This window comes from Paenibacillus tianmuensis, assembly GCF_900100345.1.
GTDB lineage: Bacteria > Bacillota > Bacilli > Paenibacillales > NBRC-103111 > Paenibacillus_G > Paenibacillus_G tianmuensis.
In genome coordinates, this window is the sequence record NZ_FMTT01000048.1 from 1 (window position 1) to 50090 (window position 50090).

At 52.9% G+C, this 50090-nt stretch carries 51 protein-coding genes and 3 pseudogenes; 36 read left to right on the forward strand and 18 right to left on the reverse strand.

Features of this window, described 5'->3' with window-relative positions; translation table 11 throughout:
• From BLO51_RS23410 to BLO51_RS23425, 4 genes and pseudogenes are all read right to left on the reverse strand, one after another.
• A pseudogene (locus BLO51_RS23410) lies at positions 1 to 246 on the reverse strand (IS4 family transposase); the annotation flags it as partial.
• Positions 247 to 339: 93 nt separating this feature from the next.
• Complete coding sequence (locus BLO51_RS23415) at positions 340 to 609, reverse strand: hypothetical protein (protein ID WP_090675697.1); 270 nt, start codon at positions 607 to 609, stop codon at positions 340 to 342.
• Positions 610 to 925: 316 nt separating this feature from the next.
• Positions 926 to 2398 carry a DUF4179 domain-containing protein gene (locus BLO51_RS23420; protein WP_217266775.1) on the reverse strand — a complete coding sequence of 491 codons (1473 nt, stop codon included), beginning with the start codon at positions 2396 to 2398 and terminating at the stop codon, positions 926 to 928.
• Positions 2399 to 2405: 7 nt separating this feature from the next.
• The gene (locus tag BLO51_RS23425; protein ID WP_167670301.1) at positions 2406 to 2969 is read right to left on the reverse strand and encodes an RNA polymerase sigma factor; all 564 of its coding nucleotides are present in this window, start codon (positions 2967 to 2969) and stop codon (positions 2406 to 2408) included.
• A gap of 310 nt (positions 2970 to 3279) precedes the next feature.
• Between BLO51_RS23425 and BLO51_RS31285 the strand changes: the two genes are divergently transcribed.
• A complete protein-coding gene (locus tag BLO51_RS31285; RefSeq protein WP_143006956.1) occupies positions 3280 to 3411 on the forward strand; it encodes a transposase in 132 nt (43 codons plus the stop codon).
• Here the strand turns inward: BLO51_RS31285 and BLO51_RS23430 are convergent.
• Positions 3393 to 3491, reverse strand: a pseudogene (locus tag BLO51_RS23430) (transposase); the annotation flags it as partial. The gene BLO51_RS31285 and the pseudogene BLO51_RS23430 overlap by 19 nt on opposite strands.
• A 420-nt stretch (positions 3492 to 3911) precedes the next feature.
• On the opposite strand from BLO51_RS23430, the gene BLO51_RS23440 reads away from it, so the two are divergent.
• Positions 3912 to 4478, forward strand: a complete 567-nt coding sequence (locus BLO51_RS23440) for an RNA polymerase sigma factor (RefSeq protein WP_167670302.1) — start codon at positions 3912 to 3914, stop codon at positions 4476 to 4478.
• 164 nt (positions 4479 to 4642) lie between these two features.
• Here the strand turns inward: BLO51_RS23440 and BLO51_RS23445 are convergent, their stop codons facing one another.
• Positions 4643 to 5716, reverse strand: coding sequence for an aminoglycoside phosphotransferase family protein (locus BLO51_RS23445; RefSeq protein WP_090675705.1), 1074 nt, complete (start codon positions 5714 to 5716; stop codon positions 4643 to 4645).
• 261 nt (positions 5717 to 5977) lie between these two features.
• On the opposite strand from BLO51_RS23445, the gene BLO51_RS23450 reads away from it, so the two are divergent.
• The 3 genes from BLO51_RS23450 to BLO51_RS23460 all read left to right on the forward strand — a co-directional run bounded on the left by BLO51_RS23450 (position 5978) and on the right by BLO51_RS23460 (position 9017).
• Positions 5978 to 6418, forward strand: a complete 441-nt coding sequence (locus tag BLO51_RS23450; protein ID WP_167670303.1) for a MarR family winged helix-turn-helix transcriptional regulator — start codon at positions 5978 to 5980, stop codon at positions 6416 to 6418.
• A 9-nt stretch (positions 6419 to 6427) separates the two neighbouring features.
• Complete coding sequence (locus BLO51_RS23455) at positions 6428 to 8071, forward strand: MDR family MFS transporter (RefSeq protein ID WP_090675709.1); 1644 nt, start codon at positions 6428 to 6430, stop codon at positions 8069 to 8071.
• Positions 8072 to 8375: 304 nt separating this feature from the next.
• On the forward strand, positions 8376 to 9017 hold the full coding sequence (locus BLO51_RS23460; protein ID WP_090675711.1) for a GTP pyrophosphokinase: 642 nt from the start codon (positions 8376 to 8378) through the stop codon (positions 9015 to 9017).
• 72 nt (positions 9018 to 9089) lie between these two features.
• Here the strand turns inward: BLO51_RS23460 and BLO51_RS29410 are convergent, their stop codons facing one another.
• Positions 9090 to 9251 carry a hypothetical protein gene (locus BLO51_RS29410; protein ID WP_167670304.1) on the reverse strand — a complete coding sequence of 54 codons (162 nt, stop codon included), beginning with the start codon at positions 9249 to 9251 and terminating at the stop codon, positions 9090 to 9092.
• Between the two features lie 172 nt (positions 9252 to 9423).
• Here BLO51_RS29410 and BLO51_RS23465 point away from each other — a divergent pair, with 172 nt between their 5' ends.
• Positions 9424 to 10581, forward strand: a complete 1158-nt coding sequence (locus BLO51_RS23465; protein WP_167670305.1) for an SGNH/GDSL hydrolase family protein — start codon at positions 9424 to 9426, stop codon at positions 10579 to 10581.
• Between the two features lie 4 nt (positions 10582 to 10585).
• On the opposite strand, the gene BLO51_RS23470 is transcribed toward BLO51_RS23465, so the two are convergent.
• Complete coding sequence (locus BLO51_RS23470) at positions 10586 to 12397, reverse strand: cache domain-containing sensor histidine kinase (protein ID WP_090675714.1); 1812 nt, start codon at positions 12395 to 12397, stop codon at positions 10586 to 10588.
• The gene (locus BLO51_RS23475; protein WP_090675716.1) at positions 12394 to 13470 is read right to left on the reverse strand and encodes a response regulator transcription factor; all 1077 of its coding nucleotides are present in this window, start codon (positions 13468 to 13470) and stop codon (positions 12394 to 12396) included. The genes BLO51_RS23470 and BLO51_RS23475 overlap by 4 nt, the downstream gene beginning before the upstream one ends.
• Positions 13471 to 13729: 259 nt before the next feature.
• On the opposite strand from BLO51_RS23475, the gene BLO51_RS23480 reads away from it, so the two are divergent.
• The 11 genes and pseudogenes from BLO51_RS23480 (at position 13730) to BLO51_RS23530 (ending at position 24580) form a co-directional block, all read left to right on the forward strand.
• Positions 13730 to 15370, forward strand: a complete 1641-nt coding sequence (locus BLO51_RS23480; RefSeq protein WP_167670306.1) for an ABC transporter substrate-binding protein — start codon at positions 13730 to 13732, stop codon at positions 15368 to 15370.
• A 19-nt stretch (positions 15371 to 15389) separates the two neighbouring features.
• Positions 15390 to 16319, forward strand: coding sequence for a carbohydrate ABC transporter permease (locus BLO51_RS23485; RefSeq protein WP_090675720.1), 930 nt, complete (start codon positions 15390 to 15392; stop codon positions 16317 to 16319).
• A 9-nt stretch (positions 16320 to 16328) separates the two neighbouring features.
• The gene (locus BLO51_RS23490; RefSeq protein WP_090675721.1) at positions 16329 to 17159 is read left to right on the forward strand and encodes a carbohydrate ABC transporter permease; all 831 of its coding nucleotides are present in this window, start codon (positions 16329 to 16331) and stop codon (positions 17157 to 17159) included.
• A gap of 112 nt (positions 17160 to 17271) precedes the next feature.
• Positions 17272 to 18215 (forward strand): annotated as a pseudogene (locus BLO51_RS31290) (TRM11 family SAM-dependent methyltransferase).
• A 369-nt stretch (positions 18216 to 18584) separates the two neighbouring features.
• The gene (locus BLO51_RS23500; protein ID WP_245719787.1) at positions 18585 to 20408 is read left to right on the forward strand and encodes an LTA synthase family protein; all 1824 of its coding nucleotides are present in this window, start codon (positions 18585 to 18587) and stop codon (positions 20406 to 20408) included.
• A gap of 147 nt (positions 20409 to 20555) precedes the next feature.
• Complete coding sequence (locus tag BLO51_RS23505) at positions 20556 to 20783, forward strand: spore germination protein (RefSeq protein ID WP_174551308.1); 228 nt, start codon at positions 20556 to 20558, stop codon at positions 20781 to 20783.
• Positions 20784 to 20836: 53 nt separating this feature from the next.
• Positions 20837 to 21085: a spore germination protein gene (locus tag BLO51_RS23510; protein ID WP_090675727.1), complete on the forward strand. Its 249-nt coding sequence runs from the start codon at positions 20837 to 20839 to the stop codon at positions 21083 to 21085.
• 115 nt (positions 21086 to 21200) lie between these two features.
• The gene (locus BLO51_RS23515; protein WP_167670307.1) at positions 21201 to 21653 is read left to right on the forward strand and encodes an Hsp20/alpha crystallin family protein; all 453 of its coding nucleotides are present in this window, start codon (positions 21201 to 21203) and stop codon (positions 21651 to 21653) included.
• A 32-nt stretch (positions 21654 to 21685) separates the two neighbouring features.
• Positions 21686 to 22225, forward strand: a complete 540-nt coding sequence (locus BLO51_RS23520) for a hypothetical protein (protein WP_090675730.1) — start codon at positions 21686 to 21688, stop codon at positions 22223 to 22225.
• Between the two features lie 115 nt (positions 22226 to 22340).
• Complete coding sequence (locus tag BLO51_RS23525; RefSeq protein ID WP_090675732.1) at positions 22341 to 23657, forward strand: deoxyguanosinetriphosphate triphosphohydrolase family protein; 1317 nt, start codon at positions 22341 to 22343, stop codon at positions 23655 to 23657.
• An 89-nt stretch (positions 23658 to 23746) separates the two neighbouring features.
• Entirely contained in the window at positions 23747 to 24580 is an 834-nt protein-coding gene (locus tag BLO51_RS23530) for a protein-glutamine gamma-glutamyltransferase (protein WP_090675734.1), read from the forward strand.
• 86 nt (positions 24581 to 24666) lie between these two features.
• On the opposite strand, the gene BLO51_RS23535 is transcribed toward BLO51_RS23530, so the two are convergent.
• Together BLO51_RS23535 and BLO51_RS23540 are read right to left on the reverse strand one after the other, a co-directional pair.
• Positions 24667 to 25617: a helix-turn-helix transcriptional regulator gene (locus BLO51_RS23535; protein WP_090675735.1), complete on the reverse strand. Its 951-nt coding sequence runs from the start codon at positions 25615 to 25617 to the stop codon at positions 24667 to 24669.
• A 179-nt stretch (positions 25618 to 25796) separates the two neighbouring features.
• Positions 25797 to 26804: a diguanylate cyclase domain-containing protein gene (locus BLO51_RS23540; protein ID WP_090675737.1), complete on the reverse strand. Its 1008-nt coding sequence runs from the start codon at positions 26802 to 26804 to the stop codon at positions 25797 to 25799.
• A 391-nt stretch (positions 26805 to 27195) separates the two neighbouring features.
• Between BLO51_RS23540 and BLO51_RS23545 the strand changes: the two genes are divergently transcribed.
• Complete coding sequence (locus BLO51_RS23545; protein WP_090675739.1) at positions 27196 to 27813, forward strand: nitroreductase family protein; 618 nt, start codon at positions 27196 to 27198, stop codon at positions 27811 to 27813.
• Positions 27814 to 27910: 97 nt separating this feature from the next.
• Here BLO51_RS23545 and BLO51_RS23550 read toward each other — a convergent pair whose 3' ends face one another.
• The gene (locus BLO51_RS23550; protein WP_245719788.1) at positions 27911 to 28408 is read right to left on the reverse strand and encodes a DnaJ family domain-containing protein; all 498 of its coding nucleotides are present in this window, start codon (positions 28406 to 28408) and stop codon (positions 27911 to 27913) included.
• A gap of 111 nt (positions 28409 to 28519) precedes the next feature.
• On the opposite strand from BLO51_RS23550, the gene BLO51_RS23555 reads away from it, so the two are divergent.
• From BLO51_RS23555 to BLO51_RS23580, 6 genes are all read left to right on the forward strand, one after another.
• Positions 28520 to 29260, forward strand: a complete 741-nt coding sequence (locus tag BLO51_RS23555; protein ID WP_090675740.1) for a YheC/YheD family protein — start codon at positions 28520 to 28522, stop codon at positions 29258 to 29260.
• A 143-nt stretch (positions 29261 to 29403) separates the two neighbouring features.
• Positions 29404 to 29877, forward strand: a complete 474-nt coding sequence (locus BLO51_RS23560) for a cytochrome c biogenesis protein CcdC (RefSeq protein ID WP_090675742.1) — start codon at positions 29404 to 29406, stop codon at positions 29875 to 29877.
• 73 nt (positions 29878 to 29950) lie between these two features.
• Positions 29951 to 30214 carry a hypothetical protein gene (locus BLO51_RS23565; RefSeq protein ID WP_090675743.1) on the forward strand — a complete coding sequence of 88 codons (264 nt, stop codon included), beginning with the start codon at positions 29951 to 29953 and terminating at the stop codon, positions 30212 to 30214.
• 6 nt (positions 30215 to 30220) lie between these two features.
• Positions 30221 to 30595, forward strand: a complete 375-nt coding sequence (locus BLO51_RS23570) for a YidC/Oxa1 family membrane protein insertase (RefSeq protein ID WP_174551309.1) — start codon at positions 30221 to 30223, stop codon at positions 30593 to 30595.
• Positions 30596 to 30758: 163 nt separating this feature from the next.
• A complete protein-coding gene (locus tag BLO51_RS23575) occupies positions 30759 to 31259 on the forward strand; it encodes a hypothetical protein (protein WP_090675771.1) in 501 nt (166 codons plus the stop codon).
• 92 nt (positions 31260 to 31351) lie between these two features.
• Positions 31352 to 32026 carry a GNAT family acetyltransferase gene (locus tag BLO51_RS23580; protein WP_090675773.1) on the forward strand — a complete coding sequence of 225 codons (675 nt, stop codon included), beginning with the start codon at positions 31352 to 31354 and terminating at the stop codon, positions 32024 to 32026.
• 113 nt (positions 32027 to 32139) lie between these two features.
• On the opposite strand, the gene BLO51_RS23585 is transcribed toward BLO51_RS23580, so the two are convergent.
• A complete protein-coding gene (locus BLO51_RS23585) occupies positions 32140 to 32760 on the reverse strand; it encodes a hypothetical protein (protein ID WP_090675744.1) in 621 nt (206 codons plus the stop codon).
• A 306-nt stretch (positions 32761 to 33066) separates the two neighbouring features.
• Here BLO51_RS23585 and BLO51_RS23595 point away from each other — a divergent pair, with 306 nt between their 5' ends.
• From BLO51_RS23595 to rnhA, 3 genes are all read left to right on the forward strand, one after another.
• Complete coding sequence (locus BLO51_RS23595; RefSeq protein WP_090675748.1) at positions 33067 to 33906, forward strand: glycosyltransferase family 2 protein; 840 nt, start codon at positions 33067 to 33069, stop codon at positions 33904 to 33906.
• 275 nt (positions 33907 to 34181) lie between these two features.
• Entirely contained in the window at positions 34182 to 35957 is a 1776-nt protein-coding gene (gene recQ / locus BLO51_RS23600) for a DNA helicase RecQ (RefSeq protein WP_090675774.1), read from the forward strand.
• 66 nt (positions 35958 to 36023) lie between these two features.
• Positions 36024 to 36686 carry a ribonuclease H gene (gene rnhA, locus BLO51_RS23605; RefSeq protein WP_090675750.1) on the forward strand — a complete coding sequence of 221 codons (663 nt, stop codon included), beginning with the start codon at positions 36024 to 36026 and terminating at the stop codon, positions 36684 to 36686.
• Between the two features lie 126 nt (positions 36687 to 36812).
• Here rnhA and BLO51_RS23610 read toward each other — a convergent pair whose 3' ends face one another.
• Positions 36813 to 37358 (reverse strand): helix-turn-helix domain-containing protein, encoded by a 546-nt coding sequence (locus tag BLO51_RS23610; protein ID WP_090675752.1) that lies wholly within the window; start codon positions 37356 to 37358, stop codon positions 36813 to 36815.
• Between the two features lie 259 nt (positions 37359 to 37617).
• Here BLO51_RS23610 and BLO51_RS23615 point away from each other — a divergent pair, with 259 nt between their 5' ends.
• Positions 37618 to 38511, forward strand: a complete 894-nt coding sequence (locus BLO51_RS23615) for an MBL fold metallo-hydrolase (RefSeq protein WP_090675754.1) — start codon at positions 37618 to 37620, stop codon at positions 38509 to 38511.
• Positions 38512 to 38547: 36 nt separating this feature from the next.
• On the forward strand, positions 38548 to 39546 hold the full coding sequence (locus BLO51_RS23620) for an alpha/beta hydrolase (RefSeq protein ID WP_090675756.1): 999 nt from the start codon (positions 38548 to 38550) through the stop codon (positions 39544 to 39546).
• Positions 39547 to 39738: 192 nt separating this feature from the next.
• Here BLO51_RS23620 and BLO51_RS23625 read toward each other — a convergent pair whose 3' ends face one another.
• On the reverse strand, positions 39739 to 39984 hold the full coding sequence (locus BLO51_RS23625; RefSeq protein ID WP_090675757.1) for a hypothetical protein: 246 nt from the start codon (positions 39982 to 39984) through the stop codon (positions 39739 to 39741).
• A gap of 999 nt (positions 39985 to 40983) precedes the next feature.
• Here BLO51_RS23625 and BLO51_RS29415 point away from each other — a divergent pair.
• Together BLO51_RS29415 and BLO51_RS23635 are read left to right on the forward strand one after the other, a co-directional pair.
• Complete coding sequence (locus BLO51_RS29415; protein WP_217266776.1) at positions 40984 to 41133, forward strand: hypothetical protein; 150 nt, start codon at positions 40984 to 40986, stop codon at positions 41131 to 41133.
• A 117-nt stretch (positions 41134 to 41250) separates the two neighbouring features.
• Positions 41251 to 42303 (forward strand): SDR family oxidoreductase, encoded by a 1053-nt coding sequence (locus BLO51_RS23635; RefSeq protein ID WP_090675760.1) that lies wholly within the window; start codon positions 41251 to 41253, stop codon positions 42301 to 42303.
• A gap of 55 nt (positions 42304 to 42358) precedes the next feature.
• Here BLO51_RS23635 and BLO51_RS23640 read toward each other — a convergent pair whose 3' ends face one another.
• Positions 42359 to 42781 carry a substrate-binding domain-containing protein gene (locus tag BLO51_RS23640; protein WP_342672460.1) on the reverse strand — a complete coding sequence of 141 codons (423 nt, stop codon included), beginning with the start codon at positions 42779 to 42781 and terminating at the stop codon, positions 42359 to 42361.
• Between the two features lie 298 nt (positions 42782 to 43079).
• Here BLO51_RS23640 and BLO51_RS31070 point away from each other — a divergent pair, with 298 nt between their 5' ends.
• The 4 genes from BLO51_RS31070 to BLO51_RS30540 all read left to right on the forward strand — a co-directional run bounded on the left by BLO51_RS31070 (position 43080) and on the right by BLO51_RS30540 (position 47838).
• The gene (locus BLO51_RS31070) at positions 43080 to 43169 is read left to right on the forward strand and encodes a hypothetical protein (protein WP_342672461.1); all 90 of its coding nucleotides are present in this window, start codon (positions 43080 to 43082) and stop codon (positions 43167 to 43169) included.
• 445 nt (positions 43170 to 43614) lie between these two features.
• The gene (locus tag BLO51_RS23650; protein ID WP_090675764.1) at positions 43615 to 45366 is read left to right on the forward strand and encodes an ABC transporter ATP-binding protein; all 1752 of its coding nucleotides are present in this window, start codon (positions 43615 to 43617) and stop codon (positions 45364 to 45366) included.
• A 30-nt stretch (positions 45367 to 45396) separates the two neighbouring features.
• Positions 45397 to 47520: an ABC transporter ATP-binding protein gene (locus tag BLO51_RS23655; RefSeq protein ID WP_425415830.1), complete on the forward strand. Its 2124-nt coding sequence runs from the start codon at positions 45397 to 45399 to the stop codon at positions 47518 to 47520.
• A 225-nt stretch (positions 47521 to 47745) separates the two neighbouring features.
• A complete protein-coding gene (locus BLO51_RS30540; RefSeq protein ID WP_143006957.1) occupies positions 47746 to 47838 on the forward strand; it encodes a dihydroorotate dehydrogenase in 93 nt (30 codons plus the stop codon).
• Positions 47839 to 47971: 133 nt separating this feature from the next.
• Here BLO51_RS30540 and BLO51_RS23660 read toward each other — a convergent pair whose 3' ends face one another.
• A complete protein-coding gene (locus BLO51_RS23660; protein WP_090675765.1) occupies positions 47972 to 48637 on the reverse strand; it encodes a thiamine diphosphokinase in 666 nt (221 codons plus the stop codon).
• Positions 48638 to 48789: 152 nt separating this feature from the next.
• On the opposite strand from BLO51_RS23660, the gene BLO51_RS23665 reads away from it, so the two are divergent.
• A complete protein-coding gene (locus BLO51_RS23665) occupies positions 48790 to 49731 on the forward strand; it encodes an MBL fold metallo-hydrolase (protein ID WP_090675767.1) in 942 nt (313 codons plus the stop codon).
• Positions 49732 to 49820: 89 nt separating this feature from the next.
• Here BLO51_RS23665 and BLO51_RS23670 read toward each other — a convergent pair.
• A partial coding sequence (locus BLO51_RS23670) for a transposase (RefSeq protein WP_174551311.1) occupies positions 49821 to 50090 on the reverse strand: 270 nt, incomplete at its 5' end.

Sequence of the window (50090 nt, forward strand, 5' to 3'; positions counted from 1 at the left end):
ATCGCTTGCTTTGGAAGAAAAAGAGGAATAGCAAACGCGAATAAGACCGCTGGTGACTGCTTTTCCTACACCAGACCGATAGCTGTCCCACTGTCCTAAGGCAGCGTGCATAAAGAATAATAGAAGCTGACTGGCTGTAAACTTGCTGGCTGTATCTTCGTATTTCAATTCTTGCAAAATTTGCTTCACATCTTCTTCGGTCAATAGCGTTTGAACTAACTTGGTGAACGTGGTAGACTTTTTCATGAGGTCGCCTCTTTCTAATCGTGTTGTATGGTGCAAACGATTTTACAGAAAGAGCGTCCTTTTTTCAATTTTCAATTTCCTTATTTTGGTTAATCAACAGGCGTGATAATAACCTTCTAAATCAGTAACAGAAAATTCGTCCTTGATATCTGCGATAACTCTATCCTTGTGTTCAGTGTCTAGCCTTTTGTCATGCGATAGTTCAAACATTTTTTCTAAATTTTCTGCTCGAACAGCTTCAAAGTAGTGTTCGACTGACTTCTTGACATCTGTACTTTCATCTGCCGCTGACACGGAAAAAACAAACATAGGTAATGCCAGTACAACTGCAAGGGAAGAAACATACAACTTTTTGATATTCATGTCCACACCTGCCATTTCATTAATTTAAAATACCAATGCTCAAATTATTATGAACTCCTCCAGTGTGAGCATAGATTTTGGTACTTCTAAAATATAAAACAATCAATTAAGGATTTTGTTACACATTTTCCTTAAAAAACCTTAAAAGTGATATTTAGCTTAGATTATTTATTCCAAATGAAAGTTAATATATATTCAAGTAAATATTGGGTTTTTAATTTAAAAAACGGTTAGGCAAATTGTTATTTTTGCCTAACCTAAAGTTCAAGTTACTGCAAGCGATATGATGCACCAATTGAGACGGACATGATACACATTAATTACCTATAATGACCGCCCAGTTGCTCTGATACCTTCTTTCAATAACTTTTCTTTTCAAAATCAATTGTTCATAATTTTTTAGGGGAAGTTGGTTAATTCTAAAACCGTAGTTTGTATTTAACTTTTCATCTTGCAATGTTATAATATCATTTTGGGATATATATGCTCCTCCTGTTCTTACATCATATTCATTTCCGTCTTTATCAACCACCTTCCAAATGTCTCCGGAAAATCCATTAAAAAACTTGCCCTTCATGCGTAAAATGGCCTCATCGTTATTTTGCTCGAATCCAGTCAATATGAACTCGTCATTCATGCTGTCAAAAGATAAAGGAGCAGTAGCTAACGTTTCTGGGTTAAAGGCAAATGATTCATTGGAGTTCTCAAGTATTCTATAACCGTCCAAAACAAACCGGATCGGTGATTTCGGCAAATATTTGAACGTATATGTCCAATACATCACATGTTCCTTTTCGTCAAATTTTTTGATACTTGATAATAAGTCGTTTGTAATTCCAATTTTTGAGCTGCCTACAGTACTAATTTCATTTCCGTTCATATCTTCTAGATGGAACATCAAGGAATGCCTCATAAATAACTCTTTTTTATAATCCATGCTTGGTTTGACTTTCAATTCTAACCGCCCACCTGTTGAAGTATAGACTAGCCTTGTTAATTCAATTTCCAAGTTGTTCGAAGTTACAAATTTTTCTTTCAAGTTCTTGATTTCTCTTTGATTTTTTTCAATATTCACTGGAATATTAAAACTCCAATTTCCGGTTGTGATCGTCTCACCATTCTTTAATTTTGAAATTTTCCCAACGATTTTCAGGTTTTTGCCGGGAAAATCTTCATCCAATTTAGCTACAAGATAATTAAAATCTTCAGTGCTTCCTATGTCATCGAATACAGCTAATTTTTTATTATTGATTGGGTCAACCAACGATATCTCATTTTCATCATTTAACCTTAACAGATCATGATTGTATGAACCGTTATCATCTACAATTTTTAACGCCATTACTACCCGTGTACTATCAGCAATAATCTCATTGACCTGAACCCGGTACTTCTTGTCACTTACAGTTACATTGGGGTATATTGGAATGTCGGTTTCGTATGCTTCCAACAATCCTCTGTCCGTTACCGCATTATCTTTAAAGAAGGACTGTATATATTGAGCGATTGTAGGGGAGGTGTAGATACCTGTAATAAAAATAAGAAAGCAAGCAGCCAATATGAAATGTTTTAAATTTTTTGCTTTTCTTCTTTTTTGTTTCAGTAATGTTTCAATTGTATTCATGAACGGGGGATCTTTAATATCTGGCAATTCGAAATTAAATAATAATTGATGCAGGTTATTTTCCTCAGTCTTACACTCCTCATATAGTTTTCTACACCTTTCACAGAGTTTCAAGTGATTTAAGAATTCCTCTTCAATTATTCTTTGTCCCAAAATGTTTTCCATATCAACTTTATTTAGACAGTTCATAATAGTCTCCTTTCCTCTCATTCATCAGTGTTTTTAGCATTTTTTTTGCCCTATGCAAATCTGCACTGACGTTATTTACCGATATGTTCAGAATATGTGCTATTTCTTGATAAGATAGGTCATTCGTATATCTTAACAAAAGTACTATTCTAAATTTGTAGGGCATTTTTTTAATAATTTCATGAAGATGCCTTTTTTCATCCTTTTTGATAATAATGTCTTCAGGAAGATCGTTAAGAACGAAGTCAATGGAACAGTCGTCTAGAGGATAAGTAGTTCTTTTTTTACGAAAATCCTTTAGGCAATTTATAGCGATTGTATATAACCAAGATGAAAAGCATTTATTACTATTGTGCTGATCTATATTTTTAATGACTTTAATAAATGTTTCTTGTGTTAAGTCTTGTGCGTCTTCCCTGTTCACCCCCATATTAATTAGAAAACCAAAGATTTTATTTTTATATTTATTGAATATGCTATCAAAGGCTTTTTGGTCGCCTCTTTTTAGCAAGTTAATTGTTTTCTTTTCATCGAATATCTCTGACAATGGAGCATCCTCCTTTTCCGTAGCAATTGTAATTAAGACGAATCAGACCTACGTTTTCTTACAAAAAAATAAAAAAATTACATGAAACTTTTGGTTGGCCTTTCTAGATTCAAATCAATGCTACCCAGCAATACGTTAATAGGAGCGGATTGACGATGTGGAACTCTTTAAGCAGTAGTGAAACTTGATCTTGGACGTATTTTAAAGTGACTTTGCAATTGGAAAAACCATGAAAGCTGACGCAATTGAATTTGATAATCAGGATCAAGCGGCACCTGCATTTGGATTTTGAGCGGGGTGCTATGTTTGCGTGGCCCTTGAAAAGTATTTCTCGAAAGCAGAAATCACCTTTGAAAAATTTCATGTGATGAAGATGGTTGGTAACGTGGTTGATGAGTTCAGGAACAGGACAAGGCCGGCCTACTTAGCCACCGCAGCTTGATCGTCGAAGCGTTTAATATCGCCTATCTCTAACAGGATGCCGGCAGCATAAATCAAATCGATGCCCGGGATGGACCTGAGGCACGGTAATGGAGGATTCCATTCAATCTAGAAGATGCTGGATGATCTTCGGGAGCCAAGCCCCGAATGGACCCTATGCTTTCATTGTCGGAGACATTCCGGAATGTCCACTCCCAAATTTAATTTTCAAAGAAGAAAACTGGAAATTTGAAGGTAGCCTTCAGTTTCCTAGGGGACTGGAATTAGATCATAACTGCCTTCAAGAAATACTATACGAGGTGGCAGGGCTTTGCATTGTACCCATCCAGCAGAGCGATAAGCCGAAAGAAATAAGGTCTTGACATCAAGATAAATTAAATTTTATAATAAAAAAATGGAAAAAATTAAAAATATTATAAAATATTTAAAATAATGTACATTGTAGTTGGGTGAAGTTGGGGTTTTCTGAACAGACTATTTCGGAAAATGAGGAGTTTTGTGATGGAGCCTAAATGTGATGATTTTGAACTACTTTTAAAATTTCCTTTTGATCAATTACCTACTCTATCTCAAAAAAATATATATCAAATTTATTACCATAGCTTTTTTAGAATTGTATTTAAAATGGTGAAAAATAATGCTACAACAGAGGATATTTTACAAGAATCATTTTATAAGTCGATTCTATACTTTCCAAAGAATCTAAGAAATTTAGAACATCTAAAACGCTGGCTTCGAGTTGTTATTAGAAATACGACTCTAAATTATTTGAAAAAGCAAGGAAGGCTGGACAAAACTCATATACACCTTGATGACGCTCTCTATGTTTACGATAAGCTATCCTTAGAACAAAAGGTTGAACATAGGTTATTATTAGAGCATCTAAATGAACAGCTTACACATCTAAAAAAAGAATATGCTTACATCATTTTTTTGCGGTGGAAAAAAGAATTGTCCAATAAAGAAATTGCAGCTAAATTAGGAATATCCGAACAAAATGTTAGAATAAAGCTATTAAGAGCTAGGAAAGCATTCAAGAAAATACTTGATTTTTCTAAAATTCTGTAAGAAATGATTTTTTTATCGCAAGCTATAACTATTGCGGTTACATGTGAATGAAAAGGCCGTACCTACGTTTTTTGCGGGACGAGGCGGAGTGTTCGCGCTTCTCCCGCAAACGGTTTACGGTTGGCTACTAATCCGATTCAAAACAAAGGCGAACCACAGCGATTCTAAATCGCAGTCGGTTCGCCTTCTTCGTTTATCTCCGCCCCCTTTAATGTATCGCGGCCTGATACGTCCGGCGCTGTCGTTGCCCGGGCCCAACGATCCATCCAGCCAACAGCGCTCAAACGCCTGCCCCACGTTTTTTTCAGCACGTGGTTCACGTATCGACTGCGGCCGAACGCGATGCGGTTTGCGGACAACCAAGCCTCGCCCGGCAGCCGGAAAAAGGCGCTGATTAACAGACGTTCCTCCGGCAGCAGCGGTTTGAATTGTTCGTATCCGCGCAGCATCGCTTCCATGTACAGTGGTTCGAAAAGCGCTGTATTCAGCAGCGTTCTGGCGATTTCCAGATAAATCGATCCCCGCCGGACCCGGTCCCAATCAATCAGGAACAACCCGTCGGGCCGGATGATGACGTTCGGAACAGTAACGTCGCCGTGAATGAGAGCGGGAGGCTCGTGTTCCTTTTGCAGCAACCGTTGCACCTTCGGAGCCTCCATGATCCTCCAGGCTTCGTCCGCCAAGACGATGCACTCGGCCCCATGCTTTCTAAACCATCGGCCTAGCCGTCTATTAAACCGCACGAGCTGACGGCGAAACAATGCATCCCGCCGCTTCAGGATTCCGACTTCCTTTAACGTGAAGCGGGCCATAGGCAAACGGGTATTTTGGCAGACATTGTGAAGCCCGGCCAATGCTTTTCCGAGATTGTCATAGTCCTGCGCGTCGTTTTGAAGCTCCCGGCCTTTAATCCATTCCGTCATATAATAGGGCTTGCCTTGATAGAAGGTCCAGTAACGGCCGGAAGACGTTGTCAACCACTTCGGCAGGTGAGGGTAGCCGGCCTTCTGCAAAGTGCGGATGTGAGAGGAAATGCGCTCGATTTGCTGCCTGGCGGTGCGCTGACCAAGGACACGGCTCCGGCAAAACGGCTTGATCAGAAAGTCGCCCCGATCGGTAATTGCACGGTAGGCGGCATTGCGTTTGTAAAGCGAGTCATATGGGATGATTCGCTTGATTTGCAGTCCGTAACGGCGGGCCAGGAGCCGATATCTGGTTTTGAGGGTTCGATGAGTCATACGGTGTTCCTCCCCATTCGTGACGGTACGATGATATTTCTAGCTTATGCGGCTGCCCGTACCGCGTAACGGGATAAACACATAAATTTGGAGGAAGTATCCAAATGCTTCAAAAAAATTTCACAAACGATTGCCTTTGGTGTATAATAAGTAAATATTTTAATCGTTTATTAGTAAATTATTTCGAGATTTAATGGTTTTTTCTTGAAAGCAACCTTGTCTTGGAAGGGAACTGCCATGATACGAAAGGGGGCGTTTCTAATGAACGAAGAGCATCAATTAAAAACCGAAATGGCCCGTACGTTCCGGAAGATCGTCAAAGAAATGTCGTACCTGTGGAGCCGACATATCGACAAGTCGCTTTCGATGGCCCAGTTTATGGTACTCCGGCAGCTTCGCGGAGGGCCGCAGAAGGTATCCGATTTGGCTGAGGCGCTCGAGTTGACGTCCGGCGCCATTACTGCCAAAGCCGATAAATTGGTAGAGAAGGGGTATGCTAAGCGGTATCGGGGAGAAGACGACCGGCGGGTCGTATATCTGGAAATAACGGAACGGGGCTTGAGTGAGCTAAAGGCGCTCGGAGAGCAGCAGACGAAGATGGTCGAATTGCTGTTCGCCGGTTTATCTGAGGAGGAGATCCGGCAGCATCTCCATTTCTTTAACCGGATGCTAAACAACATGGAGCAATTGGGAGAGGAGTAAGAAAGCAACGTGGAACATTTATCGTATAAACGCAAAATCACGATTATGATCGCCATTATTGCGGCGATGTTCTTTTCAGCCATTAACCAGACGATCGTCGGAACGGCTCTGCCGCGGATTATCGCCAAGCTCGGCGGGATGGACTACTATACATGGGTCATTACGATTTATTTACTTACCTCGACGATCGCGACGGTGCTGGTCGGCAAGCTGTCCGATATTTACGGCCGGAAGCCGTTTATTCTTACGGGGATCGTCTTATTTATGATCGGCGCGTTCATGGCGGGGACGTCCATGGATATTTTTCAGCTGATTACATACCGCGGCATCCAAGGGGTGGGCGCCGGGATCATCATGGCTACGGCCTTTACGGCCGTCGGCGACTTGTTCGCTCCCCGTGAGCGCGGGAAATGGTCCGGGATCATGATGTCGGTGTTCGGATTTGCGAGCGTCATCGGCCCGGCGCTTGGCGGCTATATCGTCGATCATTTTGAGTGGCACTGGGTATTTTGGGTTTTCCTGCCTCTTGGCATTGTCGCTTTTATGATGATTTTGACGATGTTCCCGAAGGTGGAGCGCAAGCCGTCGGAATCGATCGATTATTTCGGCTCGCTATTCCTTACGTTGACGATCGTGCCGATGCTGCTCGCGTTCTCGTGGGCCGGCACGAAGTATGCTTGGGGCTCGTCGCAAATTTTCGGTTTGTTCGCCTGTACATTGGTGGCGCTGGTTATTTTCATATGGGTTGAGAGCCGGGTGAAAAGTCCGGTGCTGCCGCTTTCGTTGTTCAAAAACGGGATTGTGACGATCTCGAACGTCATCGGGTTTATTATGAACGCCGGGATGATGGGAGCGCTCATGTATACGCCGTTCTTTGTTCAGGGTGTGATGGGCATTTCACCGACCTATTCCGGTTATGTGACGATGCCCATGTCCATCGGCATGGTCGTGACCAGCGCGATCAGCGGACAGCTTATGACGAAGACGGGCAAATACAAGCGGATCGCGATTATCGGGATTATCATTATGGTCATCGGGATGATGATCATGCATTACATGAATACGATCTCGGTGACGCTGCTCAGCATGATTGTGTTCGGCTTCGGACTTGGGCTGGGGATGCCGGTCTTTTCCTTGACCGTTCAGAACGCCGTATCGCCGAAGGATCTTGGCGTCGCTACGGCCTCCTCGCAGCTGTTCCGTAACTTGGGCGGTACGATCGGCATTGCCGTCATGGGGACGATTATGTCTACTGGCATGACCAACAAACTGCAGGAAATCCTGGCAAGCGGGCGAGGCGTCGACTTGAGCAAGCTAGATCCGAAGGTGGCCGAGAAGCTCGCCGCGTTCCATAATCCGCAAATGCTGCTCGATCAGCCGAAGCTGGCGCAGATTCAGGCAGCCTTGCCGCCGGAGCTGCAGACCGTGTTCAGCCGGATGATCGACTCGCTCCGCGAGGCGCTCAGTTACTCGTTGGCCAATGTGTTTTTGGCGGGGGCTGTGCTGCTTGTGGTCGCGCTTGTGCTGACGTTCTTCCTGAAGGAGATTCCGCTGCGTACCGGAAGCGGCGGCCCAGGGCCGAAGCCGCAGGAAGCTGCGGAAACGGATGGCGAACCGTCGCCCCGCCTTAGTGGGAAGCCGGCGAACGGGTAACGAGTGAACCTGCGAGGTTTGCGCACTCGACAGCCGGGCGGCTATGTGGCTGCGGCGGCGTCGAGTGACGTTGACGCTGACGCTGGCTGTCATGCTGATCGTTAGCTTGAAGCTGTAAAAGGCACCTCCGGGAGACGGCTTCGCGCCGCCTATCGGAGGTTTTTGCCATTTACGGGCCACCGAAACGGGCGGGTTTTGTCCATATTATTTTCACAAAATTGCTTCGGGCGCCATAATTTTTTATGATAAGAGAGGACTCCATTGGGTGGTCTAATCCAATACTTAATTGACGAGGGACCAGATCATGATCGATAAATTGAAAGCGGCCGGCGAATGGAAAGAGATGTTCTTGCCCTACAAGTTTGCGATGGAGCAGCTGAGCACGACTATCCGGCATATTAACGAAGAGGCCATGCACGTCTACAACTACAACCCGATCGAGCATATCAAGACCCGGATCAAATCGCCCGAGAGCATTATCAACAAGCTGGAGCGCAAAGGGCTGCCGATCAGCCTTGTCGCTGCGCGTGACCATTTGAACGATATTATTGGCGTGCGAATTATTTGCTCGTTTCTGAGCGACATTTACGATCTGGTCGAAATTCTGAACAACCGGCACGATATGAAAATCATCGAATGCAAGGACTACATCCGCAATCCGAAGCCGAACGGGTATCAAAGCCTGCATCTGATCGTCGAAGTTCCGGTGCTGCTCTCCAAGGGAAAGCAGCTGGTCAGGGCCGAAATTCAGCTGCGCACGCTGGGGATGGATTTTTGGGCCAGCCTGGAGCATAAAATTTTTTACAAATACAACAAGGACATCCCGGATCGCCTGAAGCAGGAACTGCTGTCCGCCGCGCACCTAACCGTCGAACTGGATGCGAAAATGAAAGCGATCAGCGACGAAATCGGACACCTGGATTCGCCGTATGCGAGGATTCAGTAAAATCGGCGCGCAAACCGTAGCTGCATGGATGGAGGAAGACAGGAAGGGAAGAGACCCCTTTCGATGATAATTTCAAATATGGAGCTTCATGGAACATCGGCCTTGCTTATACGCAGGGCCGATTTTTTTGTCCGCGAGTCGCGCTAGCCGATTGTGAGGCACGTTGGTTACTCCGACATCGTCGTCGCCGTTCGCTGCAATGATCACTTGCTCCGGTGCGTAGCCTTCGGCCATAAGGTATCATTTCCGCTATTCACGACCGCTTCGCCCCCTAATCATAGAATCCTCCACCAAATCGAAGTTTTGTTACCTTGCTGCGGACGCGCTCCTTTCGGTACAGTGGAATTGCGGGTGAAATGGAACAGCAATGCATCCGCAGCAGGATCCGATCATAGGGGGGCTTAGGTTGTCGTCAATTATAGAATATGGAACTCACTATTCGCTTCGCGAAGGAATCGGGAGAACGGTCCGGAAGCTGAAAAGCGGCGGCAGCGTCACGATTGCTTTCATGGGAGGCTCGGTGACGGCGGGACACGGGGCGTCCGATCCCGAGCAAACGAGCTACCGGGCGAGGCTCATCCAGTATTTGACGGACAGCTTCAAGCAAACGGCTTTTCGCTTCATTCATGCCGCGGTCGGAGGAACGGACTCGGTCTACGGCGCTTACCGGCTGCAAGGTCACGTTTTCCGAACTTGTGTACCTGATCTTTTGTTTGTCGAGTTCGCAGCGAGCGATAACGGAAGGCGGCAGCCCTCGCTGCGGGCGATGGAAGGAATCGTACGGCATGCCCGGACCTTGAATCCGCATATGGATATTTGCTTTATCTATACGGCTAAGCAGTCCGGATACCCCTATTTCCTCAAAATGGGCAGGCCGCACGTGAATGTGTGCAATCATGAGGAGGTAGCTGAGCATTACCGGCTTCCTTCTGTCGATATGGCAACCGAGATTTACCGCCGGATGGCCTCCGGCTCGCTCACTTGGGACATGATCAGCGGGGATGGGGTCCATCCGAACAATGCCGGACATCTGCTCTATGCACAGCTTCTCAAAGCGTTTATGAGCGCCGCGCTGGAAGCGGTTCCCGGTCCGGAGAACGCCGCCGCTGTGCTTCCCTCACGTATAGACAGCTTCTGCTACGATCAAGGCATGCTTGTCTCTTCCTTGGCTGCGGAGAAAGTAAAAGGCTTCCGCTATGTCACCGGCTGGTCTCCAGAAAAAATATGCGATTGGAAGCCCCCGGTGGATATCCTGCAGGCTAATGCGCCGGGCGCGGTACTGCGCATTCACTTTACCGGAACCGCCGTCGGCATGGCTCTTATGGCCGGTATGGATACCGGGGAAATCGTAGTCCGAATCGACGGCAAGCTGTCTAAGGCTGTGCCATTGTTCGATGCGCAGTGTCGGAAATGTTACCGTCCCAAGACGGTATTGTTTGCGGACGATCTGCCTCCCGGCGATCATGTGGCGGAGGTGGAGCTGTCCGTTCTCAAACGTGAGGACAGCATCGGCCGCGCGCTGCATATCCTTTATTTTCTCATTAACGGACAGCTCCGGGCATGAGGAATCAGGGTTGTCCATACGCCGAGTCGCAAGGCGTTCCTGCCGGAATCCGAATGATCGCGGCGATGCCGCGAGTCTCTCCGGGCTCGTAATGCAGGCCGTAGACGTCCCCGAATTGGAGCTGAATGCGCCGATTTACGTTCCGGATGCCGTAGCCTTGGGACACTTGCAGCGTGTTGTGCTTTCCTTCCAGAAAAGCGTTCAAATCCTCGATGCTGCAGCCTGCTCCGTTATCCGTAATCGTCAGAACGGCGGTATGCTCCTCGATACGGCCGCGGATATCGATGCGGCCCTTGCCGCTTGATTTCTCGATGCCGTGAACAATCGCATTTTCGATCAACGGCTGAAAAATCAGCTTCGGACACCTGACGTCCAGCAGCTCGGGAGGAAGATCGTAGTAAACCTCGAACCGGTCCGGGTAGCAGATCGACTGGATATTCACGTAATGCCGGATTTGCTGCAGCTCGTCATCCAGCGTCACCATCTCATTGGCATCCTTCATGATGTAGCGGTACATGCTGGATAGCGAAGAGTTTATCTCCACAATCTCATCGACCCCCGATTCCAAAGCAAGCCAGTTCACCGAATCGAGCGTATTGTACAGGAAGTGTGGATTGATCTGTGCCTGCAGTGCCCGCAGCTCGGCTTCCTTCAGTCGGACGCCGCTTTCGTACACGTCCTCCACAAGCTTACGGATGCGCGTCATCATGTTGTTGAAGCTCTGGTATAGAATGCCTACCTCGTCATTTCCTTTCGGTGGCTCCAAATAGACGTTCAACCGGTCCGTATACATGATCGTCTTCATCGTGCGGGCCAGCTTGCGGATCGGCGCGGTAATCTGACTGGAGATGAGAAAGGAAAGAACGATTCCGGCACACAGAGCGGTTAGCGCCGATATTCCGACAATGTAGCGAACGATCGTCGAGCCGCCGGCAATGTCGTCCAGCGGAATGAAGGCAAGCAGCTGCCAGCCGAAGGCAAGCGGGGACCGGTTGACAAGGTAAGCGGCGCCTTCGAGGGTGACCGTGTCGGAGGGCTGGGCCTGCATCATGGCGGCCGGAAAAGCCGGAGGATGCGGATTGAGCGAATAGACCGGGGCCCCTTGCGAATCGACGATCATCAGTTCGGTGGAAGGCGACAGCTTGGAGGCTTCGAGCGGCTTGCCGAGCTCCGTTGTCTGAAAGCCGATGACAACGACGCCGACGTTCTGAATCATTTCCTTGCCCATTCGGATATTGCGGAGCGACAGCGCCTCCGGATTCTTGATCAGCCGCGCCAGGTACAATTGACCCGGTTTGGCGGGGTCCGTGAACCAAATCAGCCGTCCGTCCGCTTCGACCGCCTGCCGGTGCCAGGGCATCTGCATCGCGTCGATGCCGTTATAGAAGCCGTAAAAAAAATCTTTCCCCGAATACAGCTCTTTGGCAAAAGGCATATCCGGCGAAACGAAAAAGGTGATCGTATAGGCGCTAAGCGAGCTGTGTAACGGAATGAACATATATTTGGTCAGCTCGTCATTAAGCTGGCCGATATCGTCATAGATCTGCATATAATCGTCCGTCCGACGGTTGAGAATGTTCATGATCGTATGGTCGGTATACAGAAGCAGTGTCGCTTTATCGAGCCCGTTAATCAGGTTGTCGAGGTTCATTTTATTTTGCGCCATGATCTGATTCAAATCGTTAAGCACCTGCCGCCTCATGATCTCGTTAAACTTCCAGTAGGTGATTGCGCTTGACAACCCGATGAGCACCAGGAGGCAGAGCAGAAAAATAAGCGCCATCTTGTGGTGAAAGCTGGGGCGGATGGCCATCATACGGAGGCACTTCCCGGATGAAGCGTAAGATTCCGGTACTGCGAAGGCGTCAGCCCTTCGGTCTTCTTAAACACTTTGGCAAAATAATGCGGGTCCGTATAACCAACGTTTCTGGCTACCTCCTGAATGGAAGCGGCAGGGTCTTTGAGCAGCAGGCGCGAATGCTCTATCCGCAGCCGGGTGAGGTAGGCGCTGATCGTTTCACCCGTCCCTTGCCGGAAAACGACGCTGATATAATTGGGGGATAAATTCAACTCGCTTGCGATAGAATAGATGGTCAAGTCCGGGTCCTGATACTTCTGGCGGACGATGTCCCTGAGAAGCTCCACGACCACTTCCGTCCGCTTGTTTTTGCGTCCGCTCACCCATTCCGTCACCCCCTGCAGCCATTGCCGTAAACACTCTCGTATGTCTTCCTTCGATTTCGCGGAGCCGAGCTGCGTCCATACCTGCTCTGGGGTCATCAAGCCCGCATGCTCCCAAGACAGCCCGGCTTCACGACAGGCTTCGAACCAGTTGACGAGAAGCTTCGAGCAAATATCCTTGATCACGTCGTAAGCGACCAGCGGATAATCGATAAACAGGCTTTCGAACTGCGCCTCAATCGCGGACATATCCCCGCTCTTGATGCCGGCGGCCCATCGCTCCTTTAACTTTGCATCGTACAGCAGAGCGTAGTACAGCTCGCGGATTTGGCGGGTTTGCGCCACTTGGGCGATCTTATGGATAAGCTGTTCGATTTTGGGCCTGTCGATTGGCTTCAGCACGTAATCGGTTACCCCGTAGCGGATGGCCGTCTGCGCATAGGAAAAATCGTGAAACGCGCTTAAAATGATAAGCGCCGTATCGGGGAGCTGTTCTTGCAATCGTTTGCAAAGCTCTAATCCATCCATAACAGGCATGCGGACGTCCGTAATGACAAGACCGGGCCGGTGTTCAAGCGCCAAATCGAGCGCCTCTTGTCCGTTGCTGCATTCCCCTATAAGTTCGGCGCCGAGCTGTGTCCATGGAATCATCCGTCTCAGACCGCTGCATACGGCAGGCTTATCATCCACGATTAATACTTTCAGCATGATATATCCCTCCGTTCCCCATCCTTTTTCAAGGAGAGTATACTATTTGACTCCTGCTATGGAAAGAGTAATGGCTGGAAAATGTTAGATTTCCCATTTTTTCAAGCGCCTATCGTAGTTTAATCCACCAAAAAAAATAATCTTCCTCTTTTGGATACATATGGAGTAAGATAAGCTAAAAGCGTAGTGGAGCCGCCTGTTTCAGATGGCGAAAACTATCTTTATATTCTCAGCGATCCGTATAGGGGGAAATAAACATATGAAGCCATATTTGTGCCGAACGGCCTTTTCGCGGCAAACGGCGGTTATTTTGACGTTGGCGGTCGTCGCAGCGGGGTGCAGCAACGCGCAGTCCTTACCGGCATCGGGCGATAAGAAGGACGCGGGCGCCGTACCGGGCGGCAAAACATTCGAGCTCAAGCTGATGGATTGGCAGGGGCAAAATCCGACGTACCAAGCCGCTTACGATCACGTGATTCAGGAGTATATGAAGCTGCATCCGAACGTGAAGATCGAGCATATTTACCAGCCTTTAGCGAATAACGGCTACGACAAGCTACTCGACACGCAGTTTATATCCCATAACGCCCCCGACGCCATGCAGTTGTCGGGCGACATGATTAACAAGTATACGAACCAAGGCTACATTATCAACATGGAAGGGTACTTGAACCAGCCGACTCCTTTTTCCGAAGGAAAGAAATGGATCGATACGTTTGTCGGCGGCGAGGCTTCGTTCCTGGATGCGAAGATCGCCAACCGCTTCGGCGTCATTTCCTTCATCCCGGTAGACGGGGGTCCGGGGATTGCGGAAAACCGTCCGTTTTATTACAACAAGGATTTGCTGCAAAAAGCGGGTGTTACCGAAGTGCCGAAGACATGGAAGCAGTTCATCGAGGCCTGCAAGAAGCTGAAGGACGCCGGGATTACACCGATCGCCGCCGACAAGGAGCGCTTCGTCAACTGGATCAACGTGTGGACCAGCAATCAGTTCGCCGAAAATTACGCGAGCCGGTTTTTCGACGCCAAGTACGACAACATCAAGGAGCTGTACGCGACCAAACGGTCCATCGCGGCGCTGACGGGCAAGATTGACCGCAAAGATCCGATCTTGAACGCTCATATCGATCTCATCAAGGAGTTTTCGCAGTATTGGCAAGACGGCTGGGCGGGCACGGGCGAGCAGGCGGCCCAGCAGCTGTTTATGTACCAGAAAGCGGCATTCCTGCTCGACGGCAACTGGAACTACGGCTATTACAAGGACAATATTAAGGATTTTGCCTGGGATGTGATGCCGTTCCCGGTCATAACGAAGGAGACGTCGCCTTACGCGGAAGAAGCGTTCCCCAAAGGCGCCAGCACGCTGGCCACCTACGGCTGGGGCCTGAATAAAGACTTGGAGAAAGACCCTGACAAGCTGAAGGTTGTGGTCGATTTCTTCCACTTTGCGACCAGCAAGGAAGCGCAAAATAAATTCGTCGAAACGGCGATAACGAATTCGCCCGTGGAAGGGGTACGTGTTCCCGACGTGATGAAGCCGTTCATGGAGACGGAACGAAATAAGCTGAGAAACCCGAACGGCAATACGTTTTTCCTTGAAGTGGAACCGACGGCCCGCGTGGCGGCTTCGCAGCAATTCTACACCGGCCGGATTGACAAGGAGCAGTACTTGACGCTGCTGGAGGAGAATGTAAGGAAGTCGACGACGAAAAAGGCGAAGGACCAGCTGGACGACAAGATTGGATTGCCGAATGCGATGGCTGCCGTCGAGAAGCAGATTGCCGAGCTGGAGTCGGCCCAGGCGGCGCAAATTTTGATCGTTACAAAGAAAAAGTCGCTGGAAATGATGAAGCTTCAGCTGGAGCTCTACAAGAAGTATGCGGAGCCCGCGTTAAAATAAGAGGAAACGAGGGAGAGTCATGAACGAGCCTTTCCGCACCGTCGGAACCAGCCTTCGGCGGGGCAAAAAGCGCAGCTCGGCTCACGGCAAAACGAGGCGCATCGCGTATCTCTTCGTCCTGCCCGCTCTCCTCATGACCTTGCTATTCGATTACTATCCGATTCTGGATGGAATGTACCATGCATTTTACCGCTGGGACGGGGCGGCGTTGAAGAAATTCGTCGGCTTCGGCAATTTTGCGGAAATCGTTGCGGATTCCGTCTTTTGGATCTCGGTCCGCAATATGGCGATCCTGTTCATGTTCCATATCGTGCTGATGATCCCGACGTTGGCGGCCTGCATCGTGCTGTTCCGCCTCCGCAGCGCCGCCTCGCAATACGTCTACCGGATTCTGTTCTGCCTGCCGATGGTTGTGCCCGGGCTGGTGACGCTGCTGCTATGGCAGTTTATGTATAACCCGCAGTTCGGTTTCTTCAACCAACTGCTGACTCTCGTCGGATGGGGTCAATATCGGCAGCTGTGGCTCGGCGATCCGGACCTCGCTCTAGGATGGCTCATCTTCATGGGTTTTCCCTGGATCGGCACGATCGCCGCCCTCATTTATCTCGGAGGCTTGCAGAGCGTGGATAGTTCGATCTGGGACGCGGCCAAGATGGACGGCGTCGGTCCCGTCGCCCAAGCGCTGAAGATCGAGCTGCCGCTGCTCAAGGGCCACTTCAAATTGAACCTGATCGGCGTGATTTCCGGTACGATTACCGGCTACGGCACGCAGCTCGTCATGACTGGAGGAGGCCCCGGCTATGCTACGCTTGTCCCGGGGCTGTATATGTACCAAAAAGCATTCGGAGGCAATACGGAGTTCGGTTATGCGTCGGCGGTCGGGCTGCTGCTGTTTATGATTGCGCTGGTCATCTCGATCGCGGCCATGAAGTTCATCAAAAGCGAGTGAGGCTACGCTATGGCATTTCGATCGAAATTCAGCGCCGCTGAAGCCGGCAAGCACCTGTTTCTGATCGTCACGTGTCTGTTTGTCTTCTATCCCTTTCTTATCATGCTGCAAATGTCGGTCAAGGATGTCGGTCAAATCATCTACGGCTTTTTCGAGATCAAACCGCCGTTTCATTTGGAAAATTACGCTGTTGCCTGGAAGCGCGTCAGCCCGATGGTGTGGAACAGCCTCATCATCTCGGGCGGAACGGCATTGCTGGCTGTCGTCACGGCGGCTATGGCCGGGTATGCCTTCGGAAGAATGACATTCCCCGGGAGAGAGCCGATGTTTTGGGTCATCTTCGCCAAACTGTTCCTGCCGGGCGTCCTCAATCTCGTGCCGTCCTTCGTGCTCGCCTGGAAGCTTGGGCTGCTGGATACGTACTGGGCGGTGATTTTGTTTGGCGCCTCCGGCGCGCTTCCGTTCTGGGTATTCGTTATACGCACATTCGTCCGGCAGCAGCCGCAGGAACTGTTCGATTGCGCCAAAATCGACGGCGCCGGCGAGGGCCAAACGTTTGTGTGGATCGCCGTCCCGCTGCTTAGGCCGATGATTGCCCTGCTCACGATCAACGTGTTCGTTGCCGAGTGGAACAATTATATTTGGCCGCTCGTGACGCTGACGACACCGGCCAAACGGCCCTTGACCGTCGGGCTGGCCTTCCTCACCTCCAGCTATCCGGGGGATTACGGGCAATTGATGGCCGGGTATGCGATTGCGAGTATTCCTCTGCTGCTGCTGTTCATCTTCGGCATGAAGCAGTTTGTTCAAGGTCTAACCTCGGGCGCCATTAAAATATGACAGAGGCTCGTTCCTAAGAAAAAACCGGCGCTGATTTGAATACGGACGCCCCCTTTGATAAGATTACAACCAGACTTGAAGGCTTGCGCAAAAATTAAGGGGAGACCTGCCCATGAAATTGTCCGGTGCGAGACCGGCGTCATACTTGTATACCTACGCCTGCCACGAGGATGAGGCGGAGCTGTGCGCGCTGGAGCTGCGCACGCTGCTTGGCTCGGAAGCGCGAGACGGCTGGCTGGAGAGTCCGGGCGACGTCGTCCGAGCCGCAGCCCGTTCGTCAAGCAGCGCGTCGATGTGCTGTGCGAGGCCACCAGCCTGCAGGAGCTCGGGGAGCTGGCCGGGACGCTGGAGCTGGATGGCGGCTCGTTCAAGGTCGTCTTCGTTAAGGCCGGCTGCCATGCCGCGTACGAGGACCAGCGCGCCATGGAGCGGGAGCTCGGCGCGCGTATCCGCGGCCGGGCCGACATGCGCCAGCCGGATTGGCTGCTGGGCTTCGCCTGCACCGGCGAAGGGCGCTGGGTGCTCGGCCCCTGCCGGCAGAACGAAGCGGTCTGGCTGAAGCACAGCCGGAAGCCGCATAATTATTCCACCGCCCTCAGCACGCGGGTCGCCCGGGCGGTAGCCAACCTTGCCGTGCCGCATCCTGCCGGCATCCGGGCGGTCGATCCGTGCTGCGGCATCGGCACGGTGCTGATCGAGGCGCTCACGATGGGGATCGACATCGTCGGCTCCGACATCAATCCGCTTGCGGTCCGCGGCGCCCGCGCGAATCTCGCCCATTTCGGGCTGCCGGACGTCGTCCGGGTGGCGGATATCGGCGACATGAGCGGCCGGTACGATGCCGCCGTTCTCGACCTGCCCTACAACCTGTGCTCGGTCATTTCGCCGGAAGAACAGCTTCGCTTGCTCGGGAACGTCCGACGGCTGGCGGAGCGGGCCGTCATCGTTTCCACCGAACCGATAGAGGTGCTTGCCGGGCAGGCCGGGTTCGCCGTTTCAGGCCGGTGCATTGTGCGCAAAGGCTCGTTTTCCCGGCACATCGTCATTTGCAACTGAGCGCGTACCCCGTCCGGGGGCGGCGCTTTTTTCTTTTTGTACATCCGGGCAATAAGAAAGAGCAGGCAACCTCTCTGGAGCGACCCTGCTCTTTCTTGCCGATAACAGGGATAAAGTCCTAAGCCGCAAGGACCAATTTCTCCCTTTCATCTTAAATTCATTTTTCTTTAATATTTAGCCTTTACAATATGTTAAAATATTGATTCCGCAACAAGAAGGAACTGCGGGCCGATAGGAGAGTGAGAAGCGATGCGTCCCTTGGACGTCCAAGGACAGGCAAAGTCATCACGGTCAAAGCTTGCCCGCATGGGATGGAACAGCTTTATCGTTGCCGCAATGATTGGAATTCCCCTGCTTCTGGTATTTGGCATGGAACTGATAGGACGGGGAACCGTACATGAGACCTGGACCTGGCTAACCGCCAATTGGAAGCTGTTCGGATTGAATGCTCTGATTGTGTTTCTGGTGTTTGCGTTAATTTACTGTATGATCGGGTCGCTGGTGCTGTCTGCCGGCATTAGCGCCCTGCTGCTTTCGATTGTATCGTTGATCAGTTACTTCAAGGTAAAGCTGATTGGCGAGCCCTTCTTTCCATGGGATATTTTCTTGAACAAGGAGAGCATGAACATCCTGCCGCTGGTTACGACTCATGCTGCGCTTATGCGGATCGGGGTGGTCTTCGCCGTCGTGGCCGTGATCTTCCTGTTCCGCCTGTGGCTGCCGCGGCTGTCGCTGCGGCCTGTAACCCGGGTAGCTCTCGGCGCGCTGTGCGTCTTTGCTTTGTACAGCTTCGGCGTGAAGGCTCCGTGGACCGGAAAGCTGCTGGACCGGGCGGGAGTGAACGAGATCGTCTGGAACCAGCATGAAAACTATGGAACGAACGGACTGTCCTTGGCGTTCACCATGAACGTAAAAAATACGATCGTACCGAAGCCGCCCGGCTACAGCGAGCCTACGATGGCCAGTCTTGCCGAAAGCCTCAACGAAATGGTCGGTGCGTCGACGGCGAACGCCGCAAGCGGAGTAAAGCCGAACGTCATTTTTATTATGAACGAAGCGTTCTGGGACCCGACCTTACTGCCGAACGTCACCTTCAGTGAAGATCCGGTGCCTACGGTACACCGGCTTGAGCAGGAGAGCACGTCAGGCTATCTGCTTTCGCCGCAGTTCGGTGGCGGCACAAGCAATGTGGAATTTGAGGTGCTGACCGGGCAGTCCATGAGCTTTTTGCCGGCCGGGTCGGTGCCGTATCAGCAGTACATCAGCAAGCCAACCCCGAGCATGGCCAGCTATTTCAAGGGCCTCGGCTATAAGAGCGCGGCCATCCATTCGTACGAAGGCTGGTTCTGGAACCGGGAGAACGTCTACAAGCATATGGGCTTCGACAGCTTCCAGAGCAAGGACGGCTTCCAGAATCCCGAATACCGCGGCGCTTTCATCGCGGACGACGAGGTGTCCAAGAGCATCATCAAGGAAGTGGAGGCCAACGCCAATCCGACGTTCATCTATGCGGTCACGATGCAAAATCACGGCCCGTATGACGATCACCGTTACGGCAGTGATAATCCCATTCAAGTTCAAGGCAGCCTTGACGATACGGCCCGCGATACGCTGGAAACGTACGTGCATGGCGCCCGCGATGCGGACCGCAGCCTGCAGCTGTTGATCGATCATTTCGAAAAGTCCGACGAACCGACGATTATCGTGTTCTATGGCGACCATATGCCGATGCTGGGGTACGATTACGACGTGTACGTGCAGTCCGGGTTCATTCCTACGGCCAAATCGGATCAATGGTCGCTGGAGGAACTGAAAAAGATGCGTAGCGTGCCTTTTGTGATGTGGTCTAACTTCGACATGGCGAAAGAGCAGGTGCCGGTGCTGAGCAACTCGTTCCTGAGCGCTTATGTGCTGGACCGGCTGCAGATGGAGAAGCCGGCCGCACTGGCATACAATGCCGAGCTGTCCAAGAAGATTCCGGGCCTGCTGCGCAATCTTGTCGTCGATTCGGACGGACAGATGCATGCCTCGGTTCCGGCTTCGGTCGCTGCCGATGTGGAGAAGTACCGGGAGCTTCAATATGATGAATTGTTCGGAAAGCAGTATCTCGCCAAATATACCGGAGCCCCTTCTACCCCCGGGGCAGCAGATCCGGACAGTGGGGGAGCCGGGCCGAATGCCGAGAGACATTAGCGTCTGATAGGAGATGGCTCGCAGCGACGAACAGACGGTTGGACACAGGTCCAGCCGTCTTTTTTGCGCTTTTTTTGCTTTGGCGAGCAAATGACTGCCTTTCCGCGCATACAATATGGAATCAATGCCGAAAGCGGGTGGGTTCTTGTGACGACGCCGGCGATTAATATTTTTTATATCAAAATCAACAGTATCTCGAATAACGGTTCCTTCAGCATCGGGGATACGTTCCACCACGGCCATACGATTCGTTCCAAAACGCAGGGGACCAATGCCTCCTATGGGGACGAATCCCCGCCCCGGTCCGAAATGCGCAATATTTATGTCGATCCCGATCTGAACGACCAAGGGGAGCTCACGCTCTCTTCCAAATGAAGCGTATGCTTTAGCTTTACCAGCGGGCTTGCAAGCAGAAGGAGGTGCCAACGATGCCCAACATTATTAATATTTTTAATATTAAGACGAACGGATTGTCCAAAAACGCGAACATCGATTTCGGCACGACGGTGCAAAACGGCCACACGGTCAACGTGAAAGTGGTCGGCGCCAATTTTGCCAACGGAGACTTTTCTCCCGTTTCCTCGTTGATGATCAATGTCGGGGCGGACCCGGATCTTGTTGATCAAAATCAGAACTCGTTCGGCAGCCCGAACGCACCGGTGACGAATACCGTCTAACATCCAGCGGGTTGCAGACGAAGGGGACAAGAGGGTTGTATTAGGAACTGTGAAGCGGGATTTTTTTTCTGAATGGCAGTTGATGAGGCGGTCGGCCGTTGGGGGGCTTCGGGTTATGGATATGGATAAACTGAAGCAGTGGATGGAGCTGGCGCAGAAGCTTGAGAAAGGGGATTTTTGGAAGTCGGTATTCGAAACTCATGACGAAGCGGCTCCCGGAGGCGCGCAAGGCAGTAAGCCAAGCCGGTATCCGGCCGGTTATCCGGCGTACGATCTGTACGAGCGGGAAGAGGAGAACTGGGTCGTGCTGGAGCTTCCCGGGCTGTGCAAGGAGGACGTGGAGCTGACGCTGTCGGGCAACGAGCTGACCGTGCGGGGGATTGCGAAGCCGCTGCTGGATAATGCCGTACCGCTGCATAAGGAACGTTTTCACGGCCCATTCGAGCGTGCGATTCCGCTGCCGCAACTGGGAGAGCAGTCTCCGGTCCATGCCCGCTTCGAACGGGGGCTGCTGATTCTCAACTACGAAAGAATGCGGCGCAAAGACGAGCAAATCGAGATTGAATAACTTGGGATTATGACCAAAAAAGTGGGGATACGATGAACAGGAAATCGCTTTTTGGGACAACGTCCAATTCCAATGCGCCTCCGCAGCAAGGCGGCAAACAGGAAGAAGCGCAGCGGCTCCGTCAACTGGAAGAACGGCTGAACCAGCTGATGGAGAAACTGGAGGACCAGCAGACTCAGCCCGCCATCGTGATCCAATCGTTATCGATTGAGAAGGTAGTCGTCGAGCATATTGATCTGAACAACAACCTCGGGCAGTTGGGCATCCGGGAGCTGAGCGGCAAGCTAAACATCGGAGCGGCATATACGTACGGCAAGGATGTTGACGAGAGCGGGAACGGCACAAGCCAGCCCGTGGCCGACGGAAAGCCCAAGCCGGAGGCTAAACCTAAGTCTAAGTCCGGCGGGAATCCCGCAACGGAGGGCAAGCCGGCCGTTGACGGCAATTCTGCAGCGGATCACAAACCCGGGGGGAACGGCAATCCGGACCAAGAGAAGAAGGCTGCCTCCGCTTCGCCGGGAAACGATCCGCACTATGGCGGCCCCCGCATCCGCTTCGGCAGCAGGACGTAGGACAAGCCCATGAGGCGCCCCTTTTCCTTTGCAAAAGGAATATGCTACAATTTGCTCAACGACCTATGATGTTATTTTTCATGACATAGGAGAGCAGAGTAGCGGGGGGATCATTATGGACTTGCGTAAACTGCGTTTGGACGAACCGGTGGCCGGGACGTTCAGCGAAGAACGGGACGAATACGAGCGGGATTATGCGCGGCTCATCCAATCCCCAGCTTTTCGGCGGCTGCAGGGCAAATCGCAGGTATTTGGCGCCGGGTCCGGCGACTACTATCGGACAAGACTGACACATTCGATCGAGGTGTCGCAAATTGCCCGTGAGACAGCGCGGCGGCTTGGCGAGCATTACGAGTTTTTGCTGCGGAAGGAGCATCCCGGCTTGATGATGGACCCGGCTGTCGTGGAATGCGCTGCGCTTGCGCATGATCTCGGACATCCGCCGTTCGGGCACAAAGGGGAAGAAGTGCTGGACCAACTGCTGGCCGAAGAACACGGCTTGGCTTACGAAGGCAATGCGCAAAATTTCCGCCTGCTGATGTTTCTGGAGAAGCGCGCCGGCAGCGGCAGCGGCTTGGATTTAACTGCGGCGGTGCTGCTTGGGATTAATAAATACCCGTATAATCTGGACACGCCCGGACGGATTAAGGGTGTGTATCCGATGGAATGGGAAGGCATCAGCTACCTTCGCGACAAATGGAACATGCCGGCCGGCTGCTCGACGCTGGAGGCGCAGCTGATGGATTTGAGCGACGATATCGCCTATTCGACGCATGATATCGAGGACGGCATCCGCGCGGGCAAAATTCAGATGAACCGGACCTTTTTCGAGGACGACCGGCTGGCAATGCATCTGGTGGAAGAGATTGAGGGCGATCAGGGGAACCTGGAGGTAGGCTGGGACCAGGTCGATATCAAGGCGATGGTCAAACGCGTGCTGGCTTCGTATCTGGCGCAGTGGGAGGAAATCTACGCCGAGTGCGATAACGAGGCCTCGCGGACCCGGAGAGAAATGAAAGCCCGCTGGGTGAGCGCTTTTGCCGGGCGGGTCGGCATTATCGACGATCCGAAGAAAGGCTGGAAGCGGGTCACGTTCGTTCGCGACGGACAGCAGGATTTGGAGCTGCTGCGGACGATGGAAATTTTGAAAAAGCTCGCTTGGGTGACGCTGATCAAAGACTTCCGCGTGCAGCGGCTCCAGAAGCGCAGCGAAATTATGATCCGGCGGCTGTGGGACAGCTTCAAGGTGCCTGAGGAAGGGCGTTTGATCATTCCGCCCGACTGGATGGAAAATTACGAACGGCATAAAAACCGCTGGACGTGGCCGCGTTTCGTGGCCGACTATCTCTCCGGCATGACAGACGCCTACGCGGAGAAGGTGTACGCCGAGCTGTTCGCAAGCAAATCCGGCTCGATCTACGAGATGGATTAAGGCTTTTGGGGTCTGATCCTTGCCCTCCCCGGCATATACTGGTTGCGAGCGCTAGTATCGCATCTCTGACGAGGAGGTGACCGGTCCCCATGATCGTTATTGCAGACGGCCAAACGTCGGTCGATATATCCGGCTGGGAACCGCCCGAGAGGGACATCTACGAGGAGAAACACAGGAACCCCACGACGTACCAATATGATTCGGAAGGAGCGCTGCGCTTCGAGCTCAGGCTGCGGACGGCGATTGTCCAAGCGGCCAAAGATATGCAGAACAGCGCGGCCTCGTTCTCTTCCTTCAAGAAATCGCGCTGCAACGCAGCCTATTGGACCCGTACGGAGGATGGCGGATTTAAGATGAGGGGGGACGTAAAGCCCGCTGCAGCGATCCGGGATATTTTCTCGAACGGCCGGGCCTATGCGTTCGAATGCGCCACCGCCATCATTATCGTGCTGTACAAAGCGGTGCTGGAGACGATCGGAGATCAGAAGTTCAACCGGCTGTTCACCAACCTGTATTTGTATTCGTGGGAGGTAGACAGCGACCTGCGGCTGATTACGATTGCCGAGAAAATGCCGACGTATCCGGGCGATATCCTGTATTTCAAAAATCCCGACGTCGATCCGGAATGGATGGAGTGGCAGGGGGAAAACGTGGTGAAGCTTGGGCACGACAACTATTTCGGTCATGGGATCGGCATTAAGAATGCAGCCGGTATCATTGCGAGTCTCAATAAGCACCGCAAGCCGGGCAGCACGAAGTCCGCTTACATGATCGATCAGGTGACGTACCCGAATTTCGTTTATTTGTACGAGGCGGCGTCTTCCCGGGTTCCGATTTCTCAGACGGCGCTTGCTTGGCTGCCGCCGGAAGCCCGCGGCCGGATTGTCGTCAAAATCGGCGGGAGAACCAACATTTACGCTTGAGGCACGGCTTTAAGGGATCTTTCGGCACGCGAAATCGCGTACGAGAGATCCCTTTTTGCTGCATGGAATAAGCGGCAGCGCCCGGTTCATTGACCGTACATTTGACGGATCGCTTCTGCTAACCGGAGGATGCCTGCGCGCAGCTCTTCCGGCTCCAGCACCTGCAGTCCGCCGCCGTATCCCGGAATGATCCGCAGCGCGTACTCCGCCGTTTGGAAATCGGCGGTAAGCTCGGTCAGGTCGTCGACCGTCGGACGAGTTTCGCGGATTTTGACGAAGTGCTCCTCCTGCAGGAGAGCAAGAGTGGAAGCATCCGCTTGCAGCCTCACGGGATAGCTGGGAAGCCGAGACTTGAAGTCGGCCGTCGATTGCTCCCAATAACGGGCCAGATCGAAATTTGCCGGACGCTCGAACCGCTCGGGCCGTATAACCGCGCTGCGTATCCGGGAAACCCTGTAGGTGCGCATCTGGCCGTCTACGAACCCGATCAAGTACCACGCGTTTCCTTTGACGACCAGCCCAAGCGGGCCGAGCTCGCGCTCGACGACCTCGTCGCCACGTCCGTAGCGAACGGCAAGCAGCCGTTCCTCCCACACCGCCTCCTGCACGACGGGCAGGCAAGATACCTCCTCCGCGGGTCCGTACCACCCGGCTCCGTCCACGTGGATGCGTTCGCGGACCGCCTCCGCATTCCGCCGCAGGGAGGGAGGCAGGGCGGCAAGCAGCTTCAACAAGGCTGCTTCAAAAGCCTCGCGCCAGCCTAAATCGCGCATCATGCCGGAAGCATGGGCGAGCAGGAGGGAGCGGATTTCATCAATTTTAAGTCCTGTGAGCTGGGAGCGGTAGCCTTCCGGCAGCACCCAGCCGCCGCCCGAGCCCCGCTCGGCATAGAGCGGAATGCCGGAACCGCTGAGCGCCTCCATGTCGCGGAAGATGGTCCGCTCCGATACCTCCAGTTGCTCGGCCAGCTCCCGCGAGGTCATTCGGCCGCGATTCTGAAGCAGCAATAAAATCGATAACAGTCGGTCCGCACGCATGATAATCGCTCCTTGTATTTTTAAGATGCGCTTCATCTTCTGATTTCTCATTTTACCACAGCAATATGACAAGGGGTGACATATTAGGATCTAAGCACAAACAAAAAAACGCCCCCTCGGTGGGGGCGTCGGACTATTCCGGATGAACGATAGGCCAGCCATGATGTTTCGTGCCGGGCTTAGGCTCCCTTGCCTCTTGATATGCTCTTGGGCAAGCCTTTGCCCTTACCGCGCGACGGGCTCAAAAAAAAATGGCTCATTCCTTCGCGATACGTGCAGAACCGGTTTCTTCCCGACAATTTGGCGCGGTACATGGCGGCATCCGCCCTTTTCAGCATGACGTTATAGCTGGACCCGGGATCGGAGCCCAAGCAGATACCGATGCTGCCGGATACATAGAGTACATTTCCTGCCAAGCGGTAAGGCGCCTTGATCGTTTCGAGCATGTCGCGAGCCGTTTTTTTGGCCGACGCCTCGCTGCTCTGGAGAGCGACCAGCAGAAATTCGTCCCCGCCGAGCCGGAATATATGCTGATGTTTGTTCTGGAACGCTTTTAAACGCTGTCCCGCTTCTCCAATCAACAAATCTCCGATGTCGTGTCCGAGCGTATCGTTGACGGACTTGAACCCGTCCAAATCCAAAAACAAGAACGCCGTATTCCGGTTTACGGCGTTTTTCTCGGCATAGCGGTCCCAAGCGTTCCGGTTGAGCAAACCGGTCAGAGGATCGGTATACGCCAACTTTTCAAGCGCTTTCCGCTGAAGGCGCATGGCCTGCCAAATAACGATATATACAAGACACATCGCGGCAAGAACGCCGAACAGCAAAAACAAATCTACCGGGCGCAGAACGGAGTGGACGAGGGAGGATCTGTCGTTATCCGGAGCGATGGCGGCTTCGCTGCCTGTTATATACATCGTTGCCATCCCGATCATCGTGAGCAAGCCGCCGCCCGCCAGTCGAATGCGGCTTTTGTTTCCGAACAGAGCCAGATGAAAGATAAGGAACGTCGTCATGATGCCAGCAAGTAAAGAAATGAGGGTTAAAGTCGTATCATAGCGCACGTTGTCGTCCAGATGAAATACAAGCACGGCCAAATACGTGGACCACACGCTCCCCGTGACGAACGAAGCCACCGCAAACCAGCGGTTTCTGATTCGTCCAAGGACGTGCGACAGGTGGAACACGGTGCAACAACTCCTTTCGTTTATCCGTCCTATTATAGCAAATAAATCTGAACAAAATCTGTACAGCTCTCACTACCGGCATGGCCGAGGAGAAGCAGCGCCTCATCTTCGAAGCGCTCCGGCAGGCGGACGCTCGATAGCCGCAGATACGGCGGGACGGGCCTTGGACCGTCCATTTCGCTGGCTGACGAAGCTGCCGGGCAGCCGCTTGACGCTGCGAAGCGAGGCAGGAAAAGGAAGCACCTTCACGCTATACTTACCGGATTCAAGATAAAAACTATATGCGTTGCCATGTAAGTTAGAGATCGTAATTTTTTGTATGGTAGTTTACAAAAGTAAGTTAATTGCGTTATGATACTAAATAGAGTTATACAATAAAGGAGCGGAAATTATGAGCCAAGTTCAACAACAACAAACCGCCGAGCAAGTAATCTTATCCCGTCATTCTGTCCGTCAATATCAACGGGACGTCGTTATCCCGGATGCCGAGCTGAATGAAATTTTGGAGCTGGCCACAAACGCACCGTCGGCCTGGAACTTGCAGCACTGGCGTTTTCTGGTCATTCGCGAGCAGGCGAACAAAGATCGTCTTCTTCCGATCGCGTTTGGCCAACAGCAAGTATCCGACGCATCCGCGGTTGTCGTCGTGCTCGGCGACCTGCAAGCGAACTTGACCGCCCCGATCGTCTATGAAAAGGCGACGCCGGAAGTCCGAGACACGATGCTCGGCCAAATTAACGGCGCCTATGCAAACAATCCGACGGTAGGCCGCGACGAAGCGATCCGCAACGCCTCGCTGGCCGCTATGCAGCTTATGCTGGCCGCACGCGCGAAAGGCTACGACACCGTTCCGATGGGCGGCTACAATCCGGCTGCTTTGATCCAAGAGTTCAACATCCCGGAACGCTATATTCCGGTTATGCTTCTCCCGATCGGTAAAGCGGCTAGCCCGGCACGCGCGACAGAACGTCTGCCGCTCGGCGACGTGGTCATTCACGAGTCGTTTTAATTCGGAAACACCGATATCGACAAAATACCCCCGGCAGCGCTCCCTCTTCACAGGGAGTAAAGGCTCCGGGGGCTTTTCATGTTAGGCATCAGTCAACTCACTTGTCTGCATACCAGCGGTCATACTGTTCGTGCAGGTTGTCGCGGGACAAGCGACTGCGGTGCATGGACAGGCTTGGGGCTTGGCGGTTCAACTCCGCGATCTGCTTGTTCGCATCCTCGATCAGCGCGTCGATTTCCGGGTCGAAGGGGCTTTTGGCCATCTGATTCATCGCTTTCTTCATCAGCGAGCCGATTTCCTTCCGCAGCATGACCCACGGATGCTCGACCTTGGCTTGCTTGAGCAGGGACGACCATGCGTCTCCGGTCGGCACCGTCAGCGGCTTTCCGAAGCCGGGCAAATGCTCCAGGCCGCCGTTTTTGACAAAATCCTCGTAAGCCTCGTCGATCCAGCTCTGCCGCTCTTTTTGCGCTGCGAGCATGGCATCCCGGTCTTCAAGCGTTTCTTTCGGCAAAGGAATGATAGGGCGGTCTGTCGGCTCTTTTCCGACACCGTACGTCTGATCTCGCTTTGGCGGCCGTTCGGGCATGGTCATCATCCCTTTGTAAAATTTATTGCCCCCCGAACTGAAAAGGTGATGCATGCGCCTGTTCCCAAAGCCGCGCAGCGCACATACAATACCATGGCTTAAACGGGAGGTGATCGATTGGTTTATGCCAACACGAAGTGGGGGAAATACAGTTATTTGAAAACCGACGTACGTTGGAAGCCGTATCTTCCACAGACGCAACGGGCGAGCCGGGCTACGGTCAGGTCTATGCTCAAGCGCTGGGGAGCGGTTTATCTGAAGCCGAACAACGGCACGGGCGGCTACGGGATCATGAAAATAACGCGCGCGGGCAACCGGCGCTATACGCTCAGAAGCGGCTACGCCACCCGGACGTTTCAATCGTTCGGCAGCTTGTACTCTGCGGTCTCCAGACAGATGGCCCGGCGAGGCTTTCTTGTGCAAAAAGCAATTCCGCTGCTGCATTACAAGAAACGCCCGTTCGATCTGCGGGTCATGGTCCAGCGTAACCGGCAGAAGGGGTGGGACGCGACGGGGATGGTCGGCCGGCTGGCCAGACCGAGAAAGATCGTCACCAACTATCACAACGGGGGAACCCCGATGTCGGTAGACAAATTGCTATCCCCGCATATGCACGGGAAGCGCCGGACAGGTTACGTTCGAGAACTGAAAAACCTGGGCCGCGGCATCAGCGAATATATGAGCGCGAAATACCCGAAATTTCACGCTCTTGGGATCGATATCGCGATCGATACCAAGATGAAACCTTGGATTCTCGAAGTCAACACGAAGCCGGATAAATCGATTTTTAACGCCCTTAAGAACAAAACGATGTACAGACGCATTTTGTCCTACGCCCGGATGCAGAAAAGGTCTTAAAGCCGACTTAGCCCCTGCCGCTGCAAGGCAAGGGTTTTTTGTCGTTTCCTTTATTTTGTTTGCAGGGACAAGCTGCATTTGTTTGATCACTATATAATTTATGTGTAAAATAGTTTATATCAAAACTATAAGGATGGTACCGTATGCAATCGATTTCTCCCGTGATTTTTATGGTTGTCATCATTGCGCTTGTGCTCTGGCGAAGAATGCGCGCGGCGGCCAAGCCTGTGAAAGGCAACGGCTACCGGCTGCTGCTGCCGCTGCTTTTTTTGGGCTTCGGCATACTCGGTTTGCTCAACCCGCAGCTTCATTTGACCGTGAAGGAGGTAACACTGTCTCTGCTGTTCGGTCTTATTTTATCCATTCCGATGATTATGACGACGAATTACGAGCTTCGCGAAGACGGACAAATTTATCCGAAAAAGAGCAAAGCGTTTATTTTCGCCGTGGTAGGACTCATCGTGATCCGGCTGGCGCTTCGCAGCTACTTGTCCGGGCTTGATCCGATCGAGCTGGGAATGCTGTTCTTCTTGATCGCGGTCGCCTATCTCGTTCCTTGGCGGATCGTCAGCTTCGTGAAATACCGCAAGCTCTTGGCTAAGCTAGGGAACGCCTGACGGCAGTGAAACGAATTGCGGTCGGCCCCGTAAAACGTTTAGTAAGCGAAATCGCGTCAAAGGAGGTGAACGGATGGAGTGGTCTTTGGATCTGGCGCTGCTGTTGGCGATTGGGCTGGCTGTGCTGTTCGTCGAGCCATGGTTCGGATGGGTGGGGAAGCCGTTGCCCTTCGCATTTGAGCCGGTCGCCGAGCTTGCCAAGCTCCCGCTCAAACGTCATGACCGGGCCAGAAAAAGTCCGCGCACCGTCTTCGTTCGCCGAAAATGCCCGCCGCGGTCCTCGGCGTTATCCGAAGAAGCAAGCGCTCCTTTCCGTTGGAATGAGATGGTCGGTTGACCGCCGGTGCTTATGGCGATGTATGGCCTGTTCTTTACGCATGGTAGTACGATGACGTCGATTTTGATCCCTTGGGTCGCGCACCTGGCCGAGGCCGACCCGTTCCACTTGATCCCGATCGCCACGGGTCTGCTGTCGTTCGCGGTAGGCATGTTTCCGCTGGCCGACGCAGCCGCTGTCTCTATGAGTGGAAGCAAGCGGCTGCTGCTCGGGACGATCCTCCTGCTGATCCCGCTCGTCATTACGTGGCGGGCGCCGGTGGCACTGGGGCTGTACTGGCTGTCGAGCAGCGTCTTCAGCCTGCTGGAGCGGCTGTTTTACCGGATGAGCGCCGGGAAACGGCTGCTACGACGCGGATTGCCGGAAGCGGCGGCGACCTGATATGCATGGATAGAAACGGAGTGCCCTGGCGGCCTCCGTTTTTTAATTTGATTTTAATAAGCGGTTTAGAGGCCGTTTAGAGACGGGAACTATACTGTAAACGAATAACTGGCGCTGGGATACAGAAAATTTGAAGCATTCGATTCAGGAAGGGGGGATCAAGATGAAATTAACGGTTGGGCAAAGAAAGTGGCTGCTGTCGGCGCACATCTTATTCTCGGCCATCTGGATCGGCAATTCGGTCGTATTTACGGTCCTTGGCATCGTTTCGGTAACCACCGGTGATTCGGGAGTGCTGAGCGCCTGCTATACCGTGATGCACCTGCTGTCGGCATCGTCGCTGCGGGCTTCGACGATCGGAACGGTCGCAACCGGCGTCCTGCTTTCCGTGCTCACGTCTTGGGGACTGTTCCGCTATTATTGGATTATTGCCAAAGAAGTGCTGACGCTGCTATGCATCCTGCTCGGCGCGGTCGGGATGTACTTTTGGACGCTGCGGGCGGTAACGCTGATTCCGACAAGCGGCATGGACGTATGGCAGCAGCCGGATTTCGTCGTCAACAACGGGCAGCTGTGGATAGGTATCGTGCTGCAAGTTCTGTCTCTTGCCGCGATGATTGTTCTGTCGGTTTGGAAGCCGTGGGGGAGGCGACAACGACAGTAACGCCGTATTGTAGATCCTTCCGCATATCGATATAATAAAGGCTTAGCCGCTTGTTTCAAGCAGCAGCAAGCCATCAGGAAAGGATGAAGCCTGTGCAATACCATCGAATTACCGATATCGGCGACCCGTATTTTCGCCAAATGCACGAGCTGATGCAGCGCGTGTTTCCGCCGGAAGAAGTACTGGAATATGAGCTGTGGGCGGAGCCGCTTCAAGATCCGGGCATCCGGGTGTTCGTCGCTGTCCTGAACGGCGAAGTCGTCGGCGCGACGGAATACCGTTATTACGAAGATTTGCAGGTCGCGATGACCGATTTTACGATTATCGGACGGGATGGCCTTGGCATCGGCCCGTTTCTGGCGCGTCGCCGGATGGCCGATCTGCGCTCGGTCGTAGCGGCATGCGGCGGGAAATTCTTTGGCATGTTCGCTGAAATCTACAACCCGCAGCTGGCGGGCAAGCTGGAGTTCGGAGGTGTGAATGCGATGAATTCGTTCGTCCGCCGCGAGGTGTTGGCGCATCTCGGCTACCGGAAGCTGGATACGGACTATGTGCATCCGTCCTGGCATAATGATGGCGAAGCGGTACACGGGCTCGATCTTTGCTTCATGCCGATTGCCGACGAGGAACAAGCCTCGGTTCCGGCCTCGTTGGTTTGGAGCTTTCTCGAGCGCTATTATGCGGTGCTCCCGCAAAAACCGGACGCATGGTACCGGATGGTCGAGAACCTCAAGCAGCGCGAAAACGTCGCTTTACTGCCCATTTGAAGCAAGCCCGAAGCACGGCCTGCATGAAAAAGCGGAAATCCGCTTTTCGCGCAGGCCGTTTTTTTATTGATGTATGCACGGTTTAGTAGAGGAGTAGCGGCAAGAGCACGAGCTCAGTTTTCCTGCCGCGCGGCTTCGGCCTGCTCCAATTCGTCCAGCGCCTTTTCCAAGCCGTAGTTCAGAAGCAGCGTTTTGAAGCCTTTGCTGCGATTTTCGGCCAGGGCATCCAGACGCAGCTTTAAATCTTTACGGATAAACACCCGGTCCTTGTCGTGGGTCTCGCTGCGCTCCTTTTTCTTGAGGGGGGTTTCCAGCAGCTGCAGCACCGGAGCCGCTTCCTCTGCCGTATCGGTCGCCGCTGTGTCCACCTCGGCCGTGGCGGCGGATGAGGCAGACTCGCCAGCCGGTTCCGCTGCCGGGGCAACCGTTAGCGCCGCCTCTTCTGCCAGCGAGGCAGCTTCGGGAGCTTCCTTAGGCTGCGGCTCCACCGGTTGAACGCCCTCAGTGCTCTTGCGCCTGGAAGTGCGCGGCTTCGCCGCTGCGTCGCTCGTCTCCGTCGGCTGTGCGTCCGTCGTTGCCTTGGTGCCCCGCTTCCTCCGGGTACCCGGCTGCTGCCGTTCGGCTGTGACGGTTTCAGCGGAGGCTGCTTCGGCTTCCTCCAAAAGCTTTACGTTCACGTCGGTCTTCTCCGCCGCGTCCGAATGGACGGGCGGCTCTTGTTTTCTTGGCGGCATGGCAGAATCCTCCTTCGTTCAGTCCGGCCTTAGCCGTCTCGGCATTCTCGTGGAAGAGCTTTCTACCGATCGTTCCATGGCTTTCCTCCATTGTATCATAGGGCTGCAGGCGGAAAAATATTTTTCCATGCTTCCCGAGGGGAACTCATTTCTTTCATCCGGTCCAATCTTCTGCGTCCAATCGGATCGCGCCGGTAGCTTCTTGACTCACGCCCGCAGCATCGGGTTCTTCTTTTTGGCTAGTTTCCCTTTGGCCGATTTTTCGGTATAGTGTTCAGTAGAAGAAACGAGAGCGAGGGGAAGGGGATGAATCGGCAGCCGCTGATATCCGTCATTATTCCAACCTATAACCGGCTGGATTTTTTGGCCGAGCTGATCGAATCGTTGTGGCGGCAGACGTACCGTCATTTGCAGATTATCGTGGTTAACGATAACGGGGAACCGGTCGACGAGCTTAAGGAGCTGTATCCGGAGCTGGATCTGACCGTGGTCGATATGGAAAGCAATCTCAAGCACGTGCATGCGCGCAACCGCGGGCTAGAACTGGTTCGGGGCGATTATATCATGCTATGCGACGATGACGATTTGCTGCTGCCGTCGCATGTGGAGCGGATGCTGCGCGAAATCGAAGACAGCGATCTGGTCTATCCGGATGTGGAAATTTTCGATTATATTGTGGACAACGGGGTGCGCCGGGCGACGAAACGGTTTGTGTTCGCCTATGAGCACGACTTCGCGGCGATGCGGAGGTTCTCGACGTTTTTCTCGTCGGGCTGCCTGTACCGTCCGGAGCTGCATGAGCGACTCGGTCCGTTCGATACGGAGATGCATCATTACTGGGACTGGGATTTTTACTTGCGGGTGGCGGAGCAGTTTCGGGTCAAACGCGTACCGGCGGCGAGCGCGCTCTATGCGTTTGCGGACAGCGGGAACAATATGTCCGGCAATTTGGAGGATATGCGTCCTTATCTGGACAAGCTGTCAGCGAAGCACGGGCTCGGGGAGCTGCCGACCAAAAACTTTTTTCTCCTGCTCGAGGAGCCGGAGGTCAAAGCGCGCCGTGCGGAGACGGAGCTACTCTGGAACGGGGAGCCGATCGTATCCCGGCGGGCGAAACAAGCGGGAGGAGCAATTAGGGAAGTATGAAACGACAGGATGATTGGTACGATCCGATGGACCCCGGACCTGCGGACCCGGGCCCGTCGGCAGACGATGGCTGGCACGAGCCGCCGGCCGATTACGATTACCGCGACCCGCGGGAGGCGGGTCGGGGCGCCGGAGAAGATGACCGTCAAGCCGGAAGGCCGGCGGCAGGAAACGCGGAATTCCGCAACCGGCGGTCCGTCCAAACGGATTTGTTCGAAGCGCCGGTCCGCCGGCCGCAGCCGGTTAAGCGCCAGCCGGGGCAACCGATAGGGACGATGGCGGAAGCGCAGGAGCTGCTGCGTAAATATTACGGATACCCGGATTTTCGCGAAGGGCAGAAGCAGGTGATCGAATGCCTGCTCAGCGGGCGGGATACGCTCGGCATTATGCCGACAGGCGGAGGTAAATCGATCTGTTACCAGGTTCCGGCGCTGATGATGAGCGGAACGACGATCGTCGTTTCGCCGCTGATTTCGCTGATGAAGGACCAAGTGGACGGGCTCGACAGCATCGGTGTTCCTGCGGCTTATATTAACAGCTCGCTATCGTATGCGCAGGTGGAGATGCGTATCCGCAAGGCTGAGCGGGGCGAGTACAAGCTGCTCTATGTCGCACCGGAGCGGCTCGAATCGGAGCGTTTTCTGGAGCTGCTCGCCGGGCTTGTCGTGCCGATGGTGGCCGTGGACGAGGCGCACTGCGTGTCCCAGTGGGGACACGACTTCCGCCCGAGCTACATGCGGATCAACGAGTTGGTGTCGCATCTGCCGGACCGGCCGCTGCTGGCCGCTTATACGGCGACGGCGACGGACCAGGTGCGCGAGGATATCGTGAAGCACTTGAAGCTGAGCGAGCCGCAGGTGTTCGTGACCGGCTTTGCGCGGGAGAACCTGTCGTTTTCGGTCATCAAGGGCGAGAACAAGCGCGACGTGCTGATGGGGTACATCCGCGAGCATGCCGGGGAAGCGGGCATCGTCTACGCGGCGACGCGCAAGGAAGTCGACCAGCTGTGCGAATATTTGCTGCGCCAAGGCGTGGCTGCGGGCAAATACCACGCCGGTCTGACGGATAAGGAACGCGCGGATGCGCAGGAGCGTTTTCTGTATGACGAGGTGCGCGTCATGGTGGCGAGCAACGCGTTCGGGATGGGCATCGACAAGTCGAACGTGCGGTACGTCGTCCATTTTAATATGCCGAAAAATATGGAAGCCTATTACCAGGAAGCCGGACGGGCTGGCCGTGACGGCGAGCCGAGCGACTGCATGCTGCTGTTCAGCCCGCAGGACATTCATATCCAGAAGTTTCTAATCGAGCAGTCCGTTTCGGGCCCGGAGCGGCAGGCCCAGGAATACCGGCGGCTTCAGCAGATGGCCGACTACTGCCACACCCCGCAGTGTTTGCAGCGGTACATCGTCCGCTATTTCGGCGGGGAAGCGGAAGAAGACTGCGGACAGTGCAGCAACTGCGTCAGCCCGGATATGGAGCTGACGGATATTACGCTCGAAGCGCAGCAGATTTTCTCCTGCGTAAAGCGTATGCGGGAGCGGTTCGGCATGACGCTGGTCGCTTCGGTGCTCAAGGGCTCGCGCAACAAGAAGGTGCTGGATTTCGGCTTCGACAGTCTCAGCACCTACGGGTTGATGCGGAACCGGACGGAAAAAGACATCGTCGACCTGATCCAGCTCCTTGTCGCCGAAGGCTATTTGCAGCTCACGGAAGGCAAATACCCGGTGCTCCGGTTGTCGTCGAAGGCATCCGATGTGCTCAGCGGCAAGGAACGGGTCGTGCAGCGCATCCGGCTGAAGCCGTCCGCCCCGGTCGTTCAGGATGTCGAAGCGGAGCTGTTCGACGAGCTGCGGAAGCTGCGTACAGAGATTGCGAAGCGGGAAGGCATCCCGCCGTATATCGTATTCCCGGACAGCACGCTGCGCGAGATGTGCGGCGTGCAGCCGACGAACCCGGCGGCCATGCTCAAGATCAAGGGCGTCGGGGAAGCGAAATTTTTCAAGTACGGGGCATTTTTCATCGAGTTTTTCAAGCAGCGTCAGGGGTAGCGGCGATTTCGGACGGCGTGGCGGTATCATCTTAGGGGACGCCGTGCCGAACCAAGGAGGAACACTGTGGCAAAATCGAAGTATTATGTCGTATGGGAAGGGCGTCAGCCCGGTATCTATAAAACATGGGCCGAATGCCAAGCCCAGACGAACGGATTCCCGCAGGCCAAGTTCAAGGCGTACGAGAGCGAGGCGGAGGCCAAAGCAATGTTCGCCGCCGGGTGGAAGAAGGCGTTCGGAGCCGCGGCGCGCGTAGGAGCCGGCGGTACGGGCAAGAGCGGTGGACGGACCTCCAAAGCCGCAGGCGCGGAGGCTGCGGGCGAGTTCGATCCCGAGAGCTTGTCCGTCGATGTAGGCTGCAGCGGCAACCCCGGCATCGTCGAGTACAAAGGCGTGTCCACGCGCACCGGCGAAATCGTATTTCAGCAGAAGCCGATTTCCAAAGGCACGAACAATATGGGCGAATTTCTTGCGATCGTTCACGGGCTCGCTTATTTGAAGCAAGAAGCCAGCGACATGACGATCTACAGCGATTCGATAACGGCGATCAGTTGGGTGCGCAATAAAACAGTCGCATCGACCTTGGTACGGGACGCTTCGACCCAAGAAATCTGGGCGCTCGTGGACCGCGCGGAAGCTTGGCTGCGCAACAACACCTACAAGAACAAAATCATCAAGTGGAACACGAAGGCATGGGGCGAGATCAAGGCGGATTACGGCCGGAAATGATGATGAAAATAAGAATGGATAGAGGTTCAGAGATGATCTGAATTCTATCCATTTCTTTTTGCACAGATTCCAACAACAATTCCCTTCCTTGAGAGCAGTACGTTGTTCTGTAAGCTGACTGATTTCTTAAAAGGTAGGCGGAGCAGATACCGCGATCAGCAACGTTTCGCCCTTCCATATATTCTTATAACTATGAGGTATCCTGGCATCATAATAGATGCTGTCTCCTTCTTTAAGGGTGTAACGTTCGTTGCCAAGCACAAACTCCAAGCATCCGGAATGAATAAAAAGAAATTCCTCACCCTCGCTATGGCCCACGCTTATGTCGCCGGAGGTTGCGCCTTCATCTAGAACTCCCCATATCGGCCCCATCTTGTTGCCACTACCTTGACTAAGGGCGTACCAAGTAATCCGCGAACCCTCCGAATGCAACAAGGGCTTGCGTTCGTTGCTCCTGACGACAATGCTTCGCTTTTCCTCACCAAACAAATCGGTAAAATTTACGTTCAACGCGTTCGCTATGCGCTTCAGAACGCTAATTGATGGATTCGCTTTATCGCGTTCGATTTCACTGAGAAAAGACAACGAAATGGATGCTGCTTTTGCTATTTCTTTGAGCGTTAGTTTTTGTTTTTTTCGTGTGTTTCGGATGACTTTGCCGATTGAATTCATATGTCCCTCTCCTTAGCTCCGAAAATTATTTCGCTCATAACGAAATTTATGTTCTTATCTTAAGTAAAAAAACGTGAATGATCAAGCACTTTTACAGGGGCGGAATTACGGTGTAAAAACGTTGATTCTTCGCTATTATTGGCTTACTATTTTATTAGGGTCGACTAACGAACTTTTTACCCGGGTATTCATTCATCGTTCTTCCCAGAATAATTTTCAGTAATAGCGAAATTTCTGAGACCAGAGAGGTGTAGTATCCATGACCAAAACTCCCAAGGTCTATCAAGTAGGAGACGTTAGCATTACTCGTGTCACCGAAATGGTGTTAGGTGGTATTTCGCCAGAAATTTACTTCCCCGGATCGTGGAATCCGGCGTTTCTGGAGGAGAATCGGAACTCCCTTCCAGCTGGTCTGATCGACAGCGATTCTCAGCTTATTGTTAGCATAGGAACATGGGTTGTGAAAACTCCGAAGCATACAATTCTTATCGATACAGCGACTGGAAACGATAAAAATTTGCCGTTAAATCCGGCTCTCGCCAATCTTCAGCTACCTTATCTTGAGCGCCTCAAAGAGGCAGGGGTTTTGCCGGAAGAAGTGGACTACGTCCTGCTGACGCATCTGCACGTAGACCATGTCGGTTGGAATACGAAACTTGTTGACGGACAATGGGTACCAACATTCCCGAATGCCACCTATGTATTCCCCCTCGCGGAGCAGCAATATTACTCCAGCGAGGCCAGTCATAACAAAGAAAACGAAGCGAATTTTAACGTTTACGAGGAAAGCGTCCTTCCTGTTATCGAAGCCGGATTAACGCAAACCATCGATCCCGAAGGTGGAGAACTCCTCGATATCTTCAAGTTCATTCCAACTCCCGGTCACAGCATCGGACAAATGTCCATCAGCCTTACTTCCGACGGGGAAGAAGCTTTATTTGGTGCTGATGTGATGCACCACCCGTTCCAGGTTTTTAACCCCGAATGGAATTCCATGTATTGCGAATTCACCGAGCAAGCCCGTATTTCACGGCGCCGGGTGTTGGAATCCATAGCGGATCGCCCAGTCATTTATTTCAGCTCGCATTTTCCGGAGAGCGCGGCAGGGTACGTGACTCGCAGCGGCGACGGTTTCAAATGGGACTTTGTATAATCCATCTACATTCAACTTGTGGGAGGCGTTGACCTTATGACAAACCATGATTTTCTCAGCGAAATGAACATCTTGACTGAAGACCTGCGTATCCCCAGCGATACGCCGGGCATCGAGCTTTATATACGTAATAAACGTCCGGCTTCCATGGATACATTCTCCAATGAAAAAACGATCGTAATGGTTCATGGCGCTACTTATCCGATTGGCAGCCTGTACGACGTGGAACTGGACGGCTTCACTTTCCTTGACTACCTGGCTAGACATGGCTATGATGTTTATGCCGTGGATGTCCGCGGCTACGGTGGCTCAACCAGGCCGTCCGAGATGCAGCAGCCCGCTGATCTTAATCCGCCGCTTGTCCGTACGGAAACAGGGGTTCGAGACTTCGGCACTGCGGTTGACTTCGTTCTGAAACGCCGAAATTTATCGAAAGTCAATATTTTGGGGATGTCTTGGGGAGGCACGGTTGCGGGAGCCTATACGAGCCGGAACAATGATAAAGTTAACAAGCTTTCGCTTATCGCACCGCAGTGGTTAAGCTTCAGTCCGGTTCCTATCGATACCGGCGGCCCGCTTGGCTCGTATCGTCTTGTCGCTGTCGGCGACATGAAGGAACGCTGGCTAAGCGCCGCTCCTGAACATAAGCGCAGCGATTTGATTCCAGAAGGCTGGTTTGAACAATGGGTCGAAGCAACGCTTGCTTCCGATCCCGGGAGCCAAACTGCTCATCCTGGATATATCCGGGCGACCAATGGCCCTATCCTGGACATCCGCGAATACTGGACGGTAGGCAAAGCTTTCTACGATCCTAAGATCATTACCGTTCCTGTCCTCCTTGTCCATGCGGAGTGGGATATCGACGTTCCGCTAGAATTGGCCCAGCATTTCTTCACTTCCCTGACCGGGGCCACTTATCGTCGCTGGGTTGAAATCGGGGAAGGAACGCACATGGTTATGCTGGAGAAAAACAGGCTTCAGGCTTTCCAAGCCATCCGTGGTTTTTTGGATGAAGCCTACGCACCGGCGAATTAAGGAAGTCGCAACAACAGCGAGTGTTAATGATATCGCTTATGTTTCAATATCGTTCCATTTCATTTATCAGATGACGATCTCGTACCTAATGGGTGATATTCGTTGCAACACGAACATGACTCCAAATCCATGTCAAAAAGCGCTTCTCCGCGACAGGGGAAGCGCTCTTCTTTTCGCACGACAACGCTCAGCTCATTTATCGCCTCGGTCGATATGCAGCCGCGGTTTCGTGTTATTTTTCGTATCCTTATACATCTCTTCCTCTTGGCTTTCGAGCGGAAGGCTGATAAGCTCCCACTCGGTCTGTCCCATCGCCTCGTCGTACGGAAATTCGTCGCCTCGCTTGAGCGTTTCCTCCCGGCCCCACTCGTTCTCGTAAATGCCGTCCGTTTCGACTTCTTCGCCGGATACCGGAGGCATGCTTTTATCGTTTGCCATACTTGCCATAACCCTCCTTAAACGTCGCTTCGCCCGTTAGTATGCCCGGATGGCCCGGAAGTATGACGCAACGTAAATAGGGATCCTGCTTATCCGTGATAACCAGAATCCCTATGTTGGTATAGGTTGCTTATTCAATTTTCGAAAAACACACTCCAATCAAGCTGTCGTTAGGGTACGCGAACGAGTAACAGGTCTTATCGGATTCCCGCATGCCCTTGGTATAGCCTTCATTCGGTGCGCGTACAGTACGGATTTCAGGTAAGCGCGGCGGGGCATGCTTCGCTTCCTTACTTTAATGGACTATCCCCTTTCCCTTGTTTATTTTTATATCAATTCCAATCCGGCACTGCCAAATTCTTTAAACCAAATCCGGATTGAAAGATATAAACGATACAAACGAGAGAAACTTCGGTGTGAATCAGGGTGATATCTGTAGGCTTAATCAGGTGAATCATTTATCTTGCTTACTGTTAGGATAGCCTATTATTGAATTATTGTAAATATTCAGAATAGTTAGTTATTCATTATTAATCCTAATATTTCTCGCGAATTCGTCATTTTTCTTCTTTATTCTTAGAATTTCTACTAGGTGCAATGCTAGATTACAATTGAACTTCCTCACTTTGCAATAAAAATGATCGTAAGTTGATCCCATCTTGGACACCCTTCATATAAAGCCACTCCTTCTGAATGGATAGGAGTTGGGTGTTTAGGTCAATAAGCGAAAGAACGGAACTATTTGTCCCAGATAAAGTTAAGAGATCCTTCTCTAATTTATGCAGTTGCTCTTTCAATACGGTGACCTCATTGATTTTTTCCGATTGAGCGGATAACTCATCGAATCAGGAGAAATGGCTTTCCGCCCAAAGCTTTATAAGCTACGGTCTGGAACTGCCGATGATCAGGCGAATAGCCTGCGCATGTCATTCCGAATGTACAGTTGATTTTGCAAGCGGTTGAGAGCGGCGCGGGATTTGGCATCATTCCGACGTACATTTGGAGCATGCGTTGGACGACACGAAGGCGAAGGTCATTTTTGAAGAGCTGAGCGCGGGCAATGAATTTTTCGTGGCGTACAAACTGAAGCAAAAGCATCTATCCCCTATTTACGAAATCATGAAACTGCTGCATGAGGTGGATCTATAAAAATATTTATGAATATATCATTATTTCATAATTTGTTTTATTCCATTGGCGGCATTATACTAGCCGCGTAGCAAACAAATCAAAGTGCCGCAGAGGAAGCAAGGAGGAAATAAAGATATGTTGAAAAAGAAAGCTTTAGTCGTCGGCGCCACCGGAATTATTGGCAGCTATATTTTGGATCACTTAAGTTTATTGGACGACTGGGAAGCTATTGGCGTAGCCCGAACGATCCCGGATAAACACCCGGAACGGTATGTCAGCCTGAATTTGTTGGATGCTGGCCAGGTCAAGGAAACGTTAGGCCGTATCCGGGGAATTACCCATATTTTTTTCGCCGCTTATCAGGATTTCCCCATCCATTCCAAAGAGCAGGTTGAAGTAAACACCGGTATGCTCGCTAATGCCGTAAAAGGCGTTGAAGCAACGTCAAGCTCCTTGGAGCGCGTCGTTCTGATGCAGGGAGCCAAGGTATACGGAGCGCATCTGGGCAAGTTCAAAACGCCCGCGAAGGAAACCGATCCGCGCCATTTGCCGCCTAATTTCTATTACAGCCAGGAAGACTTTCTGCGGAGCCACCAACAGGGGAAAAGCTGGTCGTGGACCATACTGCGTCCGGACCTCGTTGCCGGGGTTTCGATCGGCAATCCGATGAGCATCGCCATGGTTATTGCCGTATATGCCTCCATTTCCAAGGAGTTGGGGCTTCCGCTTCGCTTCCCCGGCAAGGAAGGCGCCTACCGCGCATTGGTTCAGCTTACGGACGCATCTTTACTTGCGCGTGCTTCGGCGTGGGCTGCCACTCAGGAGCATACGGCATTTGAAGTGTTCAATATAACAAACGGGGATTTGTTCCGCTGGGAAAATCTATGGCCTAAAATAGCCGGGTATTTCAATTTGGAAGCAGGTCCGGTCCAACCGATCCCGCTATCGGAGCTAATGCCGCTGCAAAAAGAAACGTGGACGGCGATGATCGAGAAATATGGTTTGCTCCCTGTCCCCTATGAAAAAGTCGCGGCCTGGCCTTTCGGTGATTTTATATTCGGAGCCGAATACGATGTGATCACCGACACAACGAAAATCAAGCAATTCGGTTTTCATGAAGTTTTGAATACCGAGGAGGAACTATTTACCTTGCTGGACGAATTAAAAAAACAGAGGCTTATTCCCTAAGCCTCTGTTACAGCATTTACAGCCGCGGTCGAGCCCCGCACGACAGTCTCAAGCATCAGCACGGCCCGCTGCTTCGCCGATTTCTTGCCCTTGATCTCCTGGACGAGCAAATCCATCGCCTGCCGCCTGATCTCCTGGATCGGCTGCCCTTCGTCGTCAGCGACGGGGCGATAATCGTCACCAATATCGTATTGTCGAAGCCTGCGACCGACAACTGCTGCGGCAGCAGCATTCCCCGCTCCCGTGCCGCCTGTATCGCGCCGATAGCGAGCAGATCGTTGCAGGCGAATATGGCGCTCGGAGGCGCCTTCATATCAAGCAGCTTACCGGCCGCCGCTTTGCCTTCGTCTACTGTAAAGCCTCCGAGCTTCACCAATTGGTCGTCGGGTTGTATGCCCGCTGCCAGCATCGCCTGATGGCAGCCGCGAATGCGCTCCCGATTGCTCATCGTTCTGGTGTCCTCGACTAATATAGCGATGCATTCGTTCTTTAATGTCCCTTATTTGCCATGTTTCAGGTTCACACATGTCGAACATACTTGGTTCTTCTAAAAGCTTTTGGGGTGCTCTCCAGTCGCCAGTACCCTCATGAAAAAGGAACATTTTCTTAGAAATAGCTTCAAAGACTAGCGGCTCAATAAAAGACTTGAATTTGTCAGCGGAGTTGTATAAGAATCCAGTTATCTACACTTTTTGAATAAGAGGTGTGGGCAATGGAAATAACGAGATTTTAAAAAGCATAGGCACACGGATTCGTGATTGCGCAAAGAAAGAGGAATGTCCCAAGAATCGCTTGGAGAAAAAGGTGGATTCCATTATTCCTATATAGTCAGATTGAAAGAGGGGAGAAGAATGTCACCATATTGAATCTGGTCAACATTGCAGCGGCGCTGGAGGTTAGCGTGGCGCAGCTTTTTTCGATGAAGAGGAGAAGTACACGGATTCCGAATCGGATCTGGTCGAAATCGTTAGAACGCTAAGGAAAAAGAAGTGGCAGCAAGTGTGTATGGCTCGTAATGTAGTGAGGGAAATGTTTAAAGAGCAGGAATGAGTAGAGAAAATTTATAATAAACCTTACTGCAAAATAGCTTAGTCCAGCCGCAGAGCGGAAACAGGGCTAGGCTTATTTTGGATTGCCTCTATTCCTGTGAAGTTTGCCGCAAGAAAATTAGTTTCATAAAAAATTCCCGGTGGCAAGACACTCGTAATATGGTATGGTATGAGAATAAAAAGCGAATGTATGTTTCCTATAAAAAAGAAGTCGAATGATGCTTCCTGGCAATTTCAATTCAAAAGAAAGAGGTGGATTCCTTTGTCGTTTGTCGGGCGTCTTGCCTGGTTTTTTCGCGACCGCTGGGGACGATATGCGCTGGCTGTCGTGCTGATGACTGCGGTTAGCGTGCTGAATATTTTGCCGCCGCGGATGATCGGGAGCGTCATTGACCACATCCGTACCGGTTCCCTGACCGCCGAAGGACTGCGGCAGAGCGTGCTGCTGCTCATCGGTCTGGCTGTGCTGCTATATATCATGGTCTACGTATGGATTACGACGCTGTTCGGCAATTCGCTGCTGCTGGAAAAGCTGCTTCGCAGCCGGTTAACCGCTCATTTGACCCGGATGTCGCCGTCGTTTTTCCAGCGTAACACTACCGGGGAACTGATGGCTCTAGCGACCAACGACGTGCCTGCGATCGGCCAGACGGCCGGTTACGGCGTCATGACGCTTGTGAATACGATTGTCGGCACGACAGTCGTGCTCGTGACGATGATTTCGTTCATCAGCTGGAAGCTGATGCTGGCGGCGCTACTGCCGCTGCCGCTGCTCACGGTGCTGATCAGCATCTTCGGCAAGCAGACGCGAAAGCGGTTCATTGCCGCGCAGACGGCGTTCGGACGGATGAACGACCAGGCGCTGGAGTCGATTTCCGGCATGCGCGTGATCCGCTCGTATGTGCAGGAGGAGCACGATCTGGCTGCGTTTGATCGGATTACCCGGGACGTGATGGATAAGAACATCCGCGTGGCCGCCATCAATGCTTTGTTCCATCCCGCCATCTCGCTGATCGTCGGCTTGAGCTACGTTATCGGCATCGGGTACGGGGCGTATCTGGTGTTCCACAATGACATTACGCTCGGGCAGCTCATATCGTTCAACATTTACCTCGGCATGCTAATCTGGCCGATGATTGCCTTCGGCGAGTTCATCAATGTGCTGCAGCGTGGGACGGCTTCCGTCGACCGCTTGACGCGCAGCTTCGAGCAGCAACCCGACGTGCAAAATCCCGCCCATCCGATAGAGGTCGGCCGTCCGGAATCGATCGAGCTGCGCGACCTTACGTTCCGCTACCCGGGAGCGGCTCAGGATAGTTTGACCGGCGTTTCCTTACGGCTGGAGCGCGGGCAGACGCTCGGCATCGTAGGGCGGACCGGCAGCGGCAAAAGCACCCTGCTGAAGCAACTGCTGCGCTTCTACCCGGCTCCTGCCGGCAGCGTGCGCCTCTCGGATGTGCCGATCGAGGATCTGGCGATTGAGCGCGTGCGCGGCTGGATCGGTTACGTGTCGCAGGAGCATCTGCTGTTGTCCAAGTCCGTGCGCGATAACATTGCGCTGGGGCGCCCAGACGCTTCGCCGGAGGAGATCGGGCGGGCCATTGAGATGGCTTCGTTTACGCAGGATGTGGAGCAGTTGCCCGAAGGGCTGCAAACGATTGTAGGCGAGAACGGCGTCATGCTGTCCGGCGGGCAAAAGCAGCGGGTAAGCATTGCGCGCGCTTTGCTGACCGACCCGGAAATTCTCATTCTCGACGATTCGCTGTCCGCCGTGGATGCCCGCACCGAAAGCGCCATTCTCGGGCACATCCGTGCGGAACGTGCCGGGAAGACGACGCTGATCGCCACACACCGGCTATCCGCCGTCATGCATGCCGACTGGATCGTCGTGCTGGAAGATGAGCGCATCGCGGAGGAAGGCACGCACGAGCAGCTGCTGCTGCGCGGCGGCTGGTACAAGGAGCAGTTCGAGCGTCAGCAGCTTGAAGCAAGCTTGCTGGATGCTTCATCATAGGGCCGCGATTCCAGGCCAATCGGGAAGGACGTGAGTCATATCGCCATAGAAACGAACGAATCATCAGGCAAACCCATTTTGCGCAGGCTCCTCGGCTACGCGCTGCTGTTTAAATACCGCGTCGCGGCGGCGCTGTTGGTGCTATGCTGTGCGGTCGGCGCGGAGCTGGCCGGACCGCTTATCGCCAAAACGATCATCGACCGTCACATCGGCGCCATCGGGCTGCCGTGGGTTGAAGTCGCCCCCGGTCTTAATCTGCCGAAGGATGGGGTAAAGCAGGTGCACGTAGACGGGGAATTCTACATTCGTCAGGATTGGAAGGAGGAGGCGGAACGCCGCGGCGTCGTCTTTAACCGGTCCGTGATGAAGGACGTGCGGATTTTGCAGCTGGAGGGCGGCTTGTACTTGGTGCGCCAACCGATTGCATTGGAAGGGCAATGGTCGCTCGTCGGCCCGGCGAAGGACGGGGAAGCGGCCGAGGTGAAGCGCACGGTGCCCGGAGGCGGCAGTGAGGTGTACCCGGCGCGCAAGCTGTCTGCGGCGGAGACGGCACAGTTTTACAGGCATGACGTCGGTCCGGTCGCTCGCTGGCTGGGGCTGTTCGTCGGTCTGCTTGCACTTGGAAGCATTCTTCATTACGTGCAGGGCATAACACTACAGACGACGGCGCTGCGCATCATCCAGCGGATGCGGATGGATCTGATGCGCCACATTCAGCGGATGCCGATTCGCTATTTCGATAATACGCCGATCGGGCAGGTCGTATCGCGGATTGCGAACGATACGGAAGCGATCCGCGATCTGTTCATGAGCTTTATGGCGACATTCGTGGTAAGCACGATCAACATCGTGGGCATCTATATCGTTTTATTTTTGCTTGATGTCAAGCTGGCGCTCGTCACGCTGCTGCTGCTTCCGTTGTTTGCCGTTGTCATGTTCATTCATTTGAAATATTCGCAAAAGTACGTCGCCATCATGCGGGCCCGGCTGAGCGATATGAACGCGATGATCAGCGAATCGATCGCGGTCATGCCGATTCTGCAAGCGTTCCGGCAGGAAAAGAACCGCCTGCGGGAGTTCGATGCGCTCAACGAGGACCGCTACCGGAACCATATCAAGCAGAACCGCGTATTTTCGCTGTCCTCGCGTAATTTTACGGGACTTATCGGGGCCTTTTTTACTGCCGGTGCCATCTGGTATTTCGGAGGCCAATCGCTTCAGACCTCGATCTCGTTCGGTGTGTTCTACGCGTTTATCGATTATACGGGGCGGATTTTCCAGCCGATCATCGGCATATTCGACCAAATGCTCAATGCGCAGCGGGCCGTCGTGTCTGCGGAGAAAGTGTTTCACCTGCTGGACATCGACGGCACCGAAGTAGCTTCGTCGGATGAAGTGCTGCGGCCGGAAGGCCATGTTGTCTTCGACAATGTCACTTTTGCTTACAAAACCGGAGAGCCTGTCCTCCGCGGCATTTCGTTCGAGGCGCGAAAAGGCGAGACCATAGCGCTTGTCGGGCATACCGGCTCGGGCAAAAGCTCGATCATGAACCTGCTGCTCGGCTTCTACGAGCCGACGGAAGGGGAAATCCGCGTCGACGGAGCGGAAATCCGTACGCTCTCGAAGCAGGCGCTGCGCAAGCATATGGGTATCGTGCTGCAAGACCCGTTCTTGTTCGCAGGCGACATCAAGTTCAATGTGAGCCTGTACAATCAACGGATAGGACCGGAGCAGGTTCGCCAGGCGCTTAAGGATGTCGGTGCGGCTTCCTTCGTCGAGCAACTGCCCGGCGGCGTAGACGAGCCGGTGGTCGAGCGGGGCAGCACGCTGTCCGCCGGACAGCGGCAGCTTATCTCCTTTGCGCGGGCGCTCGCCTTCGATCCGGCCATTCTCATTCTCGATGAAGCGACGGCTAGCATCGACAGCGAGACGGAGGGACTGATTCAAGAGGCGCTGCGGGTCGTCAGCGAAGGCCGGACGACGTTCGTGATCGCCCACCGGCTGTCCACGATCCGCGAAGCGGATCAAATTCTCGTGCTCCATCGCGGCGAGATCGTCGAGAGAGGCAATCACGAGCAATTGATGCAGCTGCAAGGTCGGTACTACCGCATGTACCAGCTCCAATCGGGCAGTGCGGCTCAGACGATAGCTTGATGGGCAACCGCAACAAGGGGATTCGATTGCGCTACAAGCTGCGCTTTGAATCCTTTTTTGCTTTTTTCAGACATGTAATCCAAATGATATGTGGGTGTATATAATTGCAGGTCATTTGTTACCCGCCATCTGTCCAAACAATCTTTCCACTACCGAATACACTAAATCATGGGTAATCGGGAGGGATCAGGCCGATACTCAATACTATTTAAGGAGTGTTGACTAATGAGCAGCGTTAGAGGGTTTACTTCCACAGGTGTTATTTTGGTTCTTTTCATTCTGCTTGTTATCGTCGCTTGCAGTATCTGTTTTATTTAATTTAAGCGAACCAATGCAGAAGGGCCGCCGACAGGCGGCTCCTTTTGTATGTTCGGCTACTTCGTAAAAAGAGCGATCAATCCCTTGGTTTTAATTTATGCTAACTTAAAAGCACGAATTCCTGTCCCCTTGCTTACTCCGCCGCTTCCTCTTCATCCCGGCTCTGAATCACGAGCAGCAGGCCGTCCCGGATGCGGATGTGTCCGGCTTCGCCAAGCAGTACGTTGCTGATGCCGAGCGATTGCCCGATCGTCAGCGTCGCCTCATTCAGCGGATACTGGAACCCTTCGAGCGTAATTCCCGTGACCTCGATGCTGAGCGGGAGCAGCGACACATGGGTGAACCGGCTCCGGCTGACCGTTAGCGGCTCGCTGCTGTCCATCAGCATCAGCTCGTTGCAGGCGTCGGCGATACGGCAGCGGATGCCCGCGGCCAAAGCCTTGCGCAGCAGATGGACGTTCGCGAGCGAATGGTCCCATCGGGTACCAAGCACGCCCAGCAGCACGATTTCCTCGGCGTTTTGTTCGAACGCCCAAGTGAAGGCCATCTCCGTGTCGGTCAAGTCTTTCCACACCGGATCGCAGGCGACGAACTCGCGGCTGCCCCGGCGTATTTCCTCAAGCTCCACCGAGCTGACGGAGTCGAAATCCCCGAGGGCCATATCCGGCCGGTATCCGTGCCGCACCAGAAAGAGCGCCCCGCGGTCCGCCCCGACCAGCACATCGCCTGTGCGGATTTCCCGCAAAGCCCAGCCCCCTAGCCGGCCCCCCGAGAAAATAAGAACCCGTTTTCGTTCCATCCGTCCGCTGCCTCCTACCAAACTTAGTGGAATTCATTATACCATGATTGAGATCAAGAGAATATGCAGGTGAAATTGAGATGAAGGGGGCGAATAAGGTATAGTTTTGATAAAAGAGCAGCTGAGGCTGGAGAAAAGGGAGAGGACGGCACGTGATCATTCGTCGGCGGTATGAAAATTTGGACGGCAGCCAAAATCGCAAAAAGCTGGCCCATCTGCACCGATGGCGAAAAGAGCGCAAAGCGAAAATCAAAGACTTGTCCTACCGCGTGCCGCAGGCCGAAGCGCGGCAGCTCGATTACTTGCGTAGCAACCGGACGCAGCCGACCGCTACTTGGATCGGGCACTCGACGTTTTTGCTGCAGATGGAGGGCCAAAATCTGATTACCGACCCGGTATGGGCGACCCGGATGGGGTTGGAGAAGCGCCTTGCGCCACCTGGTTTACGATTGGAGGAGCTCCCGCTGATCGACGCGGTGCTGTTGTCACATAGTCATTATGACCATATGCACCTGCCGACGCTGCGGCAGCTTGCCCGGGCCAACGCCCGAATGCAGCTTTTTGTCCCGGCCGGGCTGGGGGCCAAGCTGCGCTCCTGCGGGTTCGCGCACGTAACCGAGGCCAACTGGTGGGAAGAGCTTCGGCTAGGCTCACTGGAGCTGCATTTTGTTCCGGCGCAGCATTGGACACGCCGCACGCTGTTCGATATGAATACGTCACATTGGGGCGGCTGGATCGTTCGGCCGACGAACCACGGCGGGGAGCGGCTCGCGATCTATTTTGCCGGGGATAGCGGGTATTTCCCGGGCTTTAAGCTGATCGGTGATCGCTTTCCGATTAAGTGGGCGTTGATGCCGATCGGCGCCTACGAGCCGGAATGGTTTATGTCCCAGCAGCACGTGAGCCCCGAACAGGCAGTTCAGGCGTTCCTCGACTGTGGGGCCGAGCTGTTCGTGCCGATGCATTACGGCGCGTTCCGGCTCGCGGACGACACGCCGCGCGAGGCGCTCGACCGTCTGTTCGCGGAATGGGCGCGGCGGCAGCTTGAGCCGGAGCGGCTGCGGGTGCTGCTTTTCGGGGAGACGCTGCGGTAATAGCCTGGCGGGGCGCAAGATAGTCTGCACAAAACAGAAATGGCCTGCGTGCGCTAACTATATAAGTTGAACTAATGAATTCATTAGAATTAGAACCTAACACAAAGCCGATCTATGATCGACCACCGAGATTTCATGATTTCGTCCATAAACTGCTGAACATTGTTACGGATTTCGGCCACCGTGTGATAGAACACATTGTTAATTACATCGGATTTCAGCCATTTCCATAACCCTTCAACAAGATTCAATTTCGGACTGTAAGGCGGCAGGAAAACCAGTTCGAGTCGGCCTTTCATCTCTTCCAAAAACGGCTGCAATAACTTGGCATGATGAATGCGAGCGTTATCCAACACGAT

Excerpts from the sequence above, each read along its gene's own strand:
- BLO51_RS23415 (WP_090675697.1), bottom strand. The coding sequence starts at position 609 with ATGAATATCAAAAAGTTGTATGTTTCTTCCCTTGCAGTTGTACTGGCA.
- BLO51_RS23420 (WP_217266775.1), bottom strand. The coding sequence starts at position 2,398 with ATGGAAAACATTTTGGGACAAAGAATAATTGAAGAGGAATTCTTAAAT.
- BLO51_RS23440 (WP_167670302.1), top strand. The coding sequence starts at position 3,912 with ATGGAGCCTAAATGTGATGATTTTGAACTACTTTTAAAATTTCCTTTT.
- BLO51_RS23445 (WP_090675705.1), bottom strand. The coding sequence starts at position 5,716 with ATGACTCATCGAACCCTCAAAACCAGATATCGGCTCCTGGCCCGCCGT.
- BLO51_RS23450 (WP_167670303.1), top strand. The coding sequence starts at position 5,978 with ATGAACGAAGAGCATCAATTAAAAACCGAAATGGCCCGTACGTTCCGG.
- BLO51_RS23460 (WP_090675711.1), top strand. The coding sequence starts at position 8,376 with ATGATCGATAAATTGAAAGCGGCCGGCGAATGGAAAGAGATGTTCTTG.
- BLO51_RS29410 (WP_167670304.1), bottom strand. The coding sequence starts at position 9,251 with ATGGCCGAAGGCTACGCACCGGAGCAAGTGATCATTGCAGCGAACGGC.
- BLO51_RS23470 (WP_090675714.1), bottom strand. The coding sequence starts at position 12,397 with ATGATGGCCATCCGCCCCAGCTTTCACCACAAGATGGCGCTTATTTTT.
- BLO51_RS23475 (WP_090675716.1), bottom strand. The coding sequence starts at position 13,470 with ATGCTGAAAGTATTAATCGTGGATGATAAGCCTGCCGTATGCAGCGGT.
- BLO51_RS23480 (WP_167670306.1), top strand. The coding sequence starts at position 13,730 with ATGAAGCCATATTTGTGCCGAACGGCCTTTTCGCGGCAAACGGCGGTT.
- BLO51_RS23485 (WP_090675720.1), top strand. The coding sequence starts at position 15,390 with ATGAACGAGCCTTTCCGCACCGTCGGAACCAGCCTTCGGCGGGGCAAA.
- BLO51_RS23490 (WP_090675721.1), top strand. The coding sequence starts at position 16,329 with ATGGCATTTCGATCGAAATTCAGCGCCGCTGAAGCCGGCAAGCACCTG.
- BLO51_RS23500 (WP_245719787.1), top strand. The coding sequence starts at position 18,585 with ATGGAACTGATAGGACGGGGAACCGTACATGAGACCTGGACCTGGCTA.
- BLO51_RS23510 (WP_090675727.1), top strand. The coding sequence starts at position 20,837 with ATGCCCAACATTATTAATATTTTTAATATTAAGACGAACGGATTGTCC.
- BLO51_RS23515 (WP_167670307.1), top strand. The coding sequence starts at position 21,201 with ATGGATATGGATAAACTGAAGCAGTGGATGGAGCTGGCGCAGAAGCTT.
- BLO51_RS23520 (WP_090675730.1), top strand. The coding sequence starts at position 21,686 with ATGAACAGGAAATCGCTTTTTGGGACAACGTCCAATTCCAATGCGCCT.
- BLO51_RS23525 (WP_090675732.1), top strand. The coding sequence starts at position 22,341 with ATGGACTTGCGTAAACTGCGTTTGGACGAACCGGTGGCCGGGACGTTC.
- BLO51_RS23530 (WP_090675734.1), top strand. The coding sequence starts at position 23,747 with ATGATCGTTATTGCAGACGGCCAAACGTCGGTCGATATATCCGGCTGG.
- BLO51_RS23535 (WP_090675735.1), bottom strand. The coding sequence starts at position 25,617 with ATGCGTGCGGACCGACTGTTATCGATTTTATTGCTGCTTCAGAATCGC.
- BLO51_RS23545 (WP_090675739.1), top strand. The coding sequence starts at position 27,196 with ATGAGCCAAGTTCAACAACAACAAACCGCCGAGCAAGTAATCTTATCC.
- BLO51_RS23550 (WP_245719788.1), bottom strand. The coding sequence starts at position 28,408 with ATGACCATGCCCGAACGGCCGCCAAAGCGAGATCAGACGTACGGTGTC.
- BLO51_RS23560 (WP_090675742.1), top strand. The coding sequence starts at position 29,404 with ATGCAATCGATTTCTCCCGTGATTTTTATGGTTGTCATCATTGCGCTT.
- BLO51_RS23565 (WP_090675743.1), top strand. The coding sequence starts at position 29,951 with ATGGAGTGGTCTTTGGATCTGGCGCTGCTGTTGGCGATTGGGCTGGCT.
- BLO51_RS23575 (WP_090675771.1), top strand. The coding sequence starts at position 30,759 with ATGAAATTAACGGTTGGGCAAAGAAAGTGGCTGCTGTCGGCGCACATC.
- BLO51_RS23585 (WP_090675744.1), bottom strand. The coding sequence starts at position 32,760 with ATGCCGCCAAGAAAACAAGAGCCGCCCGTCCATTCGGACGCGGCGGAG.
- BLO51_RS23595 (WP_090675748.1), top strand. The coding sequence starts at position 33,067 with ATGAATCGGCAGCCGCTGATATCCGTCATTATTCCAACCTATAACCGG.
- recQ (WP_090675774.1), top strand. The coding sequence starts at position 34,182 with ATGGCGGAAGCGCAGGAGCTGCTGCGTAAATATTACGGATACCCGGAT.
- BLO51_RS23610 (WP_090675752.1), bottom strand. The coding sequence starts at position 37,358 with ATGAATTCAATCGGCAAAGTCATCCGAAACACACGAAAAAAACAAAAA.
- BLO51_RS23615 (WP_090675754.1), top strand. The coding sequence starts at position 37,618 with ATGACCAAAACTCCCAAGGTCTATCAAGTAGGAGACGTTAGCATTACT.
- BLO51_RS23620 (WP_090675756.1), top strand. The coding sequence starts at position 38,548 with ATGACAAACCATGATTTTCTCAGCGAAATGAACATCTTGACTGAAGAC.
- BLO51_RS23625 (WP_090675757.1), bottom strand. The coding sequence starts at position 39,984 with ATGGCAAACGATAAAAGCATGCCTCCGGTATCCGGCGAAGAAGTCGAA.
- BLO51_RS23635 (WP_090675760.1), top strand. The coding sequence starts at position 41,251 with ATGTTGAAAAAGAAAGCTTTAGTCGTCGGCGCCACCGGAATTATTGGC.
- BLO51_RS31070 (WP_342672461.1), top strand. The coding sequence starts at position 43,080 with ATGTCCCAAGAATCGCTTGGAGAAAAAGGTGGATTCCATTATTCCTAT.
- BLO51_RS30540 (WP_143006957.1), top strand. The coding sequence starts at position 47,746 with ATGAGCAGCGTTAGAGGGTTTACTTCCACAGGTGTTATTTTGGTTCTT.
- BLO51_RS23660 (WP_090675765.1), bottom strand. The coding sequence starts at position 48,637 with ATGGAACGAAAACGGGTTCTTATTTTCTCGGGGGGCCGGCTAGGGGGC.